The organism is Micromonospora sp. NPDC023869 (genome assembly GCF_055559695.1).
Window position 1 is genome coordinate 139,911 of the sequence record NZ_JBVHKD010000005.1, and the last position, 56,767, is coordinate 196,677.

Annotated in this window: 57 protein-coding genes and 2 pseudogenes (1 of these 59 running past the window's edge); 45 read left to right on the forward strand and 14 right to left on the reverse strand. The window is 71.7% G+C overall.

Translation table 11 applies throughout. The features are described from left to right. Positions 1-348 precede the first annotated feature (348 nt). A complete protein-coding gene (locus tag ACZ31C_RS16755) occupies positions 349-1,875 on the reverse strand; it encodes a cell wall anchor protein (protein WP_465796049.1) in 1,527 nt (508 codons plus the stop codon). 339 nt (positions 1,876-2,214) lie between these two features. Here ACZ31C_RS16755 and rsmD point away from each other — a divergent pair, with 339 nt between their 5' ends. The 8 genes from rsmD to mutM all read left to right on the forward strand — a co-directional run bounded on the left by rsmD (position 2,215) and on the right by mutM (position 7,655). Then, on the forward strand, positions 2,215-2,778 hold the full coding sequence (gene rsmD, locus ACZ31C_RS16760; RefSeq protein ID WP_465796050.1) for a 16S rRNA (guanine(966)-N(2))-methyltransferase RsmD: 564 nt from the start codon (positions 2,215-2,217) through the stop codon (positions 2,776-2,778). Further along, a complete protein-coding gene (coaD, locus tag ACZ31C_RS16765; protein ID WP_396749157.1) occupies positions 2,775-3,257 on the forward strand; it encodes a pantetheine-phosphate adenylyltransferase in 483 nt (160 codons plus the stop codon). Before rsmD ends, coaD begins: the two co-directional genes overlap by 4 nt. A gap of 204 nt (positions 3,258-3,461) precedes the next feature. Then, on the forward strand, positions 3,462-3,959 hold the full coding sequence (locus ACZ31C_RS16770; RefSeq protein ID WP_131054984.1) for an SPFH domain-containing protein: 498 nt from the start codon (positions 3,462-3,464) through the stop codon (positions 3,957-3,959). A gap of 199 nt (positions 3,960-4,158) precedes the next feature. Then, positions 4,159-4,722 (forward strand): YceD family protein, encoded by a 564-nt coding sequence (locus ACZ31C_RS16775; protein WP_176092952.1) that lies wholly within the window; start codon positions 4,159-4,161, stop codon positions 4,720-4,722. 5 nt (positions 4,723-4,727) lie between these two features. Then, positions 4,728-4,901, forward strand: a complete 174-nt coding sequence (gene rpmF, locus ACZ31C_RS16780) for a 50S ribosomal protein L32 (protein ID WP_091435485.1) — start codon at positions 4,728-4,730, stop codon at positions 4,899-4,901. Positions 4,902-5,030: 129 nt separating this feature from the next. After that, positions 5,031-5,984, forward strand: coding sequence for a phosphate acyltransferase PlsX (locus tag ACZ31C_RS16785; RefSeq protein WP_465796240.1), 954 nt, complete (start codon positions 5,031-5,033; stop codon positions 5,982-5,984). Beyond that, positions 5,981-6,805, forward strand: coding sequence for a ribonuclease III (gene rnc / locus ACZ31C_RS16790; RefSeq protein WP_465796051.1), 825 nt, complete (start codon positions 5,981-5,983; stop codon positions 6,803-6,805). The genes ACZ31C_RS16785 and rnc overlap by 4 nt, the downstream gene beginning before the upstream one ends. Beyond that, positions 6,798-7,655: a bifunctional DNA-formamidopyrimidine glycosylase/DNA-(apurinic or apyrimidinic site) lyase gene (mutM, locus tag ACZ31C_RS16795; RefSeq protein ID WP_465796052.1), complete on the forward strand. Its 858-nt coding sequence runs from the start codon at positions 6,798-6,800 to the stop codon at positions 7,653-7,655. Before rnc ends, mutM begins: the two co-directional genes overlap by 8 nt. A 39-nt stretch (positions 7,656-7,694) precedes the next feature. Here the strand turns inward: mutM and ACZ31C_RS16800 are convergent, their stop codons facing one another. Together ACZ31C_RS16800 and ACZ31C_RS16805 are read right to left on the reverse strand one after the other, a co-directional pair. Continuing rightward, the gene (locus ACZ31C_RS16800; RefSeq protein WP_465796053.1) at positions 7,695-8,528 is read right to left on the reverse strand and encodes an endo alpha-1,4 polygalactosaminidase; all 834 of its coding nucleotides are present in this window, start codon (positions 8,526-8,528) and stop codon (positions 7,695-7,697) included. A 129-nt stretch (positions 8,529-8,657) separates the two neighbouring features. Beyond that, positions 8,658-10,154: a CAP domain-containing protein gene (locus tag ACZ31C_RS16805; protein WP_465796054.1), complete on the reverse strand. Its 1,497-nt coding sequence runs from the start codon at positions 10,152-10,154 to the stop codon at positions 8,658-8,660. Between the two features lie 370 nt (positions 10,155-10,524). Here ACZ31C_RS16805 and ACZ31C_RS16810 point away from each other — a divergent pair, with 370 nt between their 5' ends. The 3 genes from ACZ31C_RS16810 (at position 10,525) to ACZ31C_RS16820 (ending at position 15,159) form a co-directional block, all read left to right on the forward strand. Next, positions 10,525-10,719: a hypothetical protein gene (locus ACZ31C_RS16810; protein ID WP_117226739.1), complete on the forward strand. Its 195-nt coding sequence runs from the start codon at positions 10,525-10,527 to the stop codon at positions 10,717-10,719. 205 nt (positions 10,720-10,924) lie between these two features. Beyond that, positions 10,925-14,539 (forward strand): chromosome segregation protein SMC, encoded by a 3,615-nt coding sequence (gene smc, locus ACZ31C_RS16815; protein ID WP_465796055.1) that lies wholly within the window; start codon positions 10,925-10,927, stop codon positions 14,537-14,539. Then, a complete protein-coding gene (locus tag ACZ31C_RS16820; protein WP_465796056.1) occupies positions 14,539-15,159 on the forward strand; it encodes an HAD family hydrolase in 621 nt (206 codons plus the stop codon). Before smc ends, ACZ31C_RS16820 begins: the two co-directional genes overlap by 1 nt. A 108-nt stretch (positions 15,160-15,267) precedes the next feature. Here ACZ31C_RS16820 and ACZ31C_RS16825 read toward each other — a convergent pair whose 3' ends face one another. After that, positions 15,268-16,974 (reverse strand): alkaline phosphatase D family protein, encoded by a 1,707-nt coding sequence (locus ACZ31C_RS16825; protein ID WP_465796057.1) that lies wholly within the window; start codon positions 16,972-16,974, stop codon positions 15,268-15,270. A 152-nt stretch (positions 16,975-17,126) separates the two neighbouring features. On the opposite strand from ACZ31C_RS16825, the gene ftsY reads away from it, so the two are divergent. The 6 genes from ftsY (at position 17,127) to ffh (ending at position 25,179) form a co-directional block, all read left to right on the forward strand. Continuing rightward, positions 17,127-18,311, forward strand: a complete 1,185-nt coding sequence (ftsY, locus tag ACZ31C_RS16830) for a signal recognition particle-docking protein FtsY (RefSeq protein ID WP_396752371.1) — start codon at positions 17,127-17,129, stop codon at positions 18,309-18,311. A 6-nt stretch (positions 18,312-18,317) separates the two neighbouring features. Further along, on the forward strand, positions 18,318-19,181 hold the full coding sequence (locus ACZ31C_RS16835) for an aminoglycoside phosphotransferase family protein (RefSeq protein WP_176092960.1): 864 nt from the start codon (positions 18,318-18,320) through the stop codon (positions 19,179-19,181). A gap of 180 nt (positions 19,182-19,361) precedes the next feature. Further along, a complete protein-coding gene (locus tag ACZ31C_RS16840; RefSeq protein WP_465796058.1) occupies positions 19,362-20,726 on the forward strand; it encodes an ammonium transporter in 1,365 nt (454 codons plus the stop codon). 25 nt (positions 20,727-20,751) lie between these two features. After that, the gene (locus tag ACZ31C_RS16845) at positions 20,752-21,090 is read left to right on the forward strand and encodes a P-II family nitrogen regulator (RefSeq protein ID WP_176092961.1); all 339 of its coding nucleotides are present in this window, start codon (positions 20,752-20,754) and stop codon (positions 21,088-21,090) included. Positions 21,091-21,127: 37 nt separating this feature from the next. Then, positions 21,128-23,470, forward strand: coding sequence for a [protein-PII] uridylyltransferase (locus tag ACZ31C_RS16850; RefSeq protein ID WP_465796241.1), 2,343 nt, complete (start codon positions 21,128-21,130; stop codon positions 23,468-23,470). A gap of 164 nt (positions 23,471-23,634) precedes the next feature. Then, on the forward strand, positions 23,635-25,179 hold the full coding sequence (gene ffh, locus ACZ31C_RS16855; protein ID WP_350693655.1) for a signal recognition particle protein: 1,545 nt from the start codon (positions 23,635-23,637) through the stop codon (positions 25,177-25,179). Here the strand turns inward: ffh and ACZ31C_RS16860 are convergent. From ACZ31C_RS16860 to ACZ31C_RS16875, 4 genes are all read right to left on the reverse strand, one after another. Beyond that, complete coding sequence (locus ACZ31C_RS16860) at positions 25,148-26,485, reverse strand: hypothetical protein (protein WP_465796059.1); 1,338 nt, start codon at positions 26,483-26,485, stop codon at positions 25,148-25,150. The two genes, ffh and ACZ31C_RS16860, sit on opposite strands and share 32 nt — an antisense overlap. Further along, positions 26,475-28,265, reverse strand: coding sequence for a hypothetical protein (locus ACZ31C_RS16865; protein ID WP_465796060.1), 1,791 nt, complete (start codon positions 28,263-28,265; stop codon positions 26,475-26,477). The genes ACZ31C_RS16860 and ACZ31C_RS16865 overlap by 11 nt, the downstream gene beginning before the upstream one ends. Next, on the reverse strand, positions 28,262-30,166 hold the full coding sequence (locus ACZ31C_RS16870) for a hypothetical protein (protein WP_465796061.1): 1,905 nt from the start codon (positions 30,164-30,166) through the stop codon (positions 28,262-28,264). The genes ACZ31C_RS16865 and ACZ31C_RS16870 overlap by 4 nt, the downstream gene beginning before the upstream one ends. 269 nt (positions 30,167-30,435) lie before the next feature. After that, positions 30,436-30,762 carry a hypothetical protein gene (locus ACZ31C_RS16875; protein ID WP_465796062.1) on the reverse strand — a complete coding sequence of 109 codons (327 nt, stop codon included), beginning with the start codon at positions 30,760-30,762 and terminating at the stop codon, positions 30,436-30,438. 177 nt (positions 30,763-30,939) lie between these two features. On the opposite strand from ACZ31C_RS16875, the gene ACZ31C_RS16880 reads away from it, so the two are divergent. The 13 genes and pseudogenes from ACZ31C_RS16880 to ACZ31C_RS16940 all read left to right on the forward strand — a co-directional run bounded on the left by ACZ31C_RS16880 (position 30,940) and on the right by ACZ31C_RS16940 (position 40,459). After that, positions 30,940-32,019 carry an amidohydrolase family protein gene (locus tag ACZ31C_RS16880; RefSeq protein WP_465796063.1) on the forward strand — a complete coding sequence of 360 codons (1,080 nt, stop codon included), beginning with the start codon at positions 30,940-30,942 and terminating at the stop codon, positions 32,017-32,019. A 173-nt stretch (positions 32,020-32,192) separates the two neighbouring features. Beyond that, positions 32,193-33,599, forward strand: a complete 1,407-nt coding sequence (gene proS, locus ACZ31C_RS16885) for a proline--tRNA ligase (protein ID WP_431728984.1) — start codon at positions 32,193-32,195, stop codon at positions 33,597-33,599. A 16-nt stretch (positions 33,600-33,615) separates the two neighbouring features. Further along, the gene (locus ACZ31C_RS16890; protein WP_465796064.1) at positions 33,616-34,263 is read left to right on the forward strand and encodes a ribonuclease FAU-1 family protein; all 648 of its coding nucleotides are present in this window, start codon (positions 33,616-33,618) and stop codon (positions 34,261-34,263) included. A 253-nt stretch (positions 34,264-34,516) separates the two neighbouring features. After that, positions 34,517-34,981 carry a 30S ribosomal protein S16 gene (gene rpsP / locus ACZ31C_RS16895; protein WP_396752390.1) on the forward strand — a complete coding sequence of 155 codons (465 nt, stop codon included), beginning with the start codon at positions 34,517-34,519 and terminating at the stop codon, positions 34,979-34,981. 1 nt (position 34,982) lies between these two features. Beyond that, entirely contained in the window at positions 34,983-35,216 is a 234-nt protein-coding gene (locus tag ACZ31C_RS16900) for an RNA-binding protein (protein WP_117226727.1), read from the forward strand. Between the two features lie 2 nt (positions 35,217-35,218). Further along, positions 35,219-35,782: a ribosome maturation factor RimM gene (gene rimM, locus ACZ31C_RS16905; protein ID WP_465796242.1), complete on the forward strand. Its 564-nt coding sequence runs from the start codon at positions 35,219-35,221 to the stop codon at positions 35,780-35,782. A gap of 17 nt (positions 35,783-35,799) precedes the next feature. Continuing rightward, positions 35,800-36,573 carry a tRNA (guanosine(37)-N1)-methyltransferase TrmD gene (gene trmD / locus ACZ31C_RS16910; RefSeq protein ID WP_396752392.1) on the forward strand — a complete coding sequence of 258 codons (774 nt, stop codon included), beginning with the start codon at positions 35,800-35,802 and terminating at the stop codon, positions 36,571-36,573. A 144-nt stretch (positions 36,574-36,717) separates the two neighbouring features. Beyond that, the gene (rplS, locus tag ACZ31C_RS16915) at positions 36,718-37,074 is read left to right on the forward strand and encodes a 50S ribosomal protein L19 (protein WP_396752394.1); all 357 of its coding nucleotides are present in this window, start codon (positions 36,718-36,720) and stop codon (positions 37,072-37,074) included. A 183-nt stretch (positions 37,075-37,257) separates the two neighbouring features. Then, a pseudogene (lepB, locus tag ACZ31C_RS16920) lies at positions 37,258-38,138 on the forward strand (signal peptidase I). A 9-nt stretch (positions 38,139-38,147) separates the two neighbouring features. After that, positions 38,148-38,783, forward strand: a complete 636-nt coding sequence (gene lepB, locus ACZ31C_RS16925) for a signal peptidase I (RefSeq protein WP_131052215.1) — start codon at positions 38,148-38,150, stop codon at positions 38,781-38,783. A gap of 61 nt (positions 38,784-38,844) precedes the next feature. Continuing rightward, positions 38,845-39,333 carry an NUDIX hydrolase gene (locus ACZ31C_RS16930; protein ID WP_465796065.1) on the forward strand — a complete coding sequence of 163 codons (489 nt, stop codon included), beginning with the start codon at positions 38,845-38,847 and terminating at the stop codon, positions 39,331-39,333. After that, positions 39,327-40,139, forward strand: coding sequence for a ribonuclease HII (locus ACZ31C_RS16935; RefSeq protein ID WP_465796066.1), 813 nt, complete (start codon positions 39,327-39,329; stop codon positions 40,137-40,139). The genes ACZ31C_RS16930 and ACZ31C_RS16935 overlap by 7 nt, the downstream gene beginning before the upstream one ends. Next, a complete protein-coding gene (locus ACZ31C_RS16940; RefSeq protein ID WP_007075222.1) occupies positions 40,136-40,459 on the forward strand; it encodes a DUF2469 domain-containing protein in 324 nt (107 codons plus the stop codon). Before ACZ31C_RS16935 ends, ACZ31C_RS16940 begins: the two co-directional genes overlap by 4 nt. Before the next feature lie 69 nt (positions 40,460-40,528). Here ACZ31C_RS16940 and ACZ31C_RS16945 read toward each other — a convergent pair whose 3' ends face one another. Next, positions 40,529-41,182 (reverse strand): SAM-dependent methyltransferase, encoded by a 654-nt coding sequence (locus tag ACZ31C_RS16945; protein WP_465796067.1) that lies wholly within the window; start codon positions 41,180-41,182, stop codon positions 40,529-40,531. Between the two features lie 504 nt (positions 41,183-41,686). Between ACZ31C_RS16945 and ACZ31C_RS16950 the strand changes: the two genes are divergently transcribed. Further along, entirely contained in the window at positions 41,687-42,295 is a 609-nt protein-coding gene (locus ACZ31C_RS16950) for a murein hydrolase activator EnvC family protein (protein WP_465796068.1), read from the forward strand. 36 nt (positions 42,296-42,331) lie between these two features. On the opposite strand, the gene ACZ31C_RS16955 is transcribed toward ACZ31C_RS16950, so the two are convergent. The 4 genes and pseudogenes from ACZ31C_RS16955 to ACZ31C_RS16970 all read right to left on the reverse strand — a co-directional run. Beyond that, positions 42,332-43,513, reverse strand: coding sequence for an aminotransferase class V-fold PLP-dependent enzyme (locus ACZ31C_RS16955; RefSeq protein ID WP_465796069.1), 1,182 nt, complete (start codon positions 43,511-43,513; stop codon positions 42,332-42,334). A 44-nt stretch (positions 43,514-43,557) separates the two neighbouring features. After that, positions 43,558-44,730, reverse strand: a complete 1,173-nt coding sequence (locus ACZ31C_RS16960) for a tyrosine recombinase XerC (RefSeq protein WP_465796070.1) — start codon at positions 44,728-44,730, stop codon at positions 43,558-43,560. A 106-nt stretch (positions 44,731-44,836) separates the two neighbouring features. Next, a complete protein-coding gene (dprA, locus tag ACZ31C_RS16965) occupies positions 44,837-46,030 on the reverse strand; it encodes a DNA-processing protein DprA (protein ID WP_465796071.1) in 1,194 nt (397 codons plus the stop codon). Next, positions 46,027-46,131 (reverse strand): annotated as a pseudogene (locus ACZ31C_RS16970) (magnesium chelatase subunit ChlI family protein); the annotation flags it as partial. The gene dprA and the pseudogene ACZ31C_RS16970, both read right to left, overlap by 4 nt. 15 nt (positions 46,132-46,146) lie before the next feature. Here ACZ31C_RS16970 and ACZ31C_RS16975 point away from each other — a divergent pair. From ACZ31C_RS16975 to ACZ31C_RS17025, 11 genes are all read left to right on the forward strand, one after another. Continuing rightward, positions 46,147-47,658: a recombinase family protein gene (locus ACZ31C_RS16975; protein WP_465796072.1), complete on the forward strand. Its 1,512-nt coding sequence runs from the start codon at positions 46,147-46,149 to the stop codon at positions 47,656-47,658. Positions 47,659-48,549: 891 nt separating this feature from the next. Further along, complete coding sequence (locus tag ACZ31C_RS16980; RefSeq protein WP_465796073.1) at positions 48,550-48,855, forward strand: hypothetical protein; 306 nt, start codon at positions 48,550-48,552, stop codon at positions 48,853-48,855. Continuing rightward, the gene (locus tag ACZ31C_RS16985; RefSeq protein ID WP_465796074.1) at positions 48,852-49,031 is read left to right on the forward strand and encodes a hypothetical protein; all 180 of its coding nucleotides are present in this window, start codon (positions 48,852-48,854) and stop codon (positions 49,029-49,031) included. Before ACZ31C_RS16980 ends, ACZ31C_RS16985 begins: the two co-directional genes overlap by 4 nt. 66 nt (positions 49,032-49,097) lie before the next feature. Continuing rightward, complete coding sequence (locus tag ACZ31C_RS16990; protein WP_465796075.1) at positions 49,098-49,673, forward strand: hypothetical protein; 576 nt, start codon at positions 49,098-49,100, stop codon at positions 49,671-49,673. Further along, the gene (locus ACZ31C_RS16995; RefSeq protein ID WP_465796076.1) at positions 49,670-50,554 is read left to right on the forward strand and encodes a bifunctional DNA primase/polymerase; all 885 of its coding nucleotides are present in this window, start codon (positions 49,670-49,672) and stop codon (positions 50,552-50,554) included. Before ACZ31C_RS16990 ends, ACZ31C_RS16995 begins: the two co-directional genes overlap by 4 nt. A 35-nt stretch (positions 50,555-50,589) precedes the next feature. Then, a complete protein-coding gene (locus tag ACZ31C_RS17000) occupies positions 50,590-52,326 on the forward strand; it encodes a hypothetical protein (protein WP_465796077.1) in 1,737 nt (578 codons plus the stop codon). A 643-nt stretch (positions 52,327-52,969) separates the two neighbouring features. After that, on the forward strand, positions 52,970-53,500 hold the full coding sequence (locus ACZ31C_RS17005; protein WP_465796078.1) for a hypothetical protein: 531 nt from the start codon (positions 52,970-52,972) through the stop codon (positions 53,498-53,500). A gap of 107 nt (positions 53,501-53,607) precedes the next feature. Continuing rightward, positions 53,608-53,835 carry a hypothetical protein gene (locus ACZ31C_RS17010; RefSeq protein ID WP_465796079.1) on the forward strand — a complete coding sequence of 76 codons (228 nt, stop codon included), beginning with the start codon at positions 53,608-53,610 and terminating at the stop codon, positions 53,833-53,835. After that, positions 53,832-54,104, forward strand: coding sequence for a hypothetical protein (locus ACZ31C_RS17015; protein ID WP_465796080.1), 273 nt, complete (start codon positions 53,832-53,834; stop codon positions 54,102-54,104). Before ACZ31C_RS17010 ends, ACZ31C_RS17015 begins: the two co-directional genes overlap by 4 nt. Positions 54,105-54,131: 27 nt before the next feature. Then, positions 54,132-54,779, forward strand: coding sequence for a hypothetical protein (locus ACZ31C_RS17020; protein WP_465796081.1), 648 nt, complete (start codon positions 54,132-54,134; stop codon positions 54,777-54,779). Further along, positions 54,776-55,060, forward strand: coding sequence for a hypothetical protein (locus ACZ31C_RS17025; protein ID WP_465796082.1), 285 nt, complete (start codon positions 54,776-54,778; stop codon positions 55,058-55,060). The genes ACZ31C_RS17020 and ACZ31C_RS17025 overlap by 4 nt, the downstream gene beginning before the upstream one ends. A gap of 128 nt (positions 55,061-55,188) precedes the next feature. On the opposite strand, the gene ACZ31C_RS17030 is transcribed toward ACZ31C_RS17025, so the two are convergent. Further along, positions 55,189-55,326 (reverse strand): hypothetical protein, encoded by a 138-nt coding sequence (locus ACZ31C_RS17030; RefSeq protein WP_465796083.1) that lies wholly within the window; start codon positions 55,324-55,326, stop codon positions 55,189-55,191. A gap of 217 nt (positions 55,327-55,543) precedes the next feature. On the opposite strand from ACZ31C_RS17030, the gene ACZ31C_RS17035 reads away from it, so the two are divergent. The 3 genes from ACZ31C_RS17035 to ACZ31C_RS17045 form a co-directional block, all read left to right on the forward strand. After that, complete coding sequence (locus ACZ31C_RS17035; RefSeq protein WP_465796084.1) at positions 55,544-55,855, forward strand: HNH endonuclease; 312 nt, start codon at positions 55,544-55,546, stop codon at positions 55,853-55,855. A 96-nt stretch (positions 55,856-55,951) separates the two neighbouring features. Beyond that, positions 55,952-56,479: a hypothetical protein gene (locus tag ACZ31C_RS17040; RefSeq protein WP_465796085.1), complete on the forward strand. Its 528-nt coding sequence runs from the start codon at positions 55,952-55,954 to the stop codon at positions 56,477-56,479. Next, positions 56,424-56,767: the 5' portion of a hypothetical protein gene (locus ACZ31C_RS17045; protein ID WP_465796086.1), read on the forward strand. 1,174 nt of this gene lie beyond the right edge of the window; only the first 344 of its 1,518 coding nucleotides appear in the window; its start codon is at positions 56,424-56,426; its stop codon lies off the right edge, out of view. The genes ACZ31C_RS17040 and ACZ31C_RS17045 overlap by 56 nt, the downstream gene beginning before the upstream one ends.

The following is a 56,767-nucleotide window of genomic DNA, read 5'->3' on the forward strand; positions in this document are numbered from 1 at the left end:
TGCGCTGATCACCTGCGCTGATCACCTGCGCTGATCACCTGCGCTGATCACCTGCGCTGATCACCTGCGCTGATCACCTGCGCTGATCACCTGCGCTGATCACCTGCGCCGAGTGCCTGCGCCGAGCGCCTGCGCCGAGTGATCACGCTCGATCGGGGATCGAGTGGCCTCGGCGCGACGTGGAAGGCACTCGATCCTGGATCGAGCACGACCATGGGCCGCGAAGTGTGCCGGGACCGGGCAGGGGCGCCTACGCCGAGGGCGCGCCGACCGGGTGGTCGACGCGCCCTCGGATTCAGGCTTCGCTGGGGTCCCGCCTCAGTCGCGGGAGGGACCCCTCAGCTCGGCTCAGGCGGTGAAGTGGATCCGACGCCGCCGGGCCATCACGAACAGCACCGCGCCGACCGCCAGCAGGGCGATCGCGCCCGCGGCGATGCCGCCGGCCGCCGCACCGGTCACCGGCAGGCCCGGGGGCTCCTCGCCGCCGCCACCACCGCCACAGCCCTCGGGGGCGTAGACGACCTCGAGCTCCAGACCGAGGTCGGGGAGGACGACCAGGGCCGCCTCGTCGTCACCGGCCTTGAAGGTGACCTTCTCCGAGGTACCGGGCGCGACGGTCCGGCTCTCGGTCTTGTCGCCGTAGGTGAAGTCCACCTTGACCGGCACGCCACCCTCCGGGTTCGAGGCGGTCAGCGCGAAGGTCTCGCAGTCGGCGTCGGTGGTGACGGTCGGCAGCGGGCAGTCCTCGGGGCGCTGCCACTTGTACGTGCCGCCCTCGATCACCTTGCCGTCGACCAGGACCTCGATCGCGCCGGCGTTCTCGGCGGGCACCACGGTCTCGTTGTCGGCCTTGCCCGGCTCGACGGTGACCTTCTTGGACCAGCCGTTCTCGCCGCGCACCTCGAACTCGACGGCGTACCGGGAGAGCGAGCCGTCGTTGCTCAGCGAGACGGCCACCGTGCCGTCGCAGGCGGAGGCGAAGGTGGACGCCGGGGTGGTGCAGTTCTTGCTGCCGCCGTTGTACCAGCCCTGCGGGCCGGACGAGCGGTTGCCGGGCGCGCCCTTCTCGCCGAGCTTCTTGTTGCCGTAGCGCTCGCCGTTCTCGACCAGCGGGTCGATGACCTCGTCCACGCCGCCCCAGATCAGGTCGACCTGGGTGTGACAGTCCGGAACACCGACGTTCAGCTCGATCTCGGTCTGGGTGCCGCCGAGGTAGTCGCTGGCAGGGGTGCCGTAGACGTACTGCGGGGTGGCGAACTGCGGGCGCGGCGCGAAGTACGACACCAGCGTGAAGTACTGCTTCGCGTCACCGCAGAGCGGCTGGTCGCCCTCCAGCTTCACGGTCGCCGTGCCCTTCGGGCCGTCGAACGTGTGGCTGTACTTGGCGGCGCTGGCGTCGACACACTTCGGCGCCGGGGCGCACGCGCCGTCGGCGTCGAGCTTGATGGTCTTGGAGTCCGACGACCTCGGCGCCTTGTTCCGCCGAGAGTCGCCTTCCTGGAACCAGGCCGCGTCCACGGTCAGCGTGGCGCTCGTGGTGTCGCCGGGCACGCGCTGGACGCCCTCGACGAAACCGGCCTTCGGGATCGCCGTGCCCTTGAGTTCGGCAGCGTCGGCACCCTCGGGGGCGAGCACGACCGTGGTCGCCGGGTTGGCCGTCACGTTCGTGATGGTGGCGGTCTTCCGGCGCTCGCTGTTGACCACCTTCCAGGTGATCACCCGCTCGCCGCTGCGCTGGTCGCAGGCGACGGTGGCGGAGATGGTGGTGTGGTGAGCGCTGGCCGGGCTGGCCAGCGCCACTGCTCCGGTCGAGCCGATGAGGGCGGCTGCCAGGACAGCCAGCGGCCGCCGGAGCGACAGCTTGGGTCGGATCACGCGTACTCCCGGGGTGAAGAAGCGTCGGGTCGGCACGGGCGGGACAGGACGACGCCGGCGGAGTGTGCCGCGCCGGGGGAGGTGCCGCCCGTGTCGATGGCCGGCGGCGTCAGAACGCCGGCACCGGGGCAGACCCTAGCGAGATCGTGTGGAACGGGACAGTCCTCAGCGGGGGCTAAGGATGATGTTATGAATGCGAGATCATTGATATACGGCCGGTGATCGATCGAGGGCTGTTCGCGTCCGGATCGGACAGTCGACGGGCGTCCGGGGCCGCGTGCTCGTCGCCACGGTCATCGTGTCCTCGCGTAGCGTCAGGGGCATGAGCAGGAGCGAAGGGTGACCCGGATCGTGGCCGGGAGCCTCGGTGGTCGGCGGATCGCCGCGCCGCCGGGTGCCGGCACCCGGCCGACCTCGGATCGGGTTCGGGAGGCGTTGTTCAGCGCGGTGCAGGCGGAGGTCGACCTGGACGGGGCGCGCTTCGCCGACCTGTACGCCGGATCCGGCGCGGTCGGCCTGGAGGCGCTGTCCCGGGGGGCCGCGCACGTGTTGTTGGTCGAGTCCGACGCGCGTGCCGCCCGGGTGATCCGGGAGAACATCGCGGTGCTGCGCGCCGGGCCCGCGGCGCGACTGGTCACCGGCAAGGTCGCCACCGTGTTGGCCGGCGGGCCGGAGGGTGACCCGTACGACGTGGTCTTCGCCGACCCGCCGTACGCGCTGCCGGACGACGGCGTCACCGCGATGCTCGCCGGGTTGGTCGACGGCGGCTGGCTCGCGCCGGACGCCTTGCTGGTGGTCGAGCGCTCCAGTCGCGGCAACCCGGTCGAGTGGGTGGAAGGCGTCACTGGCCTGCGCAGTCGCCGGTACGGCGAGACCACCCTTTGGTACGGTCGCCGATCATGAGACGTGCGGTGTGTCCCGGCTCGTTCGACCCGGTCACCAACGGTCACCTCGACATCATCGGTCGGGCCAGCCGACTGTTCGACGAGGTGATCGTCGGTGTGCTCATCAACCAGTCGAAAACGGGCGTGTTCACCGTCGAGGAGCGGATCGAGATGCTCCGCGAGGTGACCGCCTCCTACGACAACGTCCGCGTGGAGTCGTTTCGCGGGCTGCTGGTGGACTTCTGCCGGGCCCAGCGGGCGACGGTGTTGATCAAGGGCATCCGGGCGGTCAGCGACTTCGACTACGAGTTGCAGATGGCCCAGATGAACATCGGCCTCGCCGGGGTCGAGACATTGTTCATGCCGACCAACCCGCTCTATTCCTTCCTCTCCTCCAGCCTCGTCAAGGACGTGGCCAAGTGGGGCGGCGACGTCAGTCCGCACGTCCCCGACCTGGTCCGCGAGGCGCTGAAGGCCCGCCTGACCCCGCCGTCCTGACGCGGTACGCGCCGCGACCCCGGGCCGTCGTCGGCGTCCGGCGGCACCCTGCCGCCGGTGCCGCCGAGGGGGCCGAGCGCGACGCGCCGGGGGAGGGGTGGGGTGTCGCGGGGGTGTCGGGACGACATCATTGGATGAAGCGGGAACTTGGCCGCAGCCCGCATGATGTAGGTCGGCCCGACGAACGACAGGAGTGAGGTACCGGTGGACCCGCTCGACCGCATCGACGAAATGATCGCCATGGTGGAGCAGGCGCGCTCCGTGCCCATGTCGCGCAACAACTGCATGGTCGATCGGGGCGAGATGATCGCGGCCCTGGACGAACTGCGCGCCGAGTTGCCTGCCGACCTGCGCCGCGCCGCCGCCCTGCTGGAGGAGCGGGACAAGATCATGGAGGCGGGCAAGCGGGAGGCGGACCGGATCATCAGCGAGGGTGAGGCGGAACACGCCCGCCTGGTCTCGGTGAACGAGATCACGGTCTCCGCAGAGCACGAGGGCGCCCGGATCATCGCCGAGGCGCGTGCCGAGGCGCAGCGCCTGCGCGAGGAGGTCGACGACTACGTCGACACCGCCCTGGCCAACTTCGAGCAGTTCCTCACCCGGGCGCTGGCCTCCATCGAACGCGGCCGGGACAAGATGCACGCGCTGCGCGAGATCGGCACCTTCGGCGGTGACGAGGCGGAGCGCCCGCTGCCCTTCTGACCCCACGGTCGGTACCCGCCGGAGCGGGCGTACCGCCGCCGAGCCTGCCGCCGACGCGGCCCGGTGGCGTCCGTCCCGGCAGGTGCCGCCGCTGGCATCCCTGCCGACGCCGGGGTAGCCCAGGCCGGCCCCGGTTCGACGGTGGGCCGCCGGTGCAGGTAACCTCGTTTGTCGGCCTCTCACCGGCCGGAGTCTGACTATGCCCAAGAACTCACCCATTTCACTCGACCCCAGGTCGCCGCTGGTCCTCGACACGAGGGAGCTACCGCGCCGGCCTGGTGCGTTGCGTACCGTCACACGGGTGGTCCCGGCACCGGCGGACCTCGGCGTGGAGTTGATCAGCGTGCCGGAGGGCGCGGACCTCGACCTCGATCTGCGGATGGAGTCGGTGTCCGAGGGCGTGCTCGTCTCGGGGACCGTCAGCGGTCAGGTCCGGGGCGAGTGCGGTCGCTGCCTGCGCGAGATCAACGACTCGGTGTCGGTGACGATCCAGGAGCTGTACGCGTACGAGAACAGCACCACGGACGTCACCACCGAGGATGACGAGGTCGGCCGGATGCAGGGAGACCTGATCGACCTGGAACCGGCGGTGCGGGACGCGGTGGTGCTCGCACTGCCGACCAACCCGCTCTGCCGCCAGGACTGCCCGGGCCTGTGCCCCGAATGTGGGGTACACCTGGACGATCTGCCGGCCGATCACAGCCACCAGCAGATCGACCCGCGTTGGGCGGGCCTGTCGCAACTGACCCGTACAGAGGAGTAAGAACCGTGGCCGTCCCCAAGCGCAAGATGTCGCGCAGCAACACCCGGTCCCGCCGGGCGAACTGGAAGGCCGCGGCGGTCGCGACCGTGGCCTGCCCGCAGTGCAAGTCCGCCAAGCTGCCGCACGCCGCCTGCTCCGTCTGCGGCACCTACAACGGCCGCCAGGTCCTCGAGGTCTGACCCGGACGCCGAGTGACGTCTCCGACCACGGGTCGGGCGACGCGCACACCCCGGCGATCGCCCGGCACTCCCGCCGACGCCGGCCGGCTCTTACCGGCCGGCGTCGCGACGGAGCCGGGCACCGCACGGATCGCCGTTGACCTCCTCGGCGGGGACGACGCTCCCGCCGTCGTGGTGGACGGCGCTCTGCGGGCGGTGCGCGCCGACCCTCACCTGCATCTGCTGCTCGTCGGCCCGACCGAGGTGGCCGGCGCGCTGGTCCATGCCCTCGACCCGGCCGAACGCGCCCGGGTCACCGTCCGGCCCGCCCGGACCGCCGTCGACATGGCCGAAGAGGTCGTCACCGCACGCACCGACTCCACCGTCCGTACGGCCGTCGCCGCCGTGCACGCGGGCCAGGCCGACGCGCTGGTCTCCGCCGGCTCCACCGGCGCGACGGTCGCCGCCGCCGCCCTCGGCCTGGGTCGCTGGCCCGAGGTCCGACGCCCGGCGCTCGCCGCCGTCCTGCCCGCCGTCTCCGGACCGGTGGTGCTGCTCGACGTCGGCGGCTCGCTCGAACCCAACCCGGCCACGCTGGCCCGGCACGCCGTGCTCGGGGCCGCGTACGCCGCTGCCGCCCACGGTGTCGTCGCACCCCGGGTGGGCCTGCTCTCGGTGGGCACCGAGGCCGGCAAGGGCGACCGGGCCCGCCGGCTCACCGATCCCGTGCTCAGCACCGTGACCCTGCCCGCCGACGCCCGCTACGTGGGCATGGTGGAGGGGTACGACGTCTGCGTCGGCACGCGTGCCGATGTGGTGGTCACCGACGGGTTCACCGGTAACGTGCTGCTCAAAGCCATCGAGGGCGCGTACGCGATGGCCGGTGGACCGCCACCCGGCGGGGGTGCGCCCCGGGCGGCCGCCCTGCTCGGCGTGGGTGGGACGGTGGTCGTCTGCCACGGCGCCGCCCGCCCCGACGACATCTCCTCCGGCATCGCCCTGGCCGCCCACCTCTGGCGACGCGACGCCACCGACCGGGTCGCCGCGCTGCTCGCCGGCCACCGCACCGACCGCACCACCGACACCGAGGTACGCACATCATGAGCAACGACAAGCGGCGGAGGCCCTCCGTCGGCCACCTGGAAGCCGCCTTCGGCGTGACGCTGGACCCGGACCTGCTGGAGCGCGCACTCACCCACCGCTCGTACGCATACGAGAACGGCGGTCTGCCCACCAACGAGCGGCTGGAGTTCCTCGGCGACTCGGTGCTCGGCGTGGTGATCACCACCGCGCTCTTCCACAACCATCCGGACCTGCCCGAGGGGCAGTTGGCCAAGTTGCGGGCCAGTGTGGTGAACATGCGCGCCCTCGCCGAGGTGGCCCGTGGCCTGGGCCCGGACGGCCTCGGCCCGTACCTGCTGCTGGGCAAGGGTGAGGAGACCACCGGCGGGCGGGACAAGGCGAGCATCCTCGCCGACACCCTGGAGGCGCTGCTCGGTGCGATCTACCTCCAGTACGGGCTGGACACCGCCGCGATCGTGATCCACCGGCTGTTCGACCCGCTGATGGCCGAGTCGGCCGGACGCGGTGCCGCGCTGGACTGGAAGACCAGCCTCCAGGAGTTGACCGCCGCGCTCGGGCTCGGGGTCCCGGAATACCGTATCGAGGGCACCGGCCCGGACCATCTCAAGACCTTCACCGCCTGGGTGGTGGTGGCCGGGAACCGGTACGGCGGTGCCGACGGGCGCAGCAAGAAGGAAGCCGAGCAGCGGGCGGCCGAGTCCGCCTGGCGGATGCTGACCGCGGACGCCGAGGCGGAGTCGAGCCCGGCCGAGGAGATCACCGACCCAGCCGCCGAGCAGGACGCGGTGACCGTCGACGGGCGGGCCGAGACGGTCGGCGAGGTCCAGGCGCACCGTGCCTGAGCTGCCCGAGGTGGAGACGGTCCGGCAGGGCCTGGCCCGCTGGGTCACCGGCCGCCGGATCGACGTGGTCGAGGTACGCCATCCCCGGGCGGTACGGCGGCACCAGCCGGGCGGCGTCCACTTCGCCGACGTGCTGGCCGGTCGGACCGTGCTCGACGTACGGCGGCGAGGCAAGTACCTGTGGCTCCCGCTGGACAGCGGCGACGCCGTGATCGGGCATCTCGGGATGTCCGGGCAGTTGCTGCTGCAACCGGCGGGCACCCCCGACGAGGCGCACCTGCGGGTGCGGTTCCGGTTCACCGACGACGGACCGGAGCTGCGCTTCGTCGACCAGCGGACGTTCGGCGGGCTGTCGGTGAGCGAGGGCGGTGCCGGGCTGCCGGTCGAGATCGCGCACATCGCCCGGGACCCGATGGACCCGGAGTTCTCCGACGACGAGTTCGTGGCCGCGCTGCGGCGACGGCGCACCGAGGTCAAGCGCGCGCTGCTGGACCAGACGCTGATCTCCGGCGTGGGCAACATCTATGCCGACGAGGCACTGTGGCGCGCGGGCCTGCACGGGGTCCGGCCCACCGACGCGCTGACCGGCCCGGCCGCCCGGCGACTGCTCGGCCACGTCCGGGACGTGCTCGCCGAGGCGATCACCGCAGGTGGCACCAGCTTCGACGCGCTCTACGTCAACGTCAACGGCGAGAGCGGCTACTTCGACCGGTCGTTGAACGCGTACGGCCGCCAGGGGCAGCCCTGTCACCGCTGCGGTGCGCCGATCCGGCGGGAGGCGTTCATGAACCGTTCCTCGTACAGCTGCCCCCGCTGCCAGCCGCGCCCCCGGGGCTCGCTGCGCGGCTGATCACGAGTCGGCGCGGCCCGGTCGGTGCGCGGGTCCGGTTCAGGGTGCCGGGCAGGGCAGCCGCCAGGCGTCCAGGGCACGGTTCTTGCGGATGGACGCGAAGCCGTAGCCGACGCTGGTGACGCAGAAGTCCGCCGTGTCGCCGGTGTACTCGACGTGGAAGACCGGCTTGCCGGCGTCGACGAAGGGCAGCAGCTTCTCGCACCGCGCCAGCCGAACGCACTCCTCGTCGACCGCGAAGTCGAAGTCGGGCGCGAGCGCGGCGACCTGCGGCAGAGCATCGAGCAGGCCGGGGGAGAGGTCGAGGGTACGGGCCAGCGCCGCCACCTGACGGTTGAACCGGAGCTGGTGGTCGAAGTCCAACGGGAACCCGGAACGCCGGGCGTACCCGTCGGCGTCGGCCAGCAGCACCGCGCCGAAGCCCTTGCCGCGGCACAGCCGGAACCGGTCGGCCAGCACCGGACGCAGCACGTCCCACCGGCGTACGTCCAGCCAGGTGCGGCCGGTGCCGGTGGACGTGGTCCCGCGTACCTCGGCCGGGTACCGGCTGGCGTCCGGATCGTCGGGGTGCACCGACCCGACGTGCACCTGGCAGACCAGTCGGGTGTCGCGGGCGCGGAGCGTGGCGGTCTGCGCGGCGGTGGTGCGGACCGGGTCGAGCACGAACACGTTCGCCGGGACCGCCGGGTCCAGCTCGCCGTGCAGTTGCCACTGCCACTGCCAGTGGCGCGCCGAGGCCGCCGGCCAGCTCGTGGGTGCGCCGGGCGGCGGGCGTGGGGGCCGGCAGGCGACGGTGGCGGCGAGGACCGCCAGCGCCAGGCCGGCCGGTAGCACCCGGCGTACCCACCGCGTCCGACCCACCCCGATCCGCATCGCCGTCTCCGCACGTCGCGGGGCGGCGTCAGACCGCCCGGGTGAGGTACGCCGACGCGTACCTCACCCGGTCAAACGAGGACAGACCCGATCAGGACTCGCAGTCCGGCCGGGACCGGCGTCGCGGCCTCAGCGCGGGGCGGCGAAGACCTGCGTCCAGTACGGCCCGTTGCTGCTGGCCACGCCGACGCCGATCTCGGTGAACGCGCAGTTGAGGATGTTCGCCCGGTGCCCCTCGCTGTTCATCCAGGCGTCCATCACCGCAGCCGGGGTGCGCTGGTTCCACGCCACGTTCTCGCCGAAGGTGCGCCAGGTGTAGCCGGCCCGGTCGATCCGGTCCCCGGGACTGCTGCCGTCGCTGCCGGTGTGCGACATGTTCTGCGTGTCGGCCTGGTCCTGGCTGTGCCGCTGGGCGGCGGTCATCAGCTTGTCGTCGATGCTGAGCGCGCCGCAGCCCTCCTTGGCCCGCTCGACGTTGACCAGCCGTACGACCTCCGCCGCCTGCGAGGTGGCACCCGAGGAGGGGGTGGCGCTCGGCGTGCTGGCGCGGTTGGGGCTGCCCTGCCGGTCGGCGTTCTGCCGCGAGGGCGCGGTGGTGCGCGCCGCCGCCGGGGTGGGACTGCTGCTGGCCCGACTCGGCGACGGCGACGGTGACGCGCTGCTCGGCGAGACGCTCGGGCTCGGGCTGGGACTCGGGGAGTCGGTCGGGTCGAGCGCCAGGTCCGGCGTCTCGTCCGCCAGGGCCGGCGCGGTGGCGGCGGGGATGTCGGCGGCGGTGCGGTCGGCCGTCTTGTCGTCGCCGGGCAGCGCGAGGGCCGCCACGCCGATGCTCACCACGAGGGTGGCCGCGGCGGCGGCACCGCCCAGCACCAGCGGACGCCGCCACGTGCGTCGCTCTCCGCGATCGTCGGGGCCGGCCGGCTCGTGCGGCTGGTCGGCGGTGCCCCCCTGCTCCGCCGGCACGCCGTACCGGCCGTGGTCGCCGGTGCCACCGTACGGGCCGGCAGCCGCCCCGTACCCGCCCTCGACGACCGAGTCGTACCGGCCTTCGACGGTCATGTCGTAGCGGCCCTGGTCGGCCGTCGCCCCGTACCGGCCGTGGTCGCCGGTGGCGTCGTACCGGCCGTGGCCGGCGATCGGGGCGTACCCGTCGTAGCGGTCCTGGGCCGAGGCGGCCGGAAAGCCCGAGGCGGGCCCGGCCGGAGCGTCGTACCGCCGGGTGTCCCAGTCGGCGCCGTGGTGGTCGGCCTCGGGTGCGGCGTGCCGAGCGGGCCGGTCGGGGTCGGCCGGTGCGGGCCACCCGGGGATGTCCCGCCTGCCGGGCCCGTCCGGCGTCCAGCCACGGTCGGTCGGCTCGTAGTACCCGGTCTCCGGCTCGACGGCGTGGTGGTGCTGACCGGACCGCCGGTCGGTGTCCTCCGACCGGGCGGAGTGCGCGGCGTCCGGTTGCCACTGCTCAGTCGGCTGGTCGTCGTACCAGCGGTCGGTCGAACTCCCCGGTTCGTCACCGAAGAGGTAGGCCGACCTCGGTGCGGGACGGTCGGTCAGCCAGGCCGGGTCCTCGGTCGGGTGTTCCGGTCGACGAGGGTCGCCCTCCGGGTCGCGCGGGTTGTTCCAGCCGTGCACGCCTGTCGCCTCCACGGGTCGGGTACGGGCCGAGGTGACGCTACGTGTCGCCCCTGGGGGCAGCAATCCGGCTAAGGAAGAGTTAAGAGGACCCTGTACATCCGGGTGAGGTAATCCACCGAACCGGCGCGTAGAGTCGAGGCGTCCGGACAGAGCGTGTCCGCGCCTCGTGGCAGCCGCCGGTGACCGGTCGGGCCGACGTCGAGATGATCTACGGCCTGCGAGAACTTGACGAATCAGGGGCTCCCGGCTCAATATGTATGTGTCGCCAGTCGCGCCCGGCCATGCCCAGAATCCGTGGGAGTGGTAGTCGCGTACACCAGGGCGCGCGTTGGCCGGCCTCTCCGGCAGCGCATATCAAGGAGTCAAAATGGCGAAGGCCCTCTATGGCCACGTAGGTGCGGCGCCCGACCGGCGTCTGCTCGACGAGGTCACCCGACTGCGTTCCAGGGTTCAGTCACTGGAGTTCGAGGTCACCCGTCTGCGTGCCGAGAACGATCGGCTCGCGGCGGCCGCGGCGGAGACGGACGATCTGCTCCGTCTGGCCGAGCCGGCACTGACCTGACCCACCTGGTCGCCACAACCGAATAGCACCACCGCACAGCAGCGCGCCGACACGATGTGTGCCGGCGCGCATCTCTGCCCGGCCCCGGACGCCGGCAGAGGCGGGTCGCGTCGGGTGGGCCACCCGCTGCCGGGTTACTCTGCGGGTTTACCAGGGTCCGCGCAGCCGGGCGACGGTACGGCGGCCACCGGACGAGGATCGGGACGTGCATCTCAAGAGCCTGACGGTGAAGGGCTTCAAATCCTTCGCCTCCGCGACGACGCTCAAGCTGGAGCCGGGGATCACCTGCGTGGTGGGCCCGAACGGCTCCGGCAAGTCCAACGTCGTCGACGCCATCGCCTGGGTGCTCGGTGAACAGGGCGCGAAGGCCCTGCGGGGCGGCAAGATGGAGGACGTCATCTTCGCCGGCACCGCCGGTCGGGCCCCGCTCGGGCGGGCCGAGGTGACGCTGACCATCGACAACACCGACGGCGCCCTGCCGATCGAGTACACCGAGGTCTCCATCACCCGCCGGATGTTCCGCTCCGGCGAGAGCGAGTACGAGATCAACGGCGACTCCTGCCGGCTGCTCGACATCCAGGAGCTGCTCTCCGACTCCGGCATCGGCCGGGAGATGCACATCATCGTCGGCCAGGGCCGGCTCGACGGCATGCTGCACGCCAAGCCGGAGGACCGGCGGGCGTTCATCGAGGAGGCGGCCGGCGTCCTCAAGCACCGCAAGCGCAAGGAAAAGGCGCTGCGCAAGCTCGACGCGATGCAGACCAACCTGAACCGGCTCACCGACCTCACCGCCGAGCTGCGCCGCCAGCTCAAGCCGCTCGGCCGGCAGGCCGAGGTGGCCCGCCGGGCCGCCGTGATCCAGGCCAACCTGCGGGACGCGCGGCTGCGGCTGCTCGCCGACGACCTGGCCACCCTGCGCACCACGTTGGACAAGGAGATCGCCGACGAGACGGCGCTGCGCCAGCGACGCGAGCAGGTGGAGGCCGAGCACGCCGAGGTGCAGTTCCGCCTCGGCGAGTTGGAGGAGGCGCTGGCCTCCGACGCGCCGCTGCTGGCCGCCGCGCAGGACACCTGGTACAAGCTCTCCGCCCTCCAGGAACGGTTCCGCTCGATCGAGCAGCTCGCGCTGGAACGGCTGCGGCACCTCAGCGCGACCCCCGACGACGAGCGTCCCGGCCGGGACCCGGAGCAGTTGGAGGCCGAGGCCGAGCGGATCCGCGAGCAGGAGGAGGAGCTGCGCGCGGCACTCACCGACGACCAGATCCGGCTCGCCGAGGCGGTCGAGCACCGCCAGGAGCTGGAACGCCAGCTCGCCGCGGCGGAGCGGGAACTGGTCGCCGCGGCGAAGGCGATCGCCGACCGGCGCGAGGGGCTGGCCCGGCTCACCGGGCAGGTGAACTCCGCGCGCGCCCGGACCACCAGCGCCGGTGAGGAGATCGAACGACTCGCCGCCGCGCACACCGACGCGTTGGCCCGCGCCGAGCGCGCCCAGGCCGACCTGGACGCGGTCGCCGAGCAGTCCACCGAGGCGGACCGCGACAACGCCGACCTGGACACCCGGCACGCCGAGGCGGTCGGCGCCCAGGAGAAGGCACAGGCCACCGTCCGGTCGCTCTCCGACGCCGAGCGGGCGGCGGAGAAGGACGCCGCCACCTGGAAGGCGCGGGAGGAAGCGCTCGCCCTGGGCCTGCGTCGCAAGGACGGCGCCGGCGCGCTGCTGGCCCGCGCCGACCAGGTGCCCGGTCTGCTGGGCGGTCTCGCCGGCCTGCTCACGGTCGCCCCCGGCCACGAGGCCGCGCTGGCCGCCGCGCTCGGCGGGCTCGCCGACGCGGTCGCGGTCAGCGGGGTGGACGAGGCGGTCGAGGCGATGCGCCTGCTCAAGATCTCCGACGCCGGGCGGGCCGGCCTGCTCGTCGGTAGCCCGGCCGGGCCGGGGATGTCCGGTTCGGCCGACGCGCTGCGTCCCAAGCTGCCCGACCGCGCGCACTGGGCCCCCGACCTGGTGGACTGCGACGCCCAGATCCGTCCGGCGGTGCACCGGGCGCTGCGCGACGTGGTGCTGGTCGACGACCTGACCGCCGCGGCCGAGGTGGTCACCGTCAACCCCGAGCTGCGCGCGGTCACCCGGGAGGGTGACGTCGTCGGGGCGTACGCGGCGGCCGGCGGCTCGGCGAAGGCCCCCAGCTACATCGAGGTGCAGGCGGCGGTCGAGGAGGCCCGGGCCAACCGGCTCACCGCCGAACGGAGCAGTGCCGACCTGCGTGACCAACTCGTGCAGGCGCGGGCCGAGGTGGCCGCCGCCAAGGAGGTGGTACAGCACGCCGCCGCCGCCAAGCGGGAGGCGGAGAGTCACCGCAACGCCGCCGCCCGCCGCCTGGCCGAACTGGGCGCCGCCGCCCGGTCGGCGAAGGCGGAGACCGACCGGCTCGGCGACTCCCGGTCGCGTGCCGAGGCGGCCCGGGAACGGGACCTGACCGCCCTGGCCGAGTTGGAGGAGCGGCTGCGGCTGGCCGAGGCGACCCCGATCGACGCCGAGCCCTCCACTGAGGAACGCGACCAGCTCGCCGCGATGGTGCCGCAGGCCCGGCAGAACGAGATGGAGGTCCGGCTCGCGGTGCGTACCGCCGAGGAGCGGGTGGCCTCCATCGCCGGGCGGGCCGACTCGCTGCGCCGGCAGGCCGCCGCCGAACGGTCCGCGCGGGAACGGGCGGCGGCGCGGCGGGCCGCGCGTACCCGGGGCGCGGGCATCGCCCGGGCGGTGGCCGGCGGCGCCCGGGCGGCACTGACCCGGCTGACCAGCAGCATCGCCCGGGCCGAGGAGCACCGCGACGCGGTGGCGCGGGAACGGGCCACCCGCGAGGCGGAACTTCAGGAGGTGCGGGCCGCCGCGAAACGCCTCGGCGGTGAACTGGACCGGCTGACCAGCCAGGTGCACCGGGACGAGGTGGCGCGGGCCGAGCAGCGGCTGCGCATCGAGCAGTTGGAGGCCAAGGCGGCCGAGGACTTCGGCCTGACCGTGGAGACGCTGATCGCCGAGTACGGCCCGGGGCAGCCGGTACCGCCGACCGAGGCCGAGGTGGCCGCCGCCGAACGGGACGGCCTTCCGGTGCCCGAGCCGGTGCGGTACGAGCGACCGGTGCAGGAGAAGCGCGCCGCCAAGGCGGAGCGGGAACTGACCCTGCTCGGCAAGGTCAACCCGCTCGCGCTGGAGGAGTTCGCCGCGTTGGAGGAGCGGTTCAAGTTCCTCTCCGAGCAACTGGAGGACCTCAAGGCGACCCGGCGTGACCTGCTCACCGTGGTCAAGGACGTGGACGACCGCATCCTGGAGGTCTTCGCCAGCGCCTTCGCCGACACCGCGCGGGAGTTCGAGCAGGTCTTCGAGGTGCTGTTCCCCGGTGGCGAGGGCCGGCTGATCCTCACCGAGCCGGACGACATGCTGACCACCGGCGTGGAGGTCGAGGCCCGCCCGCCCGGTAAGAAGATTAAGCGGCTCTCGCTGCTCTCCGGCGGCGAGCGGTCGCTGACCGCGGTGGCGATGCTGGTGGCGATCTTCCGCGCCCGGCCCAGCCCGTTCTACATCATGGACGAGGTCGAGGCGGCGCTGGACGACGTCAACCTGGGGCGGCTGATCACGCTGATGGCCCAGTTGCGGGAGAAGAGCCAGCTCATCGTCATCACGCACCAGAAACGGACCATGGAGATCGCCGACGCGTTGTACGGCGTGACCATGCGTGGCGGGGTCACCCAGGTGATCAGTCAGCGGCTCAACCGGGCCGACACCGACGACGAGCGGCACGGCCGCGGCGAGGAGAACGGGTAGTGGCTCGGGAACGCGCGACGGCGCTCCTGCTGGACTTCGACGGCGTACTGCGGCGCTTCGATCCGGCGGTGGCCGCCGGGGTGGAGCGAGAGTACGGCCTCACCGAGGGGGTGCTCGGTGAGATCGCCGAGCACTGGGAGCTGCTGCAACCGGTGCTGACCGGCCGGGTCAGCCACGCCGAGTGGGTGTCGAGCGTGGCCGACGCGCTGGCCGAGTCGGCCGGTGGCCCGCAGCGGGCCCGGGCCGCCGTCGAGCAGTGGCAGCGCTACCGGGGCGAGGTCGAGCCGGCGGTGCTCGACTTCGTCCGCGAGATGCGGGGCCGGGGCATCCGCGTCGGGCTCGCCACCAACGCCACCGACCTGCTCGACGAGGACCTGGCGACGTTGGGGCTCGTCGGCGAGCTGGACGTGGTGGTCAACTCCTCGGTGGTCGGGGTGCACAAGCCGGCCCGCGAGTACTTCCAGGCCGCCTGCGAGGCCCTGGAGACCGCGCCGGGCCGGGTGCTCTTCGTCGACGACGAGGACCGGGCGATCAGCGGTGCTCGGGTGGCGGGATTGTCGGCGCACCGCTGGAGTGGCCCGGCGGACCTGCGTTACCTGCGGGCGGCGTTGGCCGCCTGAGCCGGCCGGCGGTCGATCGCCGGTGACGTCGTCGCGTGTGTGCCGCGTGGTGACCTGTTAAGAAGGGGCACTTGCTCTACCGCAGGCGTTAACGGGGGGCCCTTCCTTTCACGGGGTGAGCCGCTGGCGGGCCACCTCGCGCAGGGTGCCGTCGCTGGTGGTGCCCTCGATCACCACTTCCGACCCACGGCCGGCGTTGGTCAGCGTCGACACCGCGTTGCCGAAGTATGGCCCGGCCAGCTTGCGCCACTTGATGAAGGAGCGGCGTACCCCGGCCGTACGGGCCATCGCGCGCGCCGCCCCGGCGGGGCCGCGCGCCCAACCCAACCGCATCACCGGTCGCATCCCGGCCGGCACCTGGTTGTGGATCGGCGAGCAGGTCAACTGGTGGACGGGCGTGTGGACGTCCGGGTCGGCGAACCGGACCCGGGCCACGTACGAGTGGTGCACGTCGCCGGAGAGCACGCTGATCGACGCCGGAGGCGGGTACGCCGGCCCGGCGCCCTTGCGCTCGTCGGGCCCGCCCGGTGTGCCGGTGCCGAGGCGGGCGAACAACTCGGCGAGGCCCTCGAAGGAGCGCCGGAACGCGCCCCAGTGCTCCAGGTCGAGCGCGCGGCGCAACTTCTCGGCCAGCCCGGCGACCCACGGGCGGTTCGAGTCGGCCAGCTTCTCGTTCCACGCCTCGACGTGGTGGATGCCGGGCGGCAGCAGCCAGGGCAGCGAGGTGCCGACGACCAGGTGGTCGTAGCTGCCGTGGGCCTGGTCGACGAACCAGGCCCACTCGGCGGCCGGCAGCATCGTCCGGCGGCCGGGCACCAGCACCCGGCTGCACCGGCTGTCCAGCATCACCAGCCGGGTCCGGCCCAGGTCGAGCGCGTAGCTCCACTGGTACTGCACGGCGCTCCACCGGTCGGTGTCGTGCGACAGGTCGGCCTCGGTGTCGACCCGCGCGCCGAACTCGCGCAGCACCTCGGTGGCGTCCTCGGACGCGCGGACCTTGGCGAAGACCGGGTCGGCGTCGATCTCGTCCGGGGAGAGGTTGCCCAGGTGCTGGTAGACCCAGTACGACGCCAGTCCGCTGGCGATCCGCTCGGCCCACCAGGGCTGCTCGCGCATGTCCGCCCGCCAGGACGCCGAGGTGTTCCAGTCGTCGATGACCTCGTGGTCGTCGAAGATCATCACGCTCGGCACGGTGGAGAAGAGCCAGCGGATCTCCGGGTCGCTCCACGACTCCAGATAGAGCTTGGTGTACTCGTCGAAGCTGACCACCTGGTCGCTGGGGGCGTCCTTGGGACGCCGCCGCCGACGCCGCAGCAGCCGCTTGATGGTGGGCGAGGTCTCGTCGGCGTAGACCTGATCGCCGAGAAGCACCACCAGGTCGGGCAGGGCCGCCGGGTCGGGGTCGTCCAGGATCCGCCGGGTGTACGCGTCCAGCGCGTCCGGCGGGAGCTTACGGGTGGTGGCGTGCTGGGTGGTCTCCCGGCAGGACCCGAAGAGCAGCCGCACCGGCTGGTCCCGGTCGTCCGCCGCGCGGGTGCGGATCACGCTGGGCGGGAAGCGGCTCTCCGGTGCCGGCCAGGCCACCTCGTCGTCGATCAGCACCTCGTAGGTGGTGGCGCTGTCCGGGGTGAGGCCCTCCACGACCACCAACGCGTAGTGGTGCTCGTACGCGGAGAAGGTGGCGGCCGTGCCGGCGGCGCCGCCCGCCGTGCGGACGGTGACCGTCGCGGGGGCCGTGGTCTCGACCCACACGGTGGCCCGGGTGCCGACGACCCGCCGGAGAAGCGGACCGATGAGCAGTCGGGCGGTGGGCATGGCGAACCTCCGAGGTGAGGGGGGAAACCTCTTCTTATTACCCCGCCGGCGGCCGTGGCATTGCTGGCTGGGCGAGCCTACCGCTCCTGGGGTGGACGACCGGGGGGAGCGGTGGATGAGACGCCGTCGCGAGCATCTGACAGGATTTCGGCATGATGGATTACCTCCTCGTCGCACTCGCCCTGCTCGGCGTGCTGATCCTCGCCGGAGTCGGGCTGGTCGTGCCGCGGCTGCGCCGACGGCCGGAGCCGCCGCTGCCGCGTACGGAGGTCGACACCCGGGCCGAGGAGGACCTGGCCGGACCACCGGTCGAGGCCCCGGAGTCCGATCTGTCCACCGGCGTCCTGGTGGAGCCGCCGGTCATCGAGGCACCGCCGACCGTCGAGGTGCCCGAGCCGACCGCCGGGCGGCTGGTCCGGCTGCGCTCCCGGCTGTCGCGTTCGCAGAACGTCTTCGGCAAGGGCCTGCTCGGCCTGCTCAGCCGTGACCGGCTGGACGAGGACGTCTGGGAGGAGATCGAGGACAGCCTGATCACCGCCGACGTGGGCGTCGACGCCACCCGGGAGATCGTCGACCGGCTGCGGGAGCGGACCCGGGTGCTGGGCACCCGGTCGGTCGCCGAGCTGCGGACCCTGCTCGCCACCGAGCTGGTCAACGCGCTCGACCCGGCGCTGGACCGGTCCCTGCACACCACGCCCGCCGACGGCGTGCCGGCGGTGCTGCTCGTGGTCGGCGTCAACGGCGCGGGCAAGACCACCACCTGCGGCAAGATCGCCCGGGTGCTGATCGCCGACGGGCGTACCGTGCTGCTCGGCGCGGCCGACACGTTCCGGGCCGCCGCCGCCGACCAGTTGGAGACCTGGGCCGGTCGGGTCGGTGCGGAGACCGTACGCGGCCCGGAGGGGGCCGACCCGGCCAGCGTCGCCTTCGACGCCGTCAAGCGCGGCATCGACACCGGCGTGGACACCGTGCTGGTGGACACCGCCGGTCGCCTTCAGAACAAGATCGGCCTGATGGACGAGCTGGGCAAGGTCAAGCGGGTGGTGGAGAAGCACGGGCCGATCGACGAGACACTGCTGGTGCTCGACGCCACCACCGGCCAGAACGGCCTGGAGCAGGCCCGCGTCTTCACCGAGGTGGTCAACGTCACCGGCGTCGTGCTGACCAAGCTCGACGGCACCGCCAAGGGCGGCATCGTGATCGCGGTACAGCGCAAGCTCGGCATCCCGGTCAAGCTGGTCGGGCTCGGCGAGGGACCGGACGATCTCGCGCCGTTCGACCCGGCGCAGTTCGTCGACGCGTTGCTGGGTGCCGAATCCTCCGGTCCGACCGCGTAACCTCGGGTGACCAGAGACGATCGCGCGTACGCGGGCTGGCGCGACCCGAGCCACCCGTCGCAGCGCCTCGGGAGACCGTACGTGACTTCGCAGGAGATCCCGCTGCACGGCGGGAACGTGAGCACCGTGGTGCGGGTGGGCGACACCGTCCGGCGCAACGCCGGGCCGTGGACACCGGCCGTGCACGCCCTGCTGCGTCACCTGGAGTACGTCGGGTTCACCGGCGCGCCCCGCGCCCTCGGCATGGACGAGCGCAACCGCGAGGTCCTGTCGTACCTGGAGGGGGAGTGCGGGGAGTACCCGCTGGCCCCGCACTGGGTCACCGACGAGGCACTGGTCACCGTCGCCACCATGCTGCGGATGTTCCACGACGCGCAGTACGGCTTCGCCCCGCCCCCGCAGGCGGTGTGGCGCTCGTTCGGCCCGCCCCCGCCGGACACCGAGGTCATCTGCCACCACGACGCCGCCCCGCACAACGTGATCTGGCGGCCGGACGGCACCCTCGGGCTGATCGACTTCGACCTCGCCTCGCCCGGCGCGCGGATCTACGACGTGGCGTACGCGGCCTGGACCTGGGTGCCGATCTTCTCCGACCGGGACTCGATCACGCTCGGCTGGAAGCACCCGGACCGCCCGCGCCGACTGCGGCTGTTCGCCGACGCGTACGGGTTGATCCCGCGTGACCGGCACCGGCTGATCCGGACCATCCGCAAGCGGATCGTGGACCATGTGGAGGGCATCCGCCGGATGGCCGCCGCCGGGGAACCGGCCTTCGTGCGGATCGTGCACAAGGGGCACCTGCGTCGGCCGATGCGGGACCTGCGGCTGCTCGACTACGAACGGCACGCCCTCGAGTACGCCCTGCGCTGATCCATCGGGGGAACGGGGTACGCCGGACGGCTGACCCGCCCCCCGCCGTGTCACCGAGGCGTCCGACCTTCTTCACACGTACGAAACAAGCCGTCACGGTTCGGAAACCACTCGGGGACCCTGGGTGAAACAGCCGACAATCAGGCTTCCGCGCAACCGGCGTACGGGCGATGCTGCGCGATGCCGGGAGGGAGGGAATACAACCCGAGAGGAGGCAGCGTGCCGGAGCTAGATTCTGGTGCCACCGCCTGGATTTTGACTTCTGCCGCGCTGGTGTTGCTCATGACGCCCGGCCTGGCGCTGTTCTACGGCGGCATGACGCGATCCAAGTCCGTGCTCAACATGATGATGATGAGCTTCGGGGCGATCGGCCTGGTCAGCCTGTTGTGGGTGTTCTACGGCTACAGCATCGCATTCGGCGACGACATTGGCGGGATCACCGGTGATCTCTCCTACCTGGGTCTTCGCGGCATGTTGGAGAGCGGCACCGAGGGCGGTATTCCCGACCTTCTGTTCGCCGGTTTCCAGTTGATGTTCGCGGTGATCACCGTCGCCCTGATCAGCGGCGCGATCGCCGACCGGGCCAAGTTCGGCCCGTGGCTGCTCTTCGCCGGCCTGTGGGCCACCCTGGTCTACTTCCCGGTCGCGCACTGGGTGTGGGGCGGCGGCTGGATCGGCGAGCTGGGCGTGCTCGACTTCGCCGGTGGCACCGCGGTGCACATCAACGCCGGTGCCGCGGCCCTGGCCCTGGCGCTCGTGCTCGGCCGACGGGTCGGCTGGCCCAAGGACAAGTTCAAGCCGCACAACCTGCCGATGGTGCTGCTCGGTGCGGCGCTGCTCTGGTTCGGTTGGTTCGGCTTCAACGCCGGCTCGGCGGGTGCCGCCGACGGCGCCGCCGCCGTCTCGCTGATCAACACGCAGGTCGCCACCGCTGCGGCGGTGCTCGGCTGGATCGTGGTGGAGTGGCTCCGCGACGGCAAGCCGACCACGCTCGGCGCGGCCTCCGGTGCGATCGCCGGCCTGGTCGGCATCACCCCCGCCTGCGCGTTCCTGGAGCCGCTGGGCGCGATCGCCCTCGGCCTCATCGCCGGTGCGGTCTGCGCGCTCGCCGTCGGCCTGAAGTACAAGCTCAAGTACGACGACTCGCTCGACGTGGTGGCCGTGCACATGGTCGGCGGCATCATCGGCTCGCTGCTGATCGGCTTCCTGGCCATCGAGGTGCTGGCCGGCGAGGGCAACGCGGGTCTGCTCTACGGCGGCGGCATCAAGCTGCTCGGCCTGCAGACGATCGGTGTGGTCGCGGTGCTGGCGTACTCGTTCGTGGTCGCGTACATCATCGGCTTCGCGATCGAGAAGACCATCGGCTTCCGGCTCAACCCCGAGGCCGAGGTCGAGGGCATCGACAACGCCGAGCACGCGGAGAGCGCGTACGAGTTCAGCTCCACCGGCGGTGGCGGCGGAGCGTTCGCCGCCGCGGGCCTCACCCCCTCGGCGAAGCCGAAGAGTGAGCCCACCGAAGCGGTAAGCGAAAAGGTCGCCGGCTAACGTTCTCGGAATGGAGGGGTTGGACATGAAGCTGGTGACCGCGGTCATCAAGCCGCACCAGTTGGACGCCGTCAAGGAAGCCCTGCACACGCTGGGCGTGGCCGGATTGACCGTGAGCGAGGTCCAGGGCTACGGACGGCAGAAGGGCCACACCGAGGTCTACCGGGGTGCCGAGTACACGGTCGAGTTCCTGCCCAAGATCCGGGTCGAGGTGCTGACCGACGAGATCGACGTTGACAAGATCGTCGACGCGGTGGTCGGCGCCGCCCGGACGGGCAAGATCGGTGACGGCAAGGTCTGGGTGACCGGAGTCGAGGAGGTCGTCCGGGTCCGCACCGGTGAGCGCGGCCTGGACGCCCTGTAGGACACCGTCGATGACCTCGTTGACCGGGAGGGCGGCCGTGGAGAGTGACGGCGGAACCACACCTCCGGTCGACGAGGTCGTCGGCGTACCGGCCGGGATCGGCGCCGCCGCGCGCCGGGCCCGGGCCGACGCGTACGACGCCTGGCTGGCCCGGCTGCTGCCGGACCGGCCGGGCGTCGCGCTGCTCGCGGTCGGCGGACTGGGCCGACGGCAGTGCGCCCCGCACGGCGACCTCGACCTGGTGCTGGTGCACGCCGGGGTGCCCGGCGTCGACGAACTGGCCGCCTCGCTCTGGTATCCGATCTGGGACGCCGGGCTGCGGCTGGACCACTCGGTACGCACCGTGGCCGAGGCGCTGTCGGTCGCCCAGGACGACGTGAAGGTGGCCCTGGGCCTGCTCGACGCCCGCCTGGTCGCCGGTGACCCGGAACTCGCCGACACGCTGGTCACCAGCGCCGTCGACCACTGGCGGCGCACCGCCGTACGCCAACTGGCGCCGCTGCGGCAGAGCGCGGCGACCCGCTGGCAGGCCCACGGCGAGCTGGCGTTCCTGCTCGAAGGCGACCTCAAGGAGGCGGCCGGCGGCCTGCGGGACGTCGGCATCCTCAAGGCCATCGCGCTCGCCGGCATCACCGACGCGCTACGGCCCGCCGTCCACGCCGCGCACCTGCGTCTGCTGGACACCCGCGACGCCCTGCACCACCAGCTCGGTCGGCGGGTCGATCGGCTGCTCGCCCAGGAACGCGCCGGGGTGGCCGCGCTGCTCGGACTCCGGCAGGGGCCGGCCGAGAGCGAGGCGCGCCCGACTCCGCCCGGAGGTGCGGCGCGCCCGGGTCCGCCCGATCCCGCGCCGGACCGGCGGGCGCAGGCCGAGGAGGGCGACGGTGACGCCCTGCTGCGCCGGGTGGCCGGCGACGCGCGCACCGTCAGCCACGCTCTCGACGACGCGTTGCGCGCCGCCGACCGGCTGCGTTCCGGCCGCCGTCGGGGTGCCGACGGTCGCCCGGTACGCCGTCCGGTCGCCCGGGACGTGGTCGAGCACGACGGGGAGCTGGTGCTGGCCCGCACCGCCATCGGCGCCCGCCCCGACGCCAGTCTCTCGCTGCGGGTGGCCGCCGCGGCGGCGGTCACCGGGCTGCCGATCGCCCGGGCCACCTGCGAGTGGCTGGCCGCGTACTGCCCGCCGTTGCCGACGCCCTGGCCGGTCGAGGCGCGGGCCGCGCTGACCACGCTGCTGGGTGCGGGCGCGGGCCTGCTGCCGGCCTGGGAGACCTGCGACCGGTACGGCCTGATCGACGGCTGGCTGCCGGAGTGGACCCGGCTGCGCAGCCTGCCCCAGCACAACCCGGTGCACCGGTTCACCCTGGACCGGCACCTGGTGCAGACCGCGTACGAGGCCAGTCGGCACACCCGCGACGTGGACCGGCCGGACCTGCTGCTGCTCGGCGCGTTCCTGCACGACATCGGCAAGGGTCTGCCAGGAGATCACTCGACCGTGGGGGCGCCGATCGCCGAGGCGATGGCCGCCCGGATCGGCCTGCCCGAGGCCGAGGCGGCGCTGATGGGCACGTTGGTCCGGCTGCACCTGGTGCTGCCCGAGGTGGCCACCCGGCGGGACCTCGCCGACCCGGTCACCATCTCCCGGGTGGCCGAGGCGGTCGGCGACGTGGCCACCCTCGACCTGCTGTACGCGCTGGTCCGCGCGGACGCCGCCGCCACCGGACCGGGTGCCTGGTCGGACTGGAAGGGGCGGCTGGTCGCCGAGTTGGTGGCCCGGGTCCGCACCACGCTCGACACCGGCACCGTGCCGCAGCCACCGGCACCCGATCCGGCGCTGGTGGCGGGGCCGCTGCCGGTCGTACACCTGACCGGGGACCGGGTGGCGGTGGCCGCGGCGGACCGGCGGGGCCTGCTCGCGACGGTGGCCGGGTGCCTGGCGCTGCACCGGCTGGAGGTGCTCGCCGCCGACGCGTCGACGGTGGACGGCCGAGCCCTGGTGGAGTGCCGGGTGCAGCCACGGTACGGGTTGGCGCCGGATCCGGTCGCGCTCACCGCCGACCTGCGCCGCGCGGTCGGCGGCGACGTGTCGGTGACGCAGCGCCTGCGCGCCCGGGCTGGGCGGGGCACCGGGGCCGAGCCCCGGGTGGTCTGGCACCGGGACGCGGCCACCGACGCCGTGCTGCTGGAGTTGCGTGCCGCCGACGCGGCGGGCCTGCTCTATCGGGTGACCACCGCGCTGGACGCGGCCGGTGCGCAGGTCCGGGCGGCCCGGATCGCCACCCTCGGCGGGGACGTGGTGGACGTCTTCTATCTCGTCGGCTCGTGGCCCTCCGACGCCGAGCGTGACCGCCTCGAAGCCGCCGTGCTCGCCGCGGTGTAAGGAAGGGCCCCCTACTAACGCCTCGTGTATAGGAGGGGTCCCCTCCTATACATCCAAGGCGGCGTGGAGCGGGGGTTCCGGCGGCCGGATACGCTAACGGTGGTCGGAGCGCTCATTCGGCCCCACTCGTGCTCGCCGGAACCACTGACAAACGGGATGTTCGTGTGTTTGACACCTTGAGTGACCGCCTCTCCGGGATCTTCACCAAGCTCCGCGGCAAGGGACGCCTCACCGACGCCGACATCGACGCGACCGCGCGCGAGATCCGTCTCGCGATGCTGGAGGCCGACGTCGCCCTGCCGGTGGTCAAGGGCTTCATCGCGAACATCAAGGAGCGGGCCCGGGGGGCGGAGGTCTCCCAGGCGCTCAACCCGGCGCAGCAGATCATCAAGATCGTCAACGAGGAACTGGTCGCGGTCCTCGGCGGCGAGGGGCGTCGGCTCCAGTTCGCCAAGCAGCCGCCGACGGTGATCATGCTCGCCGGCCTCCAGGGTTCCGGCAAGACCACCCTCGCCGGCAAGCTGGCCCGCTGGCTGCGGACCCAGGGGCACCAGCCGCTGCTGGTCGCCGCCGACCTCCAGCGCCCCAACGCGGTCGGGCAGCTCCAGGTGCTCGGTGGCCGGGCCGGTGTCGAGGTGTACGCCCCGGAGCCCGGCAACGGCGTCGGTGACCCGGTGCAGGTGGCGAAGGCTTCCATCGAGCACGCCCGGCGGTCGGCGCGGGACGTGGTCATCGTCGACACCGCCGGTCGGCTCGGTATCGACGCGGAGATGATGCAGCAGGCCGCGGACATCCGGGACGCGGTCGAGCCGGACGAGGTCATCTTCGTCATCGACGCGATGGTCGGTCAGGACGCGGTGCGGACCGCCGAGGCGTTCCGCGACGGCGTCGGCATCACCGGCGTGGTGCTGTCCAAGCTCGACGGCGACGCGCGCGGTGGTGCCGCGCTGTCGGTCCGCGAGGTGACCGGGCAGCCGATCCTCTTCGCCTCCACCGGCGAGAAGCTGGAGGACTTCGACGTCTTCCACCCCGACCGGATGGCCAGCCGGATCCTCGGCATGGGCGACGTCCTCACTCTGATCGAGCAGGCCGAGGCGGCCTTCGACACCGATCAGAAGGAGAAGATGACCGCCAAGCTGATGGGCGGCGAGCAGTTCACCCTGGAGGATTTCCTCGACCAGCTCATCGCGGTACGCCGGATGGGTCCGATCGCCAACGTGCTGGCCATGATGCCGGGCATGGGGCAGGTCAAGGACCAGCTCGCCGAGCTGGACGACAAGCACTTCGACCGGATCACCGCCATCATCCGGTCGATGACCCCGGCCGAGCGCACCAACCCGAAGATCATCAACGGGTCCCGGCGGGCCCGGATCGCCAACGGTTCCGGCGTCACCGTGATGGACGTCAACCAGCTGCTCAACCGCTTCACCGACGCGCAGAAGATGATGAAGCAGATGGGCGGCATGATGGGCCTGCCCGGGGGCGGCCGACGCAAGGCGACCAAGAGCCCGAAGAACAAGCGCAAGGGCACCAAGGGCGGCAACCGGCCGCGCACCGGCGCCGGGATGCCCGGTGGCTTCCCGGGCGGCATGCCGCAGCTTCCGCCGGGGATGAACCCGGACGACCTGGCCGCCGGCCAGGGTCTGCCGCCGGGCTTCAAGCTGCCGAAGATCGACTTCAACAAGCTGGGTAAGCGGGACAAGCCCTAGGGCGGTCCGGCCGGGGCGAGACGCCCGGCCACCGGTCGAAGTAGAACGGCAGCCACCGCAGACAGTGCCGCGCGAACGGCGTGGCGGCGGGGCAGACGCGCCTGCTGAACCCGGACAGCAGCACGGTGTCCGGGGAAGCGGTCCCGTGGAACAGGCCCACCGTGGTGCTGAACACGCCGCGCCGGATCGCCGCCTCGACGCCGCTGGTCAGCACACCGGCGTCGAGGGCGTCCTCGTCGGCCGGTCGGCGCAGGAGTTCGCCCGCCACGGCGGGCAGGACGTTGTGGCACAGCACGGTGACCAGCTTCGGGTTGGGCGACAGGTCGATCACCGGGGACCGGTAGCCGGTCCGGTTGACGTACGCCTCGGTGAAGGGCAGCAGGACACGCGTCGTCCCCCAGTCGGCGACCAGCCGGGCCGCTGTCGCCGACGATTCGGCGACCAGACGCAGGTGCGTGGCGAGCAGCGCGTACTGGAGGCGGGGACGGCGGGCCAGCCGCTGTGCCAGGCGCAGTTCCTCGTCGGAGAAGCAGAGCCGACCGAGCATGCAGAGGCGGGCCAGATCCCGGACCTCGGCCTCGGCGAGGCTGGCGTCGGTGTCCGTGTCGCGGGTGCCAGCGTCGGGGTGGCGGGCGTCGGCGTCGGGGCGGTGGGTGTCGGTCGGCTCGGCAGCTGGCGGAGTGTCGGCGACGGGCTGCGGTGGACGCCGTCCGAGGCGGCCGGTGGCGAGCGCCTCGTGGAACGCCGCCAGGACGACGCCGACCTCCGGGCGTACGTCCTCGGGGTGCCCGCCCTCGGCTCCCCTGCACTGGGTGACGAGGTCCCGCCAGTGCGTCGAGAGCAGGTGCAGCACCTGCCGGCACGACTCGGCCGGCGACGTGCCCGATGCGGTCAGACGATCGATGCTCCGGAGCAGGGGACCGGCAGGGGAGTCGGCCGCGATCGTGTCGCGGGCCCGCGCCATCGCGGCGGAGGTGCTGCGCTCGGTGGAGACGGTGAAGTAGTCGTCCAACGCGTCGTGGTCCGCCGCCCCGAAGCGCACCGCCATCGGCTTGGCCCGGGTGACCCGCTGCCAGTAGTGCTCCCGCAGCGCCGCCGGGTCGTCCAAAAGCGGGCCGAGATGATCCGGCGCCGGGTCACCGCGCGCCAGAGCACCGCGGAGGAGCGACCGTACGAAGCGGTCGTTCTCGGCGACGACATGACCCGGGGCGCTGCGCAGCCACACCTCGGAGGCCAGTTTGGCGGTCTGCATCTCCTCGTTGACGTGCCGCAGGTAGCCGTCGAGCCGCCGCCGGTCAGGCCGCATCGGCGTCCCGGCCGCCCGCTCCGGCCGCGTCGGCGCGCCGAGTTGTCGGTCCGGTCGCATCGGCGTCCCGGCCGGCCGGTCCGGCGTCGGCGCGCTGATCCAGGAACTCCGGTGCCACCAGCGCGGCGTACCGCGCGAACAGCCGTGCCGTGACCTGACGCGTGTCGTCGTCGAGCACGAGCAGGTCAGCGGCGAGCGCGGCGCTGAGCGCGCCGAATCCGCTGGCGGTGACCAGCGAGTCCGGGTCGTCGACCCGCCGCGCGGTGCGTTCGAGGTCCAGCACGAAGCGGTGCAGCGAGTCGGTCACCCGGCGCCCGTCCGTCGGCCCCCAGGCCGGATGGACGCGCCCGGACGGCGCGGCACGCGGTATCGCCGTTTCGAGGACGACGAGACAGCGGCACAACTCCGCCACCGCCTCGTCGTGCGATCCCGGGTCGGGTACGGGTGAACCCTGCCGCATCCAGTCGGCCCGCGACCGGGTCAGACAGTCGAGGATCTGCTCCGGTGCCATCTCCCGGATGACGATTCGGGCGCGCTTGCGGACCTCCTCGCTGATGTCCGCGTACAACGGCATGTTCAGGGGGCCCTGGAGGTCGTACCGCATCCGCCGGACCAGGCGCTCGGCGGCGGGCTCGGCGGCGTCACCGGCCAGGTCGGCCTCGCGGAGCCGGTTCAGCGTGACTCCCGCGCTCTGGCGGTCGTACCAGGTACCCAGTGCCTCACCGGCCAGGAGATGACGGTCGGTGTCGACCACCAGGCCGGGGCGGGCGAGCGACTGCCGCAGCGCGTCGACGATGCGGGTGACCTCGCCCCGGAGCAGGTCCAGGAAGCTCGACCCGGCGGCTCCCGTCAGCAGGAACCGGTCGAGGTCCGAGCCGTTCAGGTCCGGTACGCCGAGCTGGTCGGTGCCGTCGTCCACCCGGTGGAAGGACGCCATGATCGCGCTGCGCGGCGCGCCGGTCGAGGTCCGGTAGCGGTGATGGACCACCCGACTCGCGGCGAAGATCGTGTGACAGGGGGCGGTCAGGTCTTCGAGGTGGACGACGCGTGGCTGCCGGTCGTCGAAGAAGCGGGCCTGGGCGGCCAGCGCCTCGTCGACCCGGGCCCGGGTCGGGAAGATGCAACTGTCCTCGTCACTGGAGGCGTCGCCGTCCGCGTCGACGAAGCACTGCCGGAAGAGCCGGTTCGTCCGGGGCAGGTAGGTGAGTCCCTGCCCGGCGGGGCCGCGATCCGTGCCCAGCGTCCAGGTCACGATCACCTTGAACTCGTCCATGAACGGGTTGTTGTCGATGTGCAGGGTGTTGTCCCGGGCGACCACGTCGACCGGCTGGGTGTCCTTGGCCCGCAGGTCCACGATCTTCACCGGCCCGCCGAGGGTGTGGGCGACGAGCGCGACCAGGAGCGGGTGGGCGAACGTCTCCCGGAAGTGCGGATCGTCGAGCAGCAGCGGCGAGTGACTCGCGTTCAGGTAGTTGTGCAGGGTGCCCCGGCTGCCCTTGGCGCTCATCTCCGCGTCGTACGCGGTGCGGGCCGCCTCGAAGCGGGACGTGGGCAGCAGACCGGCGAAGCTGAGCGCGCCCTCACCGCGCAGGTCGCGACTCAGGTCGACGAACGCCGCGGCGAGCCGTACGCCGTCCTCCTCGCCCCGACACGCCTGCCCGACGAGCGCCTCGACGTCGCGGCGGAACTCCTCGGCGACCTCCGGCCGGCGCAACTGGCGGTACGCCTGCGGGCTCGCCAGCTCGTCGGCCGACACGAGCGGCGAATACCTGGCGCTCACGGCGCGGTCGTCCCGACCGTGAGCGTCGACCGGGTCAGGTCGGGATGGCGTTCCAGACGTGTCAGGGCACGGCGGACCTCGTCGCCGGCGCGCTCGTCACCCAGCTCGGTGTAGGCGTTCTCCAACTGTCCGAGGATCGTCTGCACCGACCGCACGTTGCCGAGCGAGTCCTCCACCCGCCACGCCCGCTCCCACCAGGTGCACGCCTGCTCCAGGTCACCGGAGCGCAGACTGACGTCGCCGAGCAGACGCAGCGCCAGGGCCCGGCCGTAGGCGTTCTGCGCGTCCTCGCAGATCGACAGGCTGCGTACCCCGAGGGCGTGTGCCCACCAGTGGTGACCCGTCTCGGTGAGCGCGCGGGCGGCGTCGTACAGACCGCGCGCCTCGCGTACCGGCTTGCCCGTCCGGCGCGACTCCCGGGCCGCTCGCAGGCCCCACCGCAACGCCTCGACGTACTCGCCGGAGCGCAGCGCGAGTTCGGCCATGGCGTGCTGGGCGGAGGCCACCCCGCTGTCGTCGTGCTGCGCGGCGTCCAGCGCCATCGAGGCACGCAACTCCGCCTTCGCGGCGTCCAGCCGCCCGACGTCGGCGAGGGCCCGGCCGAGAGCCCGGCGAGACAGCGCCTCCATCGCCGGGTCCCCGGCGACCGACGCGGCGACCGCCGCCTCCTGGACGGCCAGTGTCCTGGTCACGTCCTGCCGCCAGTACAGGAACGTGTTCACCGAGCGGGCGAAGCGGGTGACGAACGTGAAGTCCCCGGCGGCCGTCGCCTCCTCGACGAGGAAGGTCAGCGACGGCGTCAGCGACTCGAACCAGGCCAGGGCCTCGGCCACGTCGAAGGGGGCGGCGTCGGCCAGGTCGGCCGTCTCCCGGTCCAGCGGCGACGGGTGCCGGTTGGGGTCGATGGCCCGGTCGGCGGCGTGGCTGAGCGCCAGGTGGACGACGCGGACGCGGCGGGCGTACGCCTGCTGCTCCTCGTCGTTCATCACCAGGGCGCGCGTCTCGGTCAGGTACGCCTTGATGATGTCGTGCATGCGGTACCGCCCCACCCCGATCTCGTCGACCAGGGAGGCCAGGCAGAGGGACTGGAGCAGACGGTCGCAGTCGCGCCGGGGCAGGTCGAGGATCAACGAGAGCACCGACAGCGAGCAGTCGGTGCTCGGCAGCATCGACGCGACGTACAGGACGCGCTTGGCCGGCGCGTCCAGGTCCTCGACCGACCAGGAGATCACCCGTCCCACCTCGATGCCCAGCCCGGCCCCGTCGAGGAAGCGCAGCGGATTGCGGTCCGACTCGATGCCCAGCAACGCGTCGCGTACCGTCCAACTGCTGTGGATGGCGAGCTTGGCCGAGACGATGGCGAGCGCCAACGGGTGTCCCTCCAGGAGTTCGACGATGCGTCGGGCGCTGCGGTCGCCCCGCTCGACCCGGACGAACCCGACCCGCTCGGCGAGGAGCTCGACCCCCTCGTCCGTGGTCAGCAGCGGAAGCTTGAGCACCCTGGCCTCGTGCCGGACGCTCATCTCCGGGATGGCGCGGCGGCTGGTGACCACCAGCCCCGACCCGTACCCGGGCACCAGGTCGCGCACCTGGTCGTAGGAGCCCACGTTGTCGACGATGACGAGGCACCGCCGACCGGCGGTGGCGGACCGGAACACGCTGCCCCACTCGTCCTCGTTGTCCGGCAGGTCGCCTCGGGTGATGCCGAGCGTGGCCAGGAACGTGCGGACCGCGTCCCGGGCCTCGACCCGTGGCGTGCCGGAGTACGCCCGCATGTCGACGAAGAACTGACCGTCGGGATAGTTGTCGATGCGCGAGCTCGCCCAGGCCAGGGCGAGGGTGGTCTTGCCCGAGCCGGCCAGCCCCCAGAGCATGCAGGATCGGGACCCGGGTTCGCTCATGGCCTCGTCCATCGCCTGGAGGAGATGATGCCGGCCGACGATTCTTCCGATTCCGCCGGGAAGCATGCGTGGAATTTCCGCCGACCACATCGTCGGCCGCGATTGCTGGACGTAGATCGCCCCGGACGTCCCCACCTGGAGTACCTGGTTGGCGGTGAGTTCCTTGGCGACGTTGCGCGGCGTGTTCTCGTCAGCGGGGACCATACCTGCGCCCTTTCCGGCAACGGATTCCTGGCGTCGATCGGAGGTTTCCGGCTCGGGTCCGCTGATCACATGGTGACGTCGCCGACGTGCTGGGCCTGGATCAGCTTGCCCACCGTGCTGGAGGTGACCGAGTTGACCGCGCCGGTCGACACCGACACCTGCCGGAGCGCCTCCAGCAGCCGTGGATCCTCGGCCGCGTACGCCGAGAGCACCTCGACCAGTCGCGCGGTGTCCTCGTCGGACGGAACCCGGTGCGCGGTCCGCTCCAGGGCCCCGATGACCTCGTCCGGCTCGTTCCGGCGGAGGAATCGTTGTCGAATGGCGTCGACGATCGCTGCTCCGGAACCTTCGGCGATCTTGATTAGTGCGGCGGAAACGATTGCCTCGATCATTTCGCGGCTCCTACGGTCGAGGAACGGCCCACCCGTTTGACGCGAGGAAAAGATTACCGACCGACGTGACCACAAGAAAGCCTCGTTCGTCCCGATCCTCGATCGAAGAAACAATTTCCCGGGCCCTCCACCTGCCCTGACAGCCGCGAGCACGGCGTGATCGGGTAGGACTGTCACATGGCTCTGCACGTACGTGGTGTGCTCCTGCCCGACGACGAGGTACGCGACCTGTGGCTGGTCGGCGACCGGGTCACCTTCGATCCGGTGCCCGGCGCCGAGACGGTGGTCGACGGCGGTTTCGTACTGCCCGGGCTGGTCGACGCGCACTGCCACATCGGCATCGCCCGGGGCGGTACGCCGATCGCCTCGCTCGACCACGCCCGCGCGTTGGCCCGTACCGACCGGGATGCCGGTGTCCTCGCGATCCGCGACGCCGGTTCGCCCTTCCCGTACCCGGAGCTGGAGGACGAGCCCGACCTGCCGCGACTGTCCCGCGCGGGTCGGCACGTCGCGCCGCCCAAGCGGTACCTGCGGGACATCGGGATGGAGGTCGACGCGGCCGAGGTCACCGCCGCCGTGACAGCGCAGGCCGCCGCCGGCAACGGCTGGGTCAAGCTGGTCGGCGACTGGATCGACCGGGGCGTCGGCGACCTGGCGCCGGCCTGGGACGCGGCGACGATGACCGCCGCGGTGGCCGCCGCGCACGCCGCCGGGGTACGCGCCGCCGTGCACACCTTCAGCGAGTCCGCCGTGGAGATCATGGTGCGGGCCGGGGTGGACTCGGTGGAGCACGGCACCGGGCTGAGCCTGGACCTGATCGACCTGATGGCCCGGCAGGGCACCGCGCTGATTCCCACCATGATCAACATTCGGACCTTCGGCGGCATCGCCGACCAGGCCCGACCCAAGTTCCCCGGGTACGCCGACCACATGATCGCCCTGCGTGACCGCTTCCCGCAGGTGGTGCGCGCCGCGTACGAGGCCGGTGTGCCGATCTACGTGGGCACCGACGCGGGCGGCGGCATCGACCACGGCCTCGCCGTCGAGGAGATGCTGTTGCTGCACGAGCAGGCCGGCATGTCCCGCACGGACGTGCTCGCCGCCGCCTCCTGGGGCGCCCGCGCCTGGCTGGGCTTCCCCGGCCTGGTCGAGGGCGGCCTGGCGGACCTCTCCGTCTATCCGGAAGACCCCCGCCGAGACCTGAACGCCCTCCGCACCCCCACCCGCCTGATCCTGCGCGGCGCCGTCCTCCGCTGACCCCACCCCACCCACCCCACCCCACCCACCCCACCCCACCCGGTCGGGTCGCGGTTGATCAAGAAGTTCGGGTCGGGTTCCGCGCCTGACGGCGACCCGAACCCCTTGATCAACTCGGGATGGTGGGGTGGGAGCCGGGGGAGGGGACGGCGGGGCGCATAGGATGTGCGGTCATGGCGCGTGTGCTGACTCCCCGGGCGGAGGACTTTCCCCGCTGGTACCAGGACCTCATCGCTAAGGCGAAGCTGGCCGACAACGGGCCGGTACGGGGGACCATGGTGATCCGACCGGCCGGCTATGCCATCTGGGAGCGGATGCAGGCCGAGATGGACGACCGGATCAAGGCGGCCGGGGCGGAGAACGCGTACTTCCCGCTGTTCATCCCGGAGAGCTACCTCAAGCGTGAGGCCGAGCACGTCGAGGGCTTCTCGCCGGAGCTGGCGGTGGTCACCCACGGTGGCGGCAAGCAGTTGGCCGAGCCGGTCGTGGTGCGCCCCACCAGCGAGACGGTGATCGGCGAGTTCATGGCCAAGTGGATCGACTCGTACCGGGACCTGCCGCTGCTGCTCAACCAGTGGGCCAACGTGGTCCGGTGGGAGTTGCGGCCCCGGGTCTTCCTGCGCACCAGCGAGTTCCTCTGGCAGGAGGGACACACCGCACACGCCACCCGCGCCGACGCCCGCGCGTACGCCCGCCAGATCCTGCACGAGGCGTACGAGGACCTGATGGTGAACGTCCTCGGCATCCCGGTGGTGGTCGGGCTCAAGACGGCCCGCGAGCGCTTCGCCGGGGCCACCGCCACGTACACCTGCGAAGGCATGATGGGCGACGGCAAGGCGCTCCAGCTCGGCACCAGCCACGAGCTCGGGCAGAACTTCGCCAAGGCGTTCGACATCAGTTACTCCTCTGCCGAGGGTGGCCGGGAACACGCCTGGACCACCTCCTGGGGTACCTCCACCCGGATGCTCGGTGGCCTGATCATGTGCCACGGCGACGACAACGGACTGCGGGTGCCGCCGAAGCTGGCGCCGGTGCAGGCGTACGTGATGGTGGTCAAGGACGGCGACGGCGTCGGCGCGGCGGCGACCAAGCTCCGCGACGCGCTGCGCGACGCTGGTGTCCGGGTCACGCTCGACGACCGCACCGACACCCCGTTCGGCCGCCGGGCCGTCGACGCCGAGCTGCGCGGCTACCCGGTACGCGTCGAGGTCGGCCCGCGCGACCTGGCCGCCGGGAACGCGGTCGTGGTGCGGCGTACCGACGGTTCGAAGGCGCCGACGCCCGTCGCCGACGTGGTCGGTGCGGTACTCGCCGCCCTGGAGGCCGACCAGCAGTCCCTGCACGACCAGGCGCTGGCCTTCCGCCAGTCGCGCACGGTCGAGGTGGCGACCCTGGACGAGGCGCTGGAGGCGGCGGGCACCGGCTGGGCCCGGGTGCCGTGGTCGGCGGTCGGCGTCGAGGGCGAGGCGAAGGCCAACGGGCAGGGTGTCACGGTCCGCTGCCTGGTCCGCGCCGACGGCTCGGTGCCGGACACCGAGGACGAGCCCGACCTGGTCGCCATCCTGGCCCGCGCGTACTGAGGCACCGGTCACGACGGTGAGACTCCAACCGGGCCGCCTGATCGTGCACCGCAACGTCCGGCGGGGCCGGATCGGGTGGGTGCGCCCGATGCGCGTGGTCAGTGACGACGAGCGCGGGCTGCTCCTCTGGCTGGCCCGGGACACGGCGGTGGCCAGCGAGGTCACCGAGGCCGGCGTGGGCATGCGGGGCGTCCCGTTCGCCGAGTGGGTCGTCTCGACGTACCGGATGGCGACCGGCCGGTGGATGGGACCGCCGCTGCTGAAGTTCCTGCCGACAGACGCCGCCCACTCGGTCTGGTGGTTCCAGGACGCGCAGGGGTGCTTCGCCCACTGGTACGTCAACCTGGAGGAACACGGGGTCCGCTGGGACGACGGCGACCTGGCCGGCGTCGACATCGTGGACCAGGACCTCGACGTGGTGGTGCGTCCCGACCTGAGCTGGGAGTGGAAGGACGAGGACGAGTTCACCGAGCGGCTCGCCTTTCCGGAGCACTACTGGGTGTCGGACGAGGCGGCGGTCCGGGCCGAGGGCAAGCGGGCCATCCGGACCGCCGAGGCGGGCGGATTCCCGTTCGACGGCACCTGGTGCGACTTCGTCCCACCGGCGGAGTGGACCATCCCGCCGGAGCTGCCGTCCGGTTGGGACCGCCCGCCGGCCCGCTGACCGCACGGTTCGGTGTGATCCGGATCACGTTCGAGTGGTGGTCGGTGTCGGAGGCAGGTCCGGTGTGAGGGATCCGGGACCTGTCTGGCAGAATGGCTGGCTGGTATCCGGCGCGTGTCCGGCGCCCTCTAACCCGGGCGCGTCGCCAGTCCACCCGAGCGGTCTCCGGCCCAACCCCACTGTGCCGGTCGGCGTTCACCCATGCACACCGCCCATACCGGGCCGGTGATATCGCAACAGGAGCGAAACAACCGTGGCCGTAAAGATCCGGCTCCTGCGGATGGGCAAGATCCGCAACCCGCAGTACCGCATCGTCGTCGCCGACTCGCGCACCAAGCGCGACGGCCGGGCGATCGAGTTCGTCGGGATCTACCAGCCGAAGGAAGACCCTTCGGTGATCGAGGTCAAGTCGGAGCGGGTCCAGTACTGGCTGTCCGTCGGCGCCCAGCCGAGCGAGGCGGTGCAGCGGCTGCTGGAGCTGACCGGTGACTGGCAGAAGTACAAGGGCCTGCCGGCCCCGCCGCCGCTGAAGGTCGCCCCCGAGCGGGCCGACCGCAAGGCGGCGTACGAGGCCGAGGCGAAGGCCGCCGCCGGCCTGGCCGAGGCACCGGCCAAGCCGGCGAAGAAGGCCGCCAAGGCCGCCGAGGCCGAGGCCCCGAAGGCCGACGCGCCGAAGGCCGAGGAGCCCGCCGCCGCCGAGTCCGGCGAGCAGGCCTGACATGGCACTGCGGCCGGCGTTGGAGCACCTGGTCAAGGGCATCGTCGACCACCCCGAGGACGTGCGCGTCCGGATGGTCGACTCCCGTCGGGGCAAGCGGCTCGAAGTCCGCGTGCACCCCGAGGACCTGGGCACCGTGATCGGGCGGTCCGGCCGGACCGCCAAGGCGCTGCGCCAGGTGATCGGCTCCATCGGTGGGCGCGGCGTGCGCGTCGACATCGTCGACTCGTACTGATGCTGCTCATCGTCGGCAGGATCGGCAAACCGCACGGCATCCGTGGTGAGGTCACCGTGGAGGTGCGGACGGACGAGCCCGAGACGCGGTTCGCCCCCGGCATGGTGTTGACCACCATGGCGGGGGCGAAGGCCGCGAACGGACGAGGCGCTGCGCCCGCCGATCCCGGAGTGCCGTTCGAGGTACCCGCCGAGCTGATCGTGGAGTCGGCCCGCTGGCACCAGGGGCGGATGTTGGTCGCCTTCGAGGGAGTGCTCGACCGTGACGTCGCGGAGGTGTTGCGCGGCACCCTGATCGCGGTGGACAGCGCCGGCGTCGCCCCGCCGGAGGACCCGGAGGAGTTCCTCGACCACCAACTGGTGGGTCTGGCCGTGGTCACCCCCGACGGCGAGCGCCTCGGCGAGGTGGCCCGGATCGACCACGCTCCCGCCTCCGACCTGCTGGTGCTGCGCCGCCCCGAGGGGGGCACCGCGCTGATCCCGTTCGTCAAGGAGATCGTCCCCGAGGTCGATCTCGCCGGTGGTCGTGTCGTGGTCGACCCGCCCGGCGGCCTGCTCGACCTGTAGACCCGGGAGCACCCCTGATGCGCGTCGACATCGTGTCGATCTTCCCGGAGTACTTCGCCCCGCTGGACCTGTCGCTGGTCGGCCGGGCCCGGTCCAACGGCACGCTGCGGCTGGCCGTACACGACCTGCGGACGTGGACGCACGACGTGCACCGCACCGTCGACGACACCCCGTACGGCGGTGGGCCCGGCATGGTGATGCGGCCCGAGCCCTGGGGCGCGGCGCTGGACGCGCTGGCCCCGCCGGAGGCACCCCCGCCCCGCCTGCTGGTGCCGTCCCCGGCCGGTGTGCCGTTCACCCAGGCGTTGGCGCACGAACTGGCCGCCGAGCCGCGCCTGCTGTTCGCCTGCGGCCGGTACGAGGGCATCGACCAGCGGGTACTCGACCACGCCGCGACCCGGATGCCGGTCACCGAGGTCAGCCTCGGCGACTACGTGCTCTTCGGTGGCGAGGTCGCGGTGCTGGTGATCCTGGAGGCGGTGACCCGGCTGCTGCCCGGCGTGCTCGGCAACGCCGGCTCGCTGGACGACGAGTCGCACGCGCACGGGCTGCTCGAAGCGCCGATGTACACCAAACCGGCGACCTGGCGGGAGCTGGAGGTGCCGGCGGTCCTCCGCTCCGGCGACCACGGCCGGATCGCCCGCTGGCGTCGGGACGAGGCGCTGGCGCGGACCGGTCGACGTCGTCCGGACATGCTCGCCGCGATCGACCCGGACAGCCTCGACAAGCGGGACGTCGCGGCGCTGGACCGGGCCGGATTTCAGGTGCCCGGGGCGGATGTGGCAAAGTAGGGGGGTTGCCGCAGACGCCTACGCCGTGGGCGGCTGCGAGGATCCCCGACCGGGGTCGGTTCCGGCCGGCCACCGTCCGGGGATCAGTATCACCCATCCGCGCGCCGAGTGACGGTGCGCCGTGAGCCTCACGAGGACACCACGATGAACATCCTGGACGCCCTTGACGCCCAGTCGAAGCGCACCGACCTCCCCGACTTCCGTGCCGGTGACACCGTCAAGGTGCACGCCCGCGTCGTCGAGGGCAACCGGTCCCGGGTCCAGATCTTCCAGGGCGTCGTCATCCGCCGCCAGGGCGACGGGCTGCGCGAGACGTTCACCGTCCGCAAGCTCAGCTTCGGTGTGGGTGTCGAGCGGACCTACCCGATCAACAGCCCGGCGATCGACCGGATCGAGGTCATGGTCCGTGGTGACGTCCGCCGGGCCAAGCTCTACTACCTGCGTGAGCTGCGGGGCAAGAAGGCCAAGATCAAGGAGCTGCGCGAGAAGCAGCCGAGCTGACATCGCGCTCCGCCACGCCGCCCGAGCTGCGCGTATGCCGTACCGGCCAGACCGCACTACCCTGGTCGGTACGGGCGCAGCGGGGCGGTGATCCGCCGGACAGGCGGATGGACCCCACTGCCGCCCGGGAGGTCTCGACGAGACTTCCGGGCGGTAGTCGTTTCTGCGGACCGGGGAGTGGGCGTGGTGCAGGCGCTTGACGACAGCGGCGCGGTCGATCCGTGGCGGCGACGCACCCGTCGCACCAAACCGCAGATGCCGCTCTGGCAGGAGCTGCCGCTGCTGCTCGTCGTCGCGTTCTGCCTCGCGGTGCTGATCCGCACCTTCCTGCTCCAGGCGTTCTTCATCCCCTCCGGGTCGATGGAGGACACGCTGCTGGTCAATGACCGCGTGCTGGTCAACAAGGTCGTCTACACCATGCGCGACCCGGAACGCGGCGAGGTGGTCGTCTTCCGCGGCACCGAGGAGTGGGTGCCACAGGTCGACACGCAGCCGCCCACCGGCTTCGCCGACAAGCTCGGCCGCACCATCGGCGACCTGGTCGGCGTCGGCCGGCCCGGCGAGAAGGACTTCATCAAGCGCGTCATCGGGCTGCCCGGCGACCGGGTGAGCTGCTGCGACGACCAGGGTCGGGTGCTGGTCAACGGCACCCCGCTGGACGAGTCGGCCTACGTGCTGCGGGACTCTCCGCTGGACCTGCCGCCGAATCCGGAGGAGTGCCGTTCCCGCCGGTTCGAGGAGATCGTCGTACCACCCGGGCAGATCTTCGTGCTGGGTGACCATCGCCTGGTCTCGCAGGACGCCCGCTGCCAGGGCCCGGTGCCGATCGACAACGTGGTCGGCCGGGCGTTCGCGGTGGTCTGGCCGTCGGACCGTTGGCACTCGCTGCCGATCCCGGAGACGTTCGCCAGCGTCGCCCCACCCGACGGTGCCGAGGGCGCCGACGGTGCCGCGCCGCCGGTCCGACCCACGCCGGTGGGGGACGTCGTCCTGATCCTCCCGATCGCGGCCACGCTGACCGTTCTCGCGCGTTCCGGACGGTGGTCCTCGACCCGGCAACGTAGGCTCCTTCCGTGATTGACGAGCAGACCGACAAGTCGCGCCACTCGTTCTGGAAGGAACTGCCCATCCTTCTGGGGGTGGCGATCGTGGTCGCGGTACTGGTGCGAGCCTTCGTACTGCAGACCTTCTTCATCCCCTCGCCGTCGATGGAGAACACTCTCAAGATCGACGATCGGGTGCTGGTCAACAAGCTGGTGTACAACTTCCGGTCACCGCACCGGGGCGAGGTCATCGTCTTCAAGGCGCCGGTGGAGTGGAGTGGCAACCCGGCGGGGGAGGACTTCATCAAGCGCGTGATCGGCGTCGGCGGCGACCGGATCGTCTGCTGCGACGACCAGGACCGGCTGACGATCAACGGCACGCCGCTGGACGAGCCGTACATCTTCTCCTTCGACGGACGGCGCGACAAGCCGGCGGACCAGGAGTTCGACGTGCAGGTGCCGCCGGGCCGGCTCTGGGTGATGGGCGACCACCGGTCCGCCTCCGGCGACTCGCTGGAGCACTACCAGCAGTCCGGGCAGAACATCGACACGGCCACCATCCCCGAGCAGGACGTGGTGGGTCGAGCCTTCACGATCTTCTGGCCGGTCGACCGGGCCACCCTGCTGACCGTGCCCGAGCAGTTCGAATCGATCCCGCAACCCTGACCCCGGCCGCCCGGCAACGGGTGGCGTGGGAGTTGTCGGCGGGGTCTGGCAGGCTAATACCGTGACGGTCTATACCCCGAGGCGCGCTGCCCGCGTGCTCCTGGTCGACGCGGCGGGCAGGTTGCTGCTCTTCCGTGGCGTCGATCCGGCCCGACCGGAGCACGGCCGCTGGTGGTTCACCGCCGGCGGTGGCCTCGACCCCGGGGAGACGTACGCCGAGGGCGCCGCCCGTGAGCTGGCCGAGGAGACCGGATTGCGGCTGTCCGTGGCCGAGATCGGCGAGCCGGTGCACGCCGACCTGATCGAGTTCCCCTTCGACGGGGTGTGGTATCGGCAGGAGCAGCAGTTCTTCCTCGTGCGGGTGGCGGCGCACGAGGTCGACACCGCGGGCTTCAACGAGATCGAGCGGGGCAGCGTGGACGGCCACCGGTGGTGGTCGGCGGCGGAGCTGGCCGGCACCGACGAGCGGTACTACCCGCAGGACCTGCCGCAGTTGCTGGCCCGGGTGCTCGCCGACGGCCCGGCCCGGACCTCGGGTGCGGCATGCTGACCCCGCCCCGCACCGTGGTACGCCGCGACGCCGGTCTCTATGCGTTGGAACGCGCCCTGCAACGACGGGGCTTCCGGCACGTCGCCGGTGCCGACGAGGCCGGTCGGGGCGCCTGTGCCGGGCCGCTGGTGGCCGCCGCCGCGATCCTGCCGGAGGGGCGACGTGGCGAGATCGACGGGCTGGCCGACTCCAAGCTGCTCACCCCGGCCAGCCGGGAGCGGGTGTACGACGAGGTCGTCGCGTGTGCCCTGGCGTACGCGGTGGTGGTCGTCCCGGCCGAGGAGGTCGACGCCCGAGGGCTGCACGTGTGCAACCTGGCCGCCATGCGTCGGGCGCTCGCCTCGCTGACGGTGCGCCCGGAGTACGTGCTGACCGACGGGTTCGGCGTGGACGGGCTGGGCGTGCCCGGGCTGGCGGTGTGGAAGGGCGACCGGGTGGCCGCCTGTGTGGCGGCGGCGAGCGTGCTCGCCAAGGTCACCCGGGACCGGATCATGGTGGAGCTGGACGCGGTGCATCCCGGCTACGGCTTCGCCGAGCACAAGGGGTACGTCACCGCGGAGCACAGCGCGGCGTTGCGCGACCGTGGGCCGTGCCCGCAACACCGGTTCTCGTACGTCAACGTGGCCGCTGTCTCGGGGCGGGACGGTCGGCCGCCACGCTCCCGGCGACCGCTGGGTGCAAGCCCGGACGAGCCGATGGAGCGCTCAGCCGCCGTAGGGGGTACCGTCGGCGTGGCGTTGGGCGAGCAGCCTCGGCCTCCGGCGTCGGTGGGGGAAGATGTGGTCATGGAAGGCGGAGTGCGATGAGCGCGGAAGATCTCGAGAAGTACGAGACCGAGATGGAGCTCCAGCTCTACCGGGAGTACCGCGACATCGTCCGTCAGTTCTCCTACGTGGTGGAGACCGAGCGCCGGTTCTACCTGGCGAACCAGGTCGACCTGCACGTGCGTAACTCCGACGGCGAGGTCTACTTCGAGGTCGAGATGCACGACGCGTGGGTGTGGGACATGTATCGCCCCGCCCGGTTCGTGAAGAACGTTCGAGTGATGACGTTCAAGGACGTCAACGTCGAGGAGCTGGAGAAGCCGGACATCTCCCTCCCCGCCGACTCCGGCTTCGGCGGCTGACCCGTACGTCCCCGCCCGGACGGGCATCGCCGGTGACCCCCACCGCCGCGATCCGTCCACCGTGTCCGGTCAGCGGTCGACGTCGTCGGTCGGCCGCCCGGTGAACTCGAACATCGTCACCCCGCTCGGCAGCGGTCGGGGCGTGCCGAGGAACCGGTGCACGCCCACCCCCACCCCGTCTGCCGGAGAGCTGACCGCCACCGGGGCGAAGCCCTCCTCGGCGAACCAGTCGCAGATCGCTGGCACCAGGTCCGGCGCCCCTCGGTGCCGGGTCCAGAAGACCGTGCCGTCGGTGGCGCAGAGCGACGCGCAGTGGCCCACCGTGGCCCGGATGTCCGCCTCGGTGATGTTGCCGAAGACGCCGCAGACCAGCACCAGGTCGGCCGGGACCAGTCCGGCGTACGCGTCGGTGCGGGCCGCGTCACCGGGCACCACCTCGACCCCGGGCAACCCGGCCCGCGCCACCGCCGCCCGTGCCACCTCGACGTTGCGCGGATCGAGCTCCACCAGCCGTGCGGTCACGTCACCGCCACGCCGGTGCGTCGCCAGCACCGGAATCAGGTCACGTCCCTGACCGGCGCAGAGACTGACCGCCCGCAGAGGTCCGGGCCGTGCCGCGTCCAGCGCAGCGCCGACGTGGGTACGCACCTCCGCCAGCCGCCGGGACAACGGCGAGGCGGGGCCGGTGTACTGGTCGTGCCAGGCGTACCAATCGCGCGTCATCCCGTCGAGCCTAGGCCCGCTGGGCTGGGCCATAGCAGATCAGCTCCTCCGGCGCGGGTTGTCCACAGGACGTCCCGCTGTCCACAGGCGAGGCGCGCGGGGCAGCCGGCCGGCGTCCGTCCGGTCAGGATCGCCGACATGCCCATCCGGTCACTGATCAGACTCGGTCCTTCCGCTTCGGCGTCGCCTGTCCCGGCGCGGTCTGCCCTGGTGTGGTCCGCCTTGGTGCCGCGTGCCTCGGCGTGGTTCGCCTCGGTGCGGTCCGGCTCGGTGGCTGGTTCGAGCGGGCGGGTGTCGGCGCGGGGTGGCGAGGTTGTGCCATCTCTTGCCGCGCGTGTGCGGCCGACGGTCACCCCGCGTCCTCTTGCGGGCCGGTGTCCCGTCGTGCGACCGGCCGGTGCGGCACGCCCGCGCTCGGCGGCCCGGCGCGGTGGCAGGCGGGGTGTTCTCCTCGCCGGTGTCGTCGCGCTGCTGCCGGTCCTGGCATCGCTAGCGGTCGCGGTCATGCCCCGTGCCGCTCCGGTGCGGACCGGGCTCGCGGCCGTCCCGCCTGGTGGTGCGCCAGTTCCGGGCCTGCCGTCTGCGGCTGCCGCAACGCCCGCGCCAGCCGTTTCGCCTCCGGTCGTGCCGTTGCGGGCTGCTCCGGAACGGCCGGTGGAGCCCGGGCGGTTCAGGTGGCCGGTCGACGGCCGGCCGCACCCGGTGCGTCGGTTCGATCCGCCGCCCCGCCCGTGGTTGCCCGGCCATCGCGGGGTCGACCTGCTCGCTCCGGCCGGTGCGACGATCCGGGCCGCCGGCACCGGCACCGTCCTGTTCGCCGGCATGGTCGCCGGCCGCCCGGTGCTCTCCGTGGCGCACCCGGACGGCCTGCGCACCACCTACGAGCCGGTCCAGGCGGACGTCACGGTTGGCACGTCGGTGTCGGCGGGAACCGCGCTGGGCACCCTGCTGCCCGGCCACGCCGGCTGCCCCGAGGCGGCGTGCCTGCACTGGGGGCTACGCCGGGGCGACGACTACCTCGACCCGCTGGCGCTGCTCGGTCTCGGTCGATCCCGCCTGCTGCCGCTCGATCCGGACCCGGCCGCCGTCATGTTCCGTGGCGGGCGCGGATGATCCCCGGCGCGACCACCCGGGACGACGGAACGACGGTCAGCGTTGGGCGAGCAGGGTGGGCAGCCGGACGGCGAGCCGCTCGTACTCGTCCGGCGAGTTGTACACCTGCCCGCACAACCGCAGCAGCCCCCGTCCGCCGAAGGTCATGACGGCCACCTGGGTGGCGAGCCGCTCGAAGATCCGGGCCTGCAACGCCCGCGCCGCGTCGAGGGTCGTGGCGAGGCCCGCCGGCAACGGGACGATCCGCATGGCGACGGTCGGTCCGCCGGGGTCGAGCAGTTCGGCGGGCGGCACCGCGAGCGCGTCCCCGACCACCCGCTGCCCGTACGCGGCCAGTGCGGCGTTGTGCGCGCGTACCCGGTCCACGCCCAGGTTGCGCAGCGTGTAGAGCCCGGCCGGTGCGCTGAGCCAGGCGGTGTAGTCCGCCGTCCCCTGCCACTCCAACCGGCCGGGGAAGCCCGACTCCTGCTCCCAGGAGACCACCAGCGGCTCGATCCGCTCCCGCCACGCCGGTGACACCACGAGCACGGCGGTGCCGCGTGGCGCGTACCCCCACTTGTGCAGGTTGCCGACCCAGAAGTCGGCGCCGATGCTCTGCACCGACGCGGCCAGCATGCCCGGTGCGTGCGCGGCGTCGACCAGCACCGGCACACCCTGCTCCCGGGCGATCCCGACGATCGCGGCGACCGGGAACAGCCGGGCCGTGGCCGAGGTGACCTGGTCCACCAACAGCAGCCGGGTACGCCCCGGACGCAGCCCGGACCGGACGACCTGCAGGATCTCCTCGTCGGTGGCGGCCAGCGGCACCCGCAGCACGCGGTGGGTCACCCCGCTCCGGCGGCATTCCCGCTGCACCGACAGGGTGACCGCGCCATAGCCGTGGTCGGTGGTGAGCACCTCGTCGCCTTCGCGCAGCCCGAGCGACTGGAGCACCACCGCCACACCGGTGGTGGCGTTCGGGGTCAGCGCGGTGCCGTCCGGGTCCGCGCCCAGAAAACCGGCCAGGTGTCGGCGGGTGTGCGCGATCCGGTCGGCCAGTCCCTGCACGAAATAGCGCAGCGGATCCGACTCCATCTCGTCGCGCAACCGTTGCTGGGCCCGTTGCGCGACGATCGGCACCGCCCCGAACGAACCGTGGTTGAGGTGGCTGGTCGCCGGATCGAGGGAGAAGAGCAGGCGGGCACCCGCGATCGGCTCGGGCGGCGGCGGGACGCTCACCCGATGATCGTAACCGCTGACCGGCCTCGCCCGGCCCGCTCCGGTCAGGCGCGGGGATGGGCCTGCCGGTACGCGGCGCGCAGCCGCTCCACCGAGACGTGGGTGTAGACCTGGGTGCTGGCCAGCGACGAGTGCCCCAGCAACTCCTGCACCGCTCGCAGGTCCGCGCCACCTTCGAGCAGGTGGGTGGCGGCCGAGTGGCGCAGCGCGTGCGGGCTCGTCCGGGGCAGGTCGGCGGCCTCGGCGTACCCGGCGACGATCCGGCGAGCGGTCGTCGGGTTCAGGCGACCACCCCGAGCGCCGAGCAGGAGCGCGTCGCGCGAACCCGGGACCGCCAGCACCGGCCGCCCTCGCCGCAGCCAGTCGTCGAGGGCACGCTGAGCAGGCAGCCCGTACGGCACGCTCCGTTCCCGACCACCCTTGCCGTGGACCCGCACCACGCGTCGGGCGTGGTCGACGTCGGCCACGTCGAGCCCGCACGCCTCGCTGATCCGTACCCCCGTGCCGTAGAGCAGCTCCAAAAGCACCCGGTCCCGCAGTAGCACCGCCTCGGCGGTCCGGTCCGGCTCCCCGGAGCCGTCGACGGGTGCGCGGTGTCCCCGATCAGTCCGCCCGACGTCGGTGAGGGCGGCCTCTGGCGCGGCATCGGTGTCGGCGGTCTCCGGCGCGGTGCCGGTGCCGGCGGCCTTCGGCGCGGCATCGGTGTCGGCGGTCTCCCGCGCAGTGTCGGGGCCGGTGTTGCGGTCGGTGACGCGGGCGGGGGCGGTGACGCGGGTCGGTGCCTCGACGAGCTGGGCGGCCTGGTCGGCACGGAGCACCGTGGGTAGGGTCCGCTGCGCGCGGGGACTGGCCAGGGTGGCGGCCACGTCGGTGGGCAGCAGCCCCTCCCGGTGGGCCCAGGCGCTGAAGGTCCGCGCCGCCGCCGCCCGCCGGGCCATGGAGGTGCGGGCCGCGCCCGTCGTGCGTTGCCGGGCCAGCCAGCTGCGGACCGTGTCGAGGGTCAACTCGGCGACCCGGGTGCAGCCCATCCGTCGCGCATGCTCCATCAGGGACACCAGATCCGCGACGTAGGCGCGTACGGTGTGGGCCGACCGGTTGCGGACCGAGGCGAGGTGGCGGGCGAAGTCGTCCACCGCGTCGCGCAGCGGCTCCGGCAGCGCCGCGTGCACCGCCCGGGTGCCGCGGACGTCCCGGCCCTGTCCGTCCGTACCCCGCACGCTTGCCAGCCTACGGCCGGTCGGCGCCACCCGCGACCACGCGGCCCGGCCGGGCGCGCTTGCCGGGTGCGGGCGCGCTTGCCGGGTGCGGACGCCCGTGTCGGGTTCACGGGGACCGGGGCGGATGACCTGCCGGGTCGGCCAGGGCGTACCCGTCCTCGCGTCGCACCACGAGGGACAGTTCCTCGAGCATCGCCAGCGTGCGCAGGACCGAGCGGACGACCAGGCCGGCCCTTGCCGCGATGTCGTCCACGCCGAGGGTGCCGCGTCGGGGCAGCGACTCCAGGATCGACCTCGCGTCGTCGTCGAGCAGGTCGGCGGGGTGCTCCGGACCGCGCGGCACCGGCGCCAGCTCACCGATCGGGCCCACCTCCTCCAACACCTGGGCCAACCCGGTCACCAGCCGTGCCGCCGAGTCTGCCCGCAGGATCTCGTGCGCACCGACCGACATCGCCGAGGTGACCGGACCGGGCACCACCATCGCGCGCTTGTTCAGGGCGAGCGCGCGTCGGGTGGTCTGGGTCGCGCCGCTGCGCGCCGCCGCCTCCACCAGCACGGTGCCCCTGGTGGCCGCCGCGATCACCCGGTTGCGGATGAGGAAGCGTGGACGCAACGGCTCGGCACCCGGCGGCCACTCGCTCACCAACAGGCCGGTCTCGGCGATCCGGTCGAACAGCGCGGTGTTGCCCAGCGGATACGGCCGGTCCACTCCACACGCGAGCACCGCGACGGTCAACCCACCGGCGTTCAGGGCGCCCCGGTGTGCGGCGGCGTCGATGCCGAACGCGCCGCCGGAGACGACCGTCCACTCCCGGTCGGCCAGCCCGTAGGCCAGGTCGGTGGCGACGTGCATGCCGTACGGTGTGGCCGCCCGCGCCCCCACCACCGCCACCGACCGCTCCAACGTCTCGTCCAACCGCCACGAGCCGCGTACCCAGAAGCAGAGCGGGGGATCGGTCTCGATGTCGACCCGACGCTGCTTGCCGGGCAGGTCGAGCCGGAGGTGGCGCAACTGCTCGACCGTCGTCGGCCACTCGTCGTCGTCGGGCGTGACGAGGCGGGCACCGAGCCGGTCGGTGCGGCGTAGCGCCTCGGCGGCGACCGCCCGCGGATCACCGGCCCGGGTGCGCGCGGCCACGGTGTTGCGCAGGTCCTCCTGCGGCGCCCCGCCGTCGAGCAGCAGGTCCAGTGCGGCCACCGGCCCGATCTCGGCGACCAACCGGTAGACCGAGCGGGTGCCCGGCTCGGCCAGCCAGGTCAGCGCCACCCGCGCCAGCCGCGACTCCTCGTGCGTGCTCACGTACCCTCTCCCGTCCTGAGTGTGATGGCCTCGGCGATGTCCTTCTTGTCCGGCTGGGTCCGTCCGTCCAGGTCGGCGATCGTCCAGGCCAGCCGGAATATGCAAGACTCGCTGAGGTGAAAACCTGGATCTATGCGCGGCAGTCCCTCGACCGCGACGGCGACGGCCTGGCGGTCACCCGCCAACTCGATGACGGGCGACAACTCGCTCAACTGCGGGGGTGGCGTGTCGCCCGTGAGCTTGTCGAGAACGATACGTCCGCCTCCGGCAAACGGGACCGGCCCAAGTTTCAGGAACTGCTGGCCGCCATCGAGGCAGGTGAGGTTGATGCCGTCGTCGCCTGGGACATGACCCGGTTGAGCCGGAACAGGCGTGACACGGTCCGGCTGCTCGAAGCGGGGGAGAAACGGAAGATCACCCTAGCGTTCGTGCGGGGGTCCGACCTGGACTTGTCCACCCCGGCTGGCGGGTTGATCGCCGACATTCTGGCCGGCGTCGCACGTAACGAGATCCGCGTCAAGTCCGACCGTCAGCAGGCCGCCAACCGGCAGGCCGCCGAGCAGGGCCGCCGCGTCGGTGGCCGGCGACCGTTCGGCTACGGGCCGGTCGTCGGCACCGAGGAACACGTCAACGAGCAGACCGGCAAGACTGAGGTCCGGGAGATCCGCGACTTCAACGCCCTGGTCCCCGAAGAGGCTGAGGCGCTGCGCGCGGCGTACCGGGACGTGCTGACTGGTGTGCCGCTCGGCCGTATCGCCCGCGAATGGAACAAGCGGGGTCTGACCACCACCCAACTCACCCGTGACGGCAAGCCATCCGAGTGGACGGCCGGGAACCTTCGGGGTGTCTTGCTGAACCCGCGCAACGCCGCCCTGCGGCACCACGTAGACGAAACCCTGCGCGGCACCCTCCATCCGGTGAAAGCGCGCCTACAGAGCATCGTGGGGCGGGCCACGTGGCCCGCCGTGGTGTCGGAGTCGACGTGGCGGGCGGTGGTTGACGTGCTTACCGACCCGGCCCGCCGGTCAAGCCCGAACCGCAGCGGCGTGCATCTGCTCACCGGCATCGCCGTCTGCGGGGTGGAAGGGTGCGGCGCCACCGTCCACGCGGGCGGCGGGAAAGGTGGCAAGCCCGGTTACCGCTGCTCGGCCACCTACGGTCACGTTTCCCGGCAGGCCGAGCCGGTAGACGCGTGGGTGACCGATGTGCTGATCGCGTGGTTGAGCCGACCCGACGCCGCCGAGATGCTGCGGGCCGACGACGACGAGGCCGGCGACCAGGACGAGATCCGGGCCGAGTTGTCGAAGCTTCGCGGGAAGCTCAACAACCTTGCGGTGATGCACGCAGCCGATGAGGTGGACGACCAGCAGTTGCGGTCGGGGTCGAAGGTGCTGCGGGGACGCATTGCCGAACTGGAACGTCTGCTGGTGCGGGTGGGTCGCGTGTCGGTGTTGGAGCCGCTGATCGGCGCCCCGGATGTGGCGGCTGCGGTGCGGGCGATGGACACCGACCGACTGAGAGCGGTGATCGAAAGCGTGATGTCGGTCACGCTCATGCCGCCGGGTCGGGGTACCCGGACTTTCCGGCCGGAGACGGTTGTGATCACCCCGCTTCGGTCAGGGCGGTGAGCTGCCGATGACGGGATGTCACGGATGGCGTGCCGGGTGTTGCACTGCACTGACCCCCCAGAGTGTCGGTGGGGGCACTCAGGAGTGAACAGTTCGGAGAATGAGCAGCTAGGAAAGGTTCAGAAAGGATCTACCGACCGTGACGGAAGGGGGCGGCGTGGTTGCGAATTCGAGCGAACGGGGCCGTGTATCTGGCTGGATACGCCTCTTCCTGTCCGAACAGGGGATAGTTCCATCTGTCTATGTGCAAGATGTGCGTTACGGGTCGGTAGCGGTTCGCACGCGGCCCACATCCAGCCTGGCAAAATGTTACTCAGAGTCACTGCTGATCGATGGGGGTGAGTGTCCGGTCAGACACGCCACGCGTGACGCGTCGCGCGTCATGCATGACGCGCGGTCGCTGTCCGCACCGCCACCTTTAGCAAGTTGTAGCAGGATGAAGCGTGTCACCAATGGCACACCTCGAACGGATGTTCGCTCGATCGTCGGTGATGATCAGGCCAAGATCGCCGATCCTGGTGCACGGATAGGTGCGCGGCCAATCCACACAGTCAGTAGTCACGTCGCTGGACAACCACTGCGCTCGTCTGACAGAGTTGTACCGTCCACAGGACCGGACATGAACCCCGAACTCGGGGTCAAGTTCGAGATCGAAGGACGACGCTTGCGAATGGTCCGCCGGACTTCCGGAGGGCAAAAACAACGGTGGGGCCGGAAAACCGACCCCACCGCCCTGGATTCGATTACCGCCTCGGCGGCAACCGGCCGGTCAGTGTTGGCGCACTACCGGCTACCTGCGACTCTACTGAGTCGTAGACGTGATACTCAACTACGACTCCAAGTCGTAGGTGAAACGTCACACGCCGCTGAGGCCCCACCTGAGGGGACCTCATGCCCATCACCGATCCTGAACTTGCGCAGGAAATGCGCCACTGGCGGGCCGTCAAGGCTGGCAGCATCAGCGCCGCCAAGAAGACCCCCGCCGAGCACAACGCAGCCATGGCCAAGGCCCGCGAGGGAATCCGCTCTGCGCTTGCCCGCGAAATCGACCCCAATGGCACCCTGGCCGCTACCGACCCTGATGAGCTGAGCCGTCAGGTTCGGCTGCTGCGCCGCGCCCGACTCGCCGACGCCAGCCTCAAGGGCGTTAAGGCGCGGGCCGAGCGGCGCCAGCGCACCCAGGTTGGTGCCGCATGACCCCGGCTGAGCGGCAGGCCGCTGCCGCCGAGCTGGTCGCCGGCTGGCCGCTTCCCGCACCCGAGCAGATGGCTCAGGTTGCCGACCTGATGCGGCCCTTCCTGGCTGCGGCACGCGCCGACCGCCCGGTCCAGGTGCTGCGCCCGCGCGTCCCCGCGCAGCGCCGCGCCGCCTGACCAACTCCCGGACAGCAGAAAGCCCGGGGGGCTAGTCCCGGGCTATCCATTGGAAGACGTGGATACATGGTAGACATCTTCGCTGGCGGCGCGCAACGCGACTCACGCCACACCCAGACCGTACCGGACACCTCCGACAACCAGCAGCCCGCAGACGATGCCGGCAGCATCATTCGCACCCGGCCGACTGTCCACCTTGCCGACCTCCGTCCCGCGCCCAACACCGGGCCGGACCTGTTCGACCTGCTCGCCCAGGCGCAGGAAGGCGACCAGTGGGACGAGAGCGCCCACCGTCACCTGACCACCCCTGAGGTGTTCGAGGCGCACCACGCCCGGTACCCGCTGCTGTACGACGCTCTCTGCGAAGTCGCCTTGCACCGGATCCGCCGCCGGATCCGGCAGGGCCGCAAGCCGCGCACCGGCTTCCCGAACGTCTGGGAGCACGTCAGGTGGGAGGTTGAGGATCGGTTCAAGGGCGACGGTTCTGCGTCCATGAACAACAACTTGCGCGCGTACTACAGCCGGTTGTTGTTAGCTCAGGAGCCGGAGTTGGCCGGGGCGTGGGAGATTCGCGTCAGTCCCGAGGCTGACGCCTGGATCGCTGCCCGCATGGCGAAGCAGAACGGCGGGCAGGCCGCGTGACCGTCACCCTGACCCGGTCGGCGTTGCTCGACGAGGCGTACCGGCTCGCCGACGAAGGCCGTCACGTCTTCTGGTTGGGCAGGTCGAAGCGTCCCGTCGGCAACTGCCCCGACTGCAAGACCCCCGGCAGCCACGACCCGGCCACCTGCGGCCACCTGCTCTGCCACGGCTTCCACGCCGCCAGCCGCGACCACAACCGGATCCGGGCCATGTCCGACGCTGTCCCCAACGGCACGCTCGCCATCCGCACCGGCGCACCTTCCGGCGTCGTCGTCCTGGACGTCGACCTCGGCAACGACGGTGACGTCGCCGAGCTGATCCGCCGCTGGAACATCCCGCCCACCTCATGGGTGCGGACCGGCAGCGGCGGCTACCACCTTCACCTCGCCCACCCCGGCGGCTACCTGCCGTGCAGCCAGTCTCGGATCGGTCAGGGTGTCGACGTTCGCGGTGACGGCGGCTACGCCGTTGCCCCGCCGTCGGTTCACCCTCGCACCGGACTGCCGTACGTCTGGGTGGAGCGCGGGCCGCTCGCCGAGATGTCGCCGCTGCTGGTGGAGGCGTGCCAGCCGCCGCAGGCCGTCGTGCTGCCTGCCGGTGGCGTCACCCCGTCGACCACCACCACGGGCGACATCAAGCGGCCGGATCGGCTGCTGGCCGCGCACCTGTCCGCCGTCGACCGGGCGCCGTCCGGACGCCGCCGGGTGGTGCTCTACGGCAGCAGCAGGGGTGTGGCCCGGATGGTGGCGGCCGGGGCGATCAGCACCACCGACGCGGTGGCCGCACTCACCGACGCCGGCCGCCGCGCCGAGCAGACCGAACGCGACACCCGCCGCGCCATCATCGACGGTTTCGCTGCCGAGGGGGTGCGGCTGCCGTGAGCGTTGACCCCATCGACCAGCGCCCTAACCTGACTGTGGTTCACGGTGCCGGCGACACCGAGTCAGCCAAGGCCAAGGCCGCGCGGGAACTCCACGAACGGCACATGGCCAAGCAGGCGGACAAGGCCGCGAAGGCGGCCCTGGCCGAGCAGCGGCGCCAGCAGATCGAGGCACAGCGGAACCAGCGGACCGGCAGCAGCCGACCTGACATCCAACTCGGCACCGACCCCGAATCGATCCGCGCCATCACCCGGGCCATCAACTCCCGAACCCTGCCCGACACCTACGTGCGGGCCGGGTCGGTCGTGGTGGTGGAAACCCCGTCCGGGGCGATCGAAGACGACGACGAACCCGCCCAGGTCGTCAACATCGTGGACCCGACCCGGCTCGCCCGGCTCCTGGCCGACACCACCTACACCTACTCGGTGGAGAAGGAGCGGCTTCCCGACGGGTCGGTGGAGTTCATCGACGTCGAGTCCACGCCGAAGCAGCACCTGGCCGCCGCCGCCCTTTCGTCGGCCCGGTGGGATGGCCTGCCGGTGCTGCACGGCATCGTCACCACCCCGCTGTTCCGGCCGGACGGCACTCTCGTTCAGGAACCGGGATACGACGAAGCCACGAAGGTGATCTACGCGCCGAAGCTGTCCATTGACCCGGTGCCCGACCAGCCGACCGAGGAAGAGATTCAGGACGCGAAGACGTTCCTCACCGGCAAGCTGCTGGCGAACTTCCCGTGGGTCGGGCCGAGTCGGGCCAACTACATCGGCGTGCTCGTCGCCCCACTGATCCGCCACTACCTCGGCGGCGTGCTGGTGCCCATGGTCGCCATCGACGCCGCCTCGCCCGGCACCGGCAAGTCCCTGCTCGCGCTGATCATGACCAAGGTGTTCTCCGGCCACATCCGGCCCTGGGTCAGCGACGACGTGGAACTCCGCAAGGCCATCACGTCGATCCTGGTCGACAACGGCGGGGCGGTCGTCTGCCTGGACAACGTCGGCAAGGGCGAAACCGTCGACCAGCCCACCCTGTCGGCGCTGCTCACCGCCGCCGCATGGTCGGATCGTCTGCTCGGCGCCTCCACCAGCGTCCGCGTACCCAACGACCGGGTGTGGATGGTCACGGGTAACAGTCTGTCCATCGGCGGCGACAACGCCTCCCGGACGGTGCCGGTGAAGGTCGACGCCAGGATGCCGAACCCGGACATGCGCCCGTCGTCGGAGTTCGCGCTCGGCGACTTGGAGGAGTGGCTGACCGACCCCGCGAACCGGGCGACCCTGCTGCGGCATCTGCTCGTGCTGGTGCGCGGGTGGATCGTGGCCGGGGCGAAGCGGATCGAAATCCCGATGCGGACGTTCACGCCCTGGGCGTCGGCCACGGCTGGGTTCCTTGACTGGCTCGGCGAGTCCGGGTTCATGACCAACCGGGACACCCTGCACGAGGCCGACGAGGAAGAGGCGCAGTACGGCGCGTTCTACGCCCAGTGGTACGCCCTGTTCGGCGATGAACGCCTGACGGCCAAGCAGTTGCACGACTCGACCCTGCCTCCCATCGGCGCACCCTTCGAGGAACGAGACAGGTGGCACGGCACGTTCCTCGTGCGCAAGAAGGACGGACAGACACCGTCGGCCGTCGGCCTCGGGAAGATGCTCGCATCCGAGGTCGGCCGGTACCGGGGTGGCTTCCGCCTGAACGGGTTCTTCAACTCCAACACGAAGGTGTGGACCTACTCGGTCATCAAGAACGGTGACGAGATCCCCGAGGACGCCCGGTGACGGCCCGTGCGGGGCTTGCGGGGCTTGCGGGGGGTAGGCGAACCCCATCCCCCGCGCACCCCCCGCAGGTCATCACCCCCTTGCGGGGGATAGGTTCCGGCACCGACTCCTACCCCCCGCGAAGATCAATCCGCAAAACCGCAGGTCATGGGTGTAAGTCCATCGACGTTGCGGGGGATGCGGGTGATAGAACGCCGATTTCAGCTTCCCGGGACGTGCGCGAAGAAAAAACACCCCCCTACATCTGTCCGAATAGGTCGCACTGGTGCCGGTTTGGGGCGGGGGGATTTTCTGACGCCCTCAAGGAATGGGGCCGAAACAGCCTTCCTACCACCCGCATCACCCGCACGGCAGGTGCCGGAGGGGTGCTGACCTGCGGAAGCCTCCCGACGGCCTTGCGGGGGGTAGGCGAGATCCAACCCCCGCACCGTCGGATCCCCATCACCCGCACCCCCGGCGGGGGGCATCTCTCGGTGCTGTGCCCGGTCCGACCGCACGTCAAGGTCCGACCCCCTCAACGCCCCGGAGATGCCCTCCGCGCGGGCAGGGGTGTCATGACACCTCCGGTCTGCGTGACCCGGACCGAGTAGCCCACCCGATGGCAAACGCCATGGCACTTGCCATCCGCAAAGGAGCAAAACCCATGATCGTCCTCGATGGCCGCTACGACTACGGCGTGTTCAGTCGCCCCGACCAGACCGAAGGGCACACCCTGCCGTTCATCGGCTGGCTGACCGAAACCGTGGGCGGCGATACCGCCCGCGTCGTGCCCGTGTTCCTCGAAAACGAGGGCGCGGTGACGCCCGACCAGTACGCCGAGCAGATGGGCGACGGCACCGAGCTACGGCACCTGGTGCCGGTCGACGCCAACCGTCACGCCGTGACTGCGCCCGTGACTGGCGGCGTGACCGCCCACGCTCTCACCGGCCCCGTGATGGTGACCGCCGACGCCATCGCCGAACGCCTCGACCTCGAACGGTTCGAGCGCGAAGGCTGGCCGACCGTCGCCACCGACCTGGGCGCCGCCGCCGCACCCGCCCTACTTCGCTGGATCGGCACCTACCTGCATATGCAAGCCGTCCACAGCGAGGGCGAGGTGGCCGCCGGCTACCAGCGGTCCGCCGACAGCCTCGCGGCCCTCGCCGACCGCATCAACCCGCCGCAGGTGTCATGACACCGGTCGATCGGGCGTGCCGCCAGGCGGCATCGGACAACCGATCGGTCAACCGATCGCATAGCCATTCCCCGAAACCCGAATAGCCTATCCACCTGGGAGAACGCATGATCATCGACGTTTCCATCAAGCCCGACACCAACGCCCCCGGCACCGGCCGCGCCCGCCCCGGCGAACCCCGCAAGGTCACCTGCCGCTACCTGCGCCGAAACAACCAGCGGTGCACTGCCGAAGCCGCCGACCCGGCCGCCGACGTGATCTTGTGCCCCCGTCACACCGGTCTGGTCATCGAGCATTTCAACGCCGCCGTCGCCACCCTCGGCGGTGACCGGTGACCGCCGCCGAACTCGTCGCCGTCATCGGTGCCGCCGGGTTCTGGGCCGTCTTCCTCGTCATCGCCTGGGCCGTGTTCCGCCCCGACCGGGCACGCCGCGACGACAAGCACCTGGCCGACCTCCGCAAGCTCAACAGCGAACTGGCCGCCCTGCTCGCCCGAGTTGAAGCCGCCGGCCGCCAGCCGAACCTCACCGTCAACGACCACCGTCGCGCCGCTGGCCTACCTGCGGCCCCGCCACCGCAGCCGCCGACGCACCTGCACAACTAGCCCAACCGCACAAGCCGGGAGCCCGACGTGAGCCACCACCCCGCCAACATGGACGCCACCGCCACCTGCTGGTCGCTGCGCCGAGCATGGTCGGTACTCCGCGACACCAACCCGGCCGGCACCGAAGACGGCCTACGGTCCACCGTGTGGGGAACCCGCCGAGGTGTCGGCAGCCACGGCGACCCCACCGCCGACACCGCCAGCCTCACCACCGGCGCCCGCCGCCAGCTCGCCGACACCGTCCGCGAAAACGTCGACTCCGCCCGGTGGCTAGCCACATCCGCGCTCCGCCAGACCGGGCTACCCGTCGGCCCCGCCCTCGCCGCCCTGACCGCCGTCATCGGCGACCTGGACCCGGCCACCGCCCACGAAGTCGGCCGTCACCTTGCCCGCGCCGACACCGCCGTCCGTCGGGCGCTACGCCTCGGCGACGACCACTGGCCGCTGCCCGGCAACCCGAAGTGCCCGGCCTGCGGCACCCGAATGCTGCGTGCCCGCACCAGCAACCCGGACCGGGCCGCGTGGCCCGTCATCTGCGGCGCCGGATGCTGGTGCACCGGCATGTCCTGCCCGTGCGGCATGGACGTCAAAGTAAGGCGTACCCCCCACATCTGGTCCGCCACCTGGGCGGCAACCACACTCAACCTGGACATCACCGTGGAGGCGACCGCATGATCACCCTCGCCGCACCTGCCCTGCCACGTGACCGCGACGGCTACGAGTACGGCACCGCCGCCGACCTCGCTGCGCTGCTCAGCAGCCCAGAGCGCACCATCAACGCCGACCGCATCCGCGACTGGGCCCGCCGATCCCGCCGCCACGGCGACCGCCTCCACGGCCTGCTGCCATCCGTTCACGTACCCGGCGCACGCACCGGCAACAGCTACTACCGGTTGAAGGACGCAGCCCACGTCGAGCTACTTACCGACCCGAAACGGCGTGCGCTACCATCGTGATCACACACTGGCGCAGCAGGTGAACTGTGCCCGTGACGGCCCGCTCGGCGGCTTCGTAGTCGAGACGAGATGCGTACGTACAACGAACACGGCCCGCCCCACCAGGCGGGCCGTTCGCATGCCTGCCGCTACCAGATCAGACTGATGACGATGTGCACCGCCACCCTCGCCGCGAACCTGATCAGCGCCAGCACCCGCTCACGATTCAGGCGCTGACGCTTCCGTAGTCGCCCACCCTTGCGGATCCTCTTCTTCTTGCCGGCCATCCTGTGCCCCTCTCAACTCGGGGGCGTTGATCTTCAACGCCCAACAAGATGGATCGGCAACTAGTCCGAGCGAACCCCGCAAATACAGGATGCGAATTGTGTGACCCCCGCCACACCTAGGCGGCAGCCGCTGACCTCGCCGGCCAGCAGAGAGGCGGCGCCCATGTCCCACGCATGGCGAAGCCTCGGCGGCAGACGACGCACCCTCAGCCGACTCGTGTACGCACGCGACAGGAACACCCCCGGCTACGTGTGCCCCGGCACCAGCGACAAGCCATGCGGCCAGCCCATCGACTGGACGCTGCCCTACCGCGACCCAGACACCGGACTCGTCAACACCGACTCGAAGTCCGTCGACCACGTCATCGAAACCCAAGACGGTGGGCCACTCACCGACATCGACAACCTGGCCAGCGTCCACCTCGGATGCAACAGCAGCAAGGGCGCAGGACGTAGGCACGAACGTGAGCGTGAGCAGCAGCCCACCCCATCCACCGTCGTGATCACCATCGACCCTCACTCAGTGTGAGGGGATAGGGGGTCTGAGGTCACAGACCGTAGACCCAGGTGACCCCAAGCGAAGCGGCGAAAATCTCTGTCCGGCCGAATCCTGGGGGCGACCGACATGAGCCTGACCGGGGCTGAGCGGCAACGACGCTCGCGGGCGCACAAGGCCGGTGATCATTCGCTTTGCGACCCGGACCGGTGTTCGGACGCGGCCGGCACGCCCGTCACATCGGCTGTCACGCGTGACGTGACACGTGACGGTGACGACCGGCGACCCCGGTTCCTGCGGGTGCGCGGCCGGCAGTTGTGGGACGACATGGACGGCGACCGGCTGTCGGGGTCGCGGCGGGTGGTGCTGGAAGAGGCGTGCCGGCTGGTGGATCGGCTCGACCGCCTGGACGCGATCCTCAACGGTCGGGATCGGGCGTGGCTGACGTTGGAGGTGTCGGAGGACGGCACTGAGATGACGGTCGTGGTGGACAAGGTGTTGGGCGAGGCACGCCAGCAGCAGTTGGCGTTGAAGCAGCTCGTTGCCGAACTGCGGCAGAGCGCCACCGGTTCCGACGAGTCCGAGCAGGGGGGCAGCTTCCTTGACGAACTCGCCGCTGCTCGCGCGAAGAGGCTCGCAGAAGCCTCGGGTAGCTAACTTCCCGCTCTACCCGATCAGCGAGGCGCCGGAGGTCATCGACCTGGCGGCGTCGGTCGGGCTGCACCTGGACGAGTGGCAGAAGTTCGTGCTGACGCACGGGTTGGGGGCGACGCTCGACGGCCGGTGGACGGCCAAGAAGGTGTCCGTCTGGGTGCCGCGCCAGAACGGCAAGGGCGCGATCATCGAGGCGTTGGAGTTGGCGTGGCTGTTCCTGCCGCAGATGCACGAGGAACTGATCATCCACTCGGCGCACCAGCACCGCACCAGTTCCCGGGCGTACATCCG

Bases quoted from the DNA above. Each gene is read 5' to 3' on its own strand.
- coaD (WP_396749157.1), top strand. From the start codon at position 2,775: ATGAGACGTGCGGTGTGTCCCGGCTCGTTCGACCCGGTCACCAACGGT.
- ACZ31C_RS16775 (WP_176092952.1), top strand. From the start codon at position 4,159: ATGCCCAAGAACTCACCCATTTCACTCGACCCCAGGTCGCCGCTGGTC.
- rnc (WP_465796051.1), top strand. From the start codon at position 5,981: ATGAGCAACGACAAGCGGCGGAGGCCCTCCGTCGGCCACCTGGAAGCC.
- ACZ31C_RS16800 (WP_465796053.1), bottom strand. From the start codon at position 8,528: ATGCGGATCGGGGTGGGTCGGACGCGGTGGGTACGCCGGGTGCTACCG.
- ACZ31C_RS16810 (WP_117226739.1), top strand. From the start codon at position 10,525: ATGGCGAAGGCCCTCTATGGCCACGTAGGTGCGGCGCCCGACCGGCGT.
- ACZ31C_RS16825 (WP_465796057.1), bottom strand. From the start codon at position 16,974: ATGCCCACCGCCCGACTGCTCATCGGTCCGCTTCTCCGGCGGGTCGTC.
- ftsY (WP_396752371.1), top strand. From the start codon at position 17,127: ATGATGGATTACCTCCTCGTCGCACTCGCCCTGCTCGGCGTGCTGATC.
- ACZ31C_RS16840 (WP_465796058.1), top strand. From the start codon at position 19,362: ATGCCGGGAGGGAGGGAATACAACCCGAGAGGAGGCAGCGTGCCGGAG.
- ACZ31C_RS16845 (WP_176092961.1), top strand. From the start codon at position 20,752: ATGAAGCTGGTGACCGCGGTCATCAAGCCGCACCAGTTGGACGCCGTC.
- ACZ31C_RS16860 (WP_465796059.1), bottom strand. From the start codon at position 26,485: ATGCGGCCTGACCGGCGGCGGCTCGACGGCTACCTGCGGCACGTCAAC.
- ACZ31C_RS16870 (WP_465796061.1), bottom strand. From the start codon at position 30,166: ATGAGCGAACCCGGGTCCCGATCCTGCATGCTCTGGGGGCTGGCCGGC.
- ACZ31C_RS16875 (WP_465796062.1), bottom strand. From the start codon at position 30,762: ATGATCGAGGCAATCGTTTCCGCCGCACTAATCAAGATCGCCGAAGGT.
- ACZ31C_RS16880 (WP_465796063.1), top strand. From the start codon at position 30,940: ATGGCTCTGCACGTACGTGGTGTGCTCCTGCCCGACGACGAGGTACGC.
- proS (WP_431728984.1), top strand. From the start codon at position 32,193: ATGGCGCGTGTGCTGACTCCCCGGGCGGAGGACTTTCCCCGCTGGTAC.
- ACZ31C_RS16900 (WP_117226727.1), top strand. From the start codon at position 34,983: ATGGCACTGCGGCCGGCGTTGGAGCACCTGGTCAAGGGCATCGTCGAC.
- trmD (WP_396752392.1), top strand. From the start codon at position 35,800: ATGCGCGTCGACATCGTGTCGATCTTCCCGGAGTACTTCGCCCCGCTG.
- rplS (WP_396752394.1), top strand. From the start codon at position 36,718: ATGAACATCCTGGACGCCCTTGACGCCCAGTCGAAGCGCACCGACCTC.
- ACZ31C_RS16935 (WP_465796066.1), top strand. From the start codon at position 39,327: ATGCTGACCCCGCCCCGCACCGTGGTACGCCGCGACGCCGGTCTCTAT.
- ACZ31C_RS16940 (WP_007075222.1), top strand. From the start codon at position 40,136: ATGAGCGCGGAAGATCTCGAGAAGTACGAGACCGAGATGGAGCTCCAG.
- ACZ31C_RS16945 (WP_465796067.1), bottom strand. From the start codon at position 41,182: ATGACGCGCGATTGGTACGCCTGGCACGACCAGTACACCGGCCCCGCC.
- ACZ31C_RS16950 (WP_465796068.1), top strand. From the start codon at position 41,687: ATGCCCCGTGCCGCTCCGGTGCGGACCGGGCTCGCGGCCGTCCCGCCT.
- ACZ31C_RS16980 (WP_465796073.1), top strand. From the start codon at position 48,550: ATGCCCATCACCGATCCTGAACTTGCGCAGGAAATGCGCCACTGGCGG.
- ACZ31C_RS16985 (WP_465796074.1), top strand. From the start codon at position 48,852: ATGACCCCGGCTGAGCGGCAGGCCGCTGCCGCCGAGCTGGTCGCCGGC.
- ACZ31C_RS16990 (WP_465796075.1), top strand. From the start codon at position 49,098: ATGGTAGACATCTTCGCTGGCGGCGCGCAACGCGACTCACGCCACACC.
- ACZ31C_RS17005 (WP_465796078.1), top strand. From the start codon at position 52,970: ATGATCGTCCTCGATGGCCGCTACGACTACGGCGTGTTCAGTCGCCCC.
- ACZ31C_RS17010 (WP_465796079.1), top strand. From the start codon at position 53,608: ATGATCATCGACGTTTCCATCAAGCCCGACACCAACGCCCCCGGCACC.
- ACZ31C_RS17025 (WP_465796082.1), top strand. From the start codon at position 54,776: ATGATCACCCTCGCCGCACCTGCCCTGCCACGTGACCGCGACGGCTAC.
- ACZ31C_RS17030 (WP_465796083.1), bottom strand. From the start codon at position 55,326: ATGGCCGGCAAGAAGAAGAGGATCCGCAAGGGTGGGCGACTACGGAAG.
- ACZ31C_RS17040 (WP_465796085.1), top strand. From the start codon at position 55,952: ATGAGCCTGACCGGGGCTGAGCGGCAACGACGCTCGCGGGCGCACAAG.